This window comes from Pleomorphomonas oryzae DSM 16300 (genome assembly GCF_000422965.1).
GTDB classification, from domain to species: Bacteria; Pseudomonadota; Alphaproteobacteria; order Rhizobiales; family Pleomorphomonadaceae; genus Pleomorphomonas; species Pleomorphomonas oryzae.
The window spans coordinates 113,793-171,463 of record NZ_AUHB01000004.1 but is presented as its reverse complement, the minus strand read 5'-3'; the positions used below and the strand labels follow the sequence as shown (position 1 = coordinate 171,463).

Sequence of the window (57,671 nt, the reverse complement as noted above, 5' to 3'; positions counted from 1 at the left end):
AGACGTTGATGACGCCCCCCTGGTTCGTGCCGGATACGACGCTGGCCGCCGACCAGCTCAAGGCCTTTTTGAAGCGCAAGATCCATCTTGCGCTGGTGGTCGACGAGTATGGTGACGTGCAAGGTCTCGTCACCCTCGAAGACATTCTCGAGGAGATCGTCGGCGATATCACTGACGAGCAGGATGTGGTGGTGCAGGGCGTCCGCCCCTATCCAGACGGCTCGGCCTCGGTGGACGGGGCGGTACCGATCCGCGATCTCAACCGCATGATGGACTGGCGCCTGCCCGACGACGAGGCGACCACCATCGCCGGTCTGGTCATTCACGAGGCGCGCATGATCCCCGATCCCGGCCAATCCTTCACCTTCCACGGCTTCCGCTTCCGCGTACTGCGGCGACAGAGGAACCGCATCACGGCGCTGAAGGTGGCACCGGTCGACGACGCCTTCCGGTCCCAGTGACGACGCTTTGCCGGCGCGGTTTCCCGAAACCATCGCGCAATTCAGATCTGCCGAAGTTGCATGGGATGCCGGCCGCGGTCGAACCCTTTTCCTAACGGCCCGGAATCATTCGCCCGGTGCGCGGGTGGTAACCGAGAGGGCATGCAAACCGCTGGCGAATTCCGCCTTCAAGGCGTCCATGACGAGGCGCTGGCGGGCCAGCCGGCTCTTGCCCTCGAAGGCTGCCGATACCACTTCAACGGCATAATGGGTCTCGCCGCCCTCGCGCCAGCCGCCATGACCGCGGTGGCGCTCGCTGTCATCGACCACGATGAGGTCGGTTGGCGACAGTTCGGCGAGGAGCGCCGCCTCAATGCGGCTCTTGCGGGTGGAAGCGGGCGGGGTCGTCGAAACCATGGGGTATCCTCGTGGGGCGGCGCGGGCGAAGCAATCTGGTATCTGGCGACCATGAATGCCGATTGTCAACGCCTTGCCGACGCGCATTCCTGTGCCCATAATCGGCGGACCATGAATTCCCATTCCAAGCTCTTCGACAAACTCCGAATCAAGCCGGACAAGGAAAGCGTTGCCCGCGACCAGTTTCCACCTTGCGAGTGGGGCGGCTGCGAGAGCGCCGGCGCTTACCGCGCGCCCAAGGGCCGCGGCCGCGAAGGGCAGTACCATCACTTCTGCCTGGAGCACGTGCAGCTCTACAATAAATCCTACAACTACTTTTCCGGCATGGGTGACGACGCCGTCATGGCCTTCCAGAAGGACGCCCTTACGGGGCATCGTCCGACCTGGACGGTATCGGTCAACCGCTGGGGGCAGACCGATCCCAACGCCGGCCAACGACGACGGCCGGCCGAGCCGACCTATAACGATCCCTTCGGTGTCTTCCACGGCTCGCGGGCCGGCGGTATGCGCGCTGAGCCGGAGGAGCCGCGCCGGCATGTGTCGCCGATGACGCAGCGCGCCTTCGAAACGTTGCATCTCGAGGTTGGCGTCTCCAAGGACGAGATCAAGGCGCAGTATAAGATCATGGTCAAACGCCACCATCCGGATGCCAACGGCGGCGATCGGTCGTCAGAGGAACGGTTGCGAGAGATCATTCAAGCCTATAATTACTTAAAGACCGCCGGATTCTGTTGATCCGGCCCTATTTTCCCGATTCGACGGAGCGACTTCCTCCCTCCGCTTGGTCGCTCCAGGAGGTCTCATGGCTCAGACGTATGACGCGCCGCTGCCCGATATCCGGGTCTCGGTCCGCGAGGTGTTCGGTATCGACACGGACATCGAAGTGCCCGCCTATTCCAAGGCCGATCAACACGTTCCCGATTTCGATCCGGACTATCTGTTCGACCGCGCCACGACGCTGGCGATCCTCGCTGGTTTTGCCCACAATCGCCGCGTGATGGTGTCCGGCTATCACGGCACCGGCAAGTCGACGCATATCGAGCAGGTCGCCGCCCGCCTCAACTGGCCGCTGGTGCGCGTCAACCTCGACAGTCACATCAGTCGTATCGATCTCGTCGGTAAGGACGCCATCGTTCTGAAAGACGGCAAGCAGATCACCGAATTCCGCGACGGCATCCTGCCCTGGGCCCTGCAGAACAACGTGGCGCTGGTGTTCGACGAGTATGACGCCGGCCGGCCGGACGTGATGTTCGTCATCCAGCGCGTGCTGGAAGTGGCCGGCAAGCTGACGCTGCTCGACCAGAACCGCGTCATTCGCCCCCACCCGGCGTTTCGCCTGTTCGCAACGGCCAATACCATCGGCCTCGGCGACACCTCCGGCCTTTATCACGGCACGCAGCAGATCAACCAGGGCCAGATGGACCGCTGGTCGATCGTCACCACGCTCAATTATCTGCCGCACGACCACGAGGTGAACATCATCGCCGCCAAGGCCAAGACGTTCACCGGACCGGAAGGCCGCGATGCCATCTCCAAGATGGTGCGGGTTGCCGACATGACGCGATCGGCCTTCATCAACGGCGATATTTCGACGGTGATGAGCCCGCGTACCGTGCTGACCTGGGCCGAGAACGCTGCGATCTTCGGCGATGTGGGCTTTGCCTTCCGTCTCACCTTCCTCAACAAGTGCGATGAGACCGAGCGGGTGCAGGTGGCCGAGTTCTACCAGCGCTGCTTCGGCAAGGAACTGCCGGAGAGTGCGGCCAACATCCTCCTGAGCTGACCCAACGGAAGATTTGCGAGATGGCGCATCCCGAAACGCAGAAGGGCGGCCAGCCGGCCGTCGAACCGCTGAAGAAAGCGGTGACCACGGCGATGCGGGCCATTTCCGGCGATGGCGAGCTGGAGGTGGTGTTCGCCGCCGACCGGCCGTCGCTGGCCGGCCATAAGGCGCGCGTGCCTGATCCGCCGCGCCGGCCGACGGCGTTCGACGTTGCGGTGACGCGCGGCGCCGGCGACGCGCTGGCGTTGCGCCTGGCCTGTCATAACGAGACGGTGCATCGCACCTTCGTGCCCGAAGGGCCGCGCGCCAAGGCGGTGTTCGAGGCGATGGAGCAGGCCCGTTGCGAGGCGCTGGGCGCCCGCGCCATGCCGGGCGTCGCCGGCAATCTCGCGGCCATGCTTGAAGAGCGCTATCTCCGCGCCAATCTCCAGCACATCGAGAACCGCGAGGACGCGCCGCTCTCCGAGGCGGTAGCGCTGATGGTGCGCGAGAAGCTGACCGGCGCGCCGCCGCCCAAGAGCGCCCAGGCGCTCATGGAAGCCTGGCGCGAGTTCATTGAGGAGCGGGCAGGCGCCGACCTCGAGGGTCTTTCCGACGCCATTTCCAGCCAGCAGGCCTTCGCCCGCGCGACGCGCAATCTGCTCGTCAACCTCGAGATGGGCGACGAACTCGGCAGCGATCCCGATCAGGACGACAACCAGGAAGGCGAGCAGCAGGAGGCGGAGGACAGCGAGGCTTCGGCCGAACCGGCCGACGATGCCGACGCCGACCAGACGGCGGCCCGTGAGCGCGAGGTGGCCGGCGAGGATGAGGAAACTTCCGAGGGCGACGCCGAGTCGGAGATGTCGGACGATCCAGGCGACTTCGACGAGGACGACGATTCGCGCGATCCCGGCGAGGCCAAGCGGCCCGAGCTGCCGTTCACCAACCAGCAGCCGGTCAGCGACTACAAGGTGTTCACCCAGAAGTTCGACGAGGTGACGCGGCCGGAAGACGTGTGCGACGGCACCGAGCTCGAAAGGCTGCGCGCGCTGCTCGACAAGCAGCTGGTCAATTTCGCCGGCGTGGTGGCGCGGCTTGCCAACCGTCTGCAGCGCCGCCTGATGGCCCAGCAGAACCGCTCCTGGGATTTCGACATCGAGGAAGGCATTCTCGATACGGCGCGCATCACCCGTGTCGTCACCGACCCGCTGGCGCCGCTTGCCTTCAAGATGGAACGCGACACCGACTTCCGCGACACTGTGGTGACGTTGCTCATCGACAATTCCGGCTCGATGCGTGGCCGGCCGATCACCGTGGCCGCCGCCTGCGCCGACATTCTCGCCCGCACGCTGGAGCGGTGCGGCGTCAAGGTCGAGATTCTCGGCTTCACCACCAAGGCCTGGAAGGGCGGGCAGGCGCGTGAGGCCTGGCTCGCCGCCGGCAAACCTGCCGGTCCCGGCCGGCTTAACGACCTACGCCATATCGTCTACAAGCCAGCCGATGCTCCCTGGCGGCGTGTGCGCCGCAACCTCGGCCTGATGATGCGCGAGGGCCTTCTCAAGGAGAACATCGACGGCGAAGCGCTCGACTGGGCGCATCAGCGCCTGCTCGCCCGGCCGGAGAACCGCCGCATCCTAATGATGATCTCCGATGGCGCACCGGTCGACGATTCCACGCTGTCGGTCAATCCCGGCAACTATCTCGAACGGCACCTGCGTTACGTGATCGAGGAAATCGAGGAGCGTTCGCCGGTGGAACTGATCGCCATCGGTATCGGCCATGACGTGACGCGCTTCTACAAGCGCGCCGTCACCATCGTCGACGTCGAGGAACTGGCCGGCGCCATGACAGATCAGCTGGCGGAGCTGTTCGAAGAGCAGCCGACGCAGAAGGCGATCCGGGCCGGCGCCAGGCCAAGGCCGCGGCGCGTCTCGACGCTGGGCCTCATATGAGGGCCGGGTGGGCGTTTTTCTCAGGTCTAGCCGCTTTTGTTGCGATATCGACGGCCTCTTCGGCTGCCGATATCGCCAGCCGCATTACGGTGCGGTCCCTTCCCAGCTTTTCGATTTCCGAGCCGGCAAAGGTTCGCTTCGGTCGGCTTGATTATGTCGGCGGCTTCGAGGTCCGGGCTGATCGGCGCGAGGTGGGCGGTCTCTCCGGACTGGTGATTTCCGACGCCGGGCGAGGCTTCCTATCGCTCAGCGACGATGGGTTCATGGTTCAGGCGAACATCGATCGCGATGCTCGCAGCCGGCCGGTTGGCCTGTCGTCCGCTACGATCCGTCGGCTGCAGACCCCAAAGGGGCCGCTATCTCTCAACAAGCTGCTCTCCGACACCGAGTCGATCGACGTGTTTGCCGGGGATGGCGGCCGTTCGTTTGGCGTCGTGTCCTTCGAGCAGCGGCCGACGGTGTCCATCGGGCCGCTCGAGGCTGACGGCTTCGTCGGCCCGCTGAAGGCCATCGATCTGCCGAAGGAGGTCAGCCGTCTTCAGGCGAATCGTGGCCTTGAATCGGTGGCGGCGTTGCCGGCCGGCAACGGTCTAGGCGGCCGTTTCATCATTCTCGGGGAAGAAGCCGAACGGGGTGCCGCGACCAGCAACCAGCCGGGCTGGGTGATTGGCGGCAAGGCGCCGTTTGCTTTCCGCGTTCATCGCTTGGGTGACTATGACCTCACCGACGCCAAGGTCGGTCCGGACGGACGTCTCTATGTTCTCGAACGCAGCTTTTCGTTTCTGACGGGCATTCGCTGCCGCATCCGTTCGTTCGATCTCGCCGATATCCGGCCTGGTGCGGTGATTGACGGCGACACGCTCTTGGAGGCGAGCATGTCGGAAGAGATCGACAATATGGAAGGGCTCTCGGTCTGGAAAACGTCAGGCGGCGAAACCCGGATCTCTTTGATCTCGGACGACAATCATGCCTTCATTCAGCGGACGCTCTATCTTGAGTTCCGCCTGGGACGGCCATGAGCGACCGGCGCCTTCCGGCGGCGCTCGCCGCTGCGGTGACTGAACGCGCCCGCCCGGAGCAGCTTGGAGCGGCCGCTGCCCGCTTGTCGGCCGGCTATCGCGCCAACCTAACCTCCCGCCAGGCTGTTCCCGATGCGGCCGGTGTCGCCGCCTATGCGGCAAGTCGCATGCCGGCTACCTACGCGGCCGTTACCGCTGCTCTCGACCGCCTGGCGGCGGCCCGGCCGGATTTCGCACCGGAAACGGTTCTCGATCTGGGCGCCGGGCCGGGCACGGCGAGTTGGGCCGCCGCAACGCTGTGGTCATCGGTCACTTCCATCACCATGGTGGAAGCCAGTCCCGATTTCCGAGCGCTTGCCGCCGATCTGGCGCGCGCCGGATCGTTCGTGCTGCAACAGGCCAATATCCGTGCCGGCGACATCACCCAGCCATCCGGCTTGCCGAACGGGTCATTCGATCTGGCGGTCATTGCCTATGCGCTGACGGAACTTGATCTTGCGGCCGCCGAGCGGCTTGTTGCCGATCTCCTGGGACGGGCCGGTCGGATCGTCATCGTCGAGCCGGGGACGCCGCGCGATCATAGCCGGCTGATGGCGGTGCGGCAGGCCGCACTTTCCGCCGGCGCCTGCATCTTGGCACCGTGTCCACATGCCGGGCCATGCCCGCTGCCGCCGGACGATTGGTGCCATACGTCGGTGCGTGTCGAGCGGAGCCGCGCCCATATGCGGCTCAAGGGCGGAACGGTGCCGTTCGAAGACGAACGCTATGCCTACCTGGTGCTGGAATCTGGTGGCTTGGCGGGAGCGGAAAACGAAAATGGCGGCCGCATTTTGCGACCGCCGCGTCTTTCCAAGCATGAGATCGCCTTCAGCCTTTGCCGCACTGATGGAACACTTGGCGAGGCACGGATTGCCAGTCGAGACAAGGCGGCCTTCAAGGCGGCCGGCAAGCTTGATTGGGGCGACTGGCTTTCCGGCGATCGTCGGGGCTGAAATCAGCTCCGGACCGGCTGGTAAGGCTTCACCCAGTTCATCAGGCTGGCGTAGGGCAGGAGCGAGGAAATCGCCACCAGCATCTTCACCGAGAAGTCGCCGAGGGCCCAGGTGGTCCAGGGCAGGCCGGAGCCGGCAAAGGCGATCGAGAAGAAGATGGCCGTGTCGAGAGCCGAGCCGATTGACGAGGAGACGAGCGGCGCCCGCCACCAGGAGCCGGAACGCAGCCGATTGAAGACTGTGACGTCGAGAAGCTGGGCACAGAGGAAGGCGGTACCGGAGGCCAGCGCGATGCGCGGCTCGGACAGCCAGATCGACAGAAGCACGGCGATGGCAAAGCCGACGTAGACGACGCGGCGGGTTTTCACCGGCCCGAACCAGCGATTGGTGAGGTCGGTCACCAGGAAGGCGAAGGGATAGCTGAAGGCGCCCCAAGTGAGGACGTCGCCGAGCCCAAAGTAGGTGAAGGGATATTGAACGAGGATATTGGATGAGACGACGGTCGCAACCATCGCCATCACCGAAGGGATGAGGCGTCTATCGAACATTCCAGAAGTTCTCCGGCAGAACAGACCAGGCTTTTGGAGCTATGAAATGAAACCCAGCCGTCAGGCCGGAATTTCACGCGATGTGTACCATTTGAGGCACACATAAATAAAGCCGCGATACCGTTTCCGGCATCGCGGCTGAATTCACGGGCAGGCTTGCCTGAGAAGACTCAGGCAGCAGCGGCCTCGGCGGCCTTCTTGGCGATCTGCTTCTTGATCAGCCGGGCGCGCGTCGACAGCTCGTCGTCGCTCGCCTTGGCGAGATAGGCATCAAGACCGCCGCGATGCTCGACCGAACGCAGGGCGTTGGCGGAGATGCGCAGGCGCACCGACTGACCGAGCGTGTCGGACAGGAGCGTCACAGCCAGGAGATTCGGCAGGAAACGCCGCTTGGTCCTGTTGTTGGCGTGGCTGACGTTATTACCCGTCAGAACGGCCTTGCCGGTAAGTTCGCAGCGCCGGGCCATCGGGATACCCTCTTTTTCTGTTGGCGCGGGATCGAAGCCTTGCGACCGCTCCTCGCGATGAAATAAGCCAAGGCGCCGCTTGCATCTGCCGACGGCGCCGTTCAAGTCGCGTTCCTATAGTCGGTCGGCATTGGCCCCGTCAACCCCGGAAGCGAGCGGAAGCCGGCAAAAATGCCGTTGGGCCGCCTGGAGGCGTCAGTTGGACTCCGGTCAGATTTCTCTGGCTTGGAACATCGAGGCTTTCATCGCGTTAACCATCCGGTTACCATGACAGTCGATCATTCGAAAGACGGGGGTCGGCCGGCAGCTCGGCGATCGTCCGCCGGCGGTGGCGTCGCCCGTCGGGATGATCTTCCAGACGTTGATCCGGTCGCCAATGGCGGCCGAGGATGAGGACGGTTCGCCGTCCGCAAACGGAGGTTCCGTGGTGGCTCGTGTCGAAACTCTCCCGCGTCATATGAAAGGCGCCATAGCTGCGGCGGTGTTCGTCGCCGCGCTGTCTGCGGTGCCGCCGTCCGGCATGGCGGCGGCTCGCGAGGGCGAGGTGCAAGCTCTTTATGCCGCTTCCTTCATGGGCATTGGCATCGCCAAGGGGGCGCTGTCGATCAAGGTGGACCGCGGCGCCTATGCCGCCAAGCTGCATATTTCGACCGCTGGTCTGGCGCGTATCGTCAGTTCTGAAGAGAGCTATATCGATGCCAAGGGATATGTCGGCCGTGCTTTGGTGCCGTCTACGTACGAACTGATGAGCCGTGGTGACACGGTGACGCAGGTCTCAATGGCGCTCGGTGGCGGCAATGTCCGCAGCCTCAAGGCCATTCCCGAACTTGTCGAATACGATGATCGCGTGCCGGTGACGGCGGCGGCCAAGCGTCGCGTGGTCGATCCGCTGTCGGCGGCGATCCTGCCGATTGCGCGCGACGACAAGGATGTCTGCGACCGTACGCTGCCGGTGTTCGACGGCTGGACCCGCTATGACATCAATCTCAGCTATACCAGCACGGATCCGGTCGACATTCCCGGCTACAAGGGGGACGCTGTTCACTGCTCGGCGCGCTGGGTGCCGGTGGCGGGCCATCGCGAGGGTACCAAGTCGACCGAATACATGCGCGACAACCGCAATCTCGACGTCTGGTTCGTGCCGATGGCCGAGGGGCGGGTGATGGTGCCGAGCAAGATCTCGGTGCAGACCATGCGCGGCCTGCTCCTGGTGGTCGCGACGCAATTCGGCGAGAACGCCAAGCTCGGCAAGGTGGAACAGGCGGCCAACTGAATGGGCCAGGCTGCTGTATTGAAAAGGAAAGCGCCCTCCGGGGCGCTTTTTTGTTGCTCGGCGCGACCACGCCGGCCTGTCAAATGTACCAAGACGAGACATAAAGGTTAACGCTTTGGTGACCGATGCAACGGATAAGAACAGCGCCTCACCGAGATCTTGTATTGGCGGCAGCGCCAGACAACATATGTGGGTAGGGTGAAACAGGAACATCGCTCTGTCGGCGATTCGCCCCGCCTTCGTTCTTGCTCTGTCGAAAGTGTTAACGCCGTCGTTTCTCTACTTTGGCGTCGTAGTATAATTGGTTAACTATAAACTAGGTTCGGAGTCTTGATGGCGAAACGGCCTTGACATCGATTCTGGTCGCGAATCGAACGACTCGCCACCTGGAGTCTCTCGATTCAAGATAGCGCAGTAAAGACTCTGCTCGCCTCCATATCTTGTAGGGAACGAATACAGAATCTCTTGAGAATTGCGATTCGCCCCGCATCCGTTCTCGTTTGATTCCTATTGACCGTCCACTGCCATCCTTCTGCCGGTTTTCTCTGGCCTCTCGGCCGGGCTTTTTCGTATAGGAAGGTCACGGCCTCATCGCGCAACCGAACGGGACCCCATGAATATTGTCCGAGCGGCTCCCCTGTCTTCGCTTGCCCGTGGTCGGGCGGTGACGGCGGTGCTGGGGCCGACCAATACCGGCAAGACCCATCTCGCCATTGAAAAGATGCTGAGTCACGGCTCCGGTGCCATTGGGCTGCCGCTGCGCCTGTTGGCGCGCGAGGTCTATGGTCGGATCGTCGCTCGCGTCGGCGCGGGCGCGGTGGCGCTGGTCACCGGCGAAGAGAAGATCATCCCGCGCGATGCCCGCTATTGGGTGGCGACGGTGGAAGCGATGCCGCGCGATCTCGATGTCGCCTTCGTGGCCATCGACGAGGTGCAGCTTGCCGGCGATATCGAGCGCGGCCATGTCTTCACCGACCGCCTGCTCAACGTCCGTGGTCGACAGGAAACCATGCTGCTCGGCTCGGCGACGGCGCGCCCGCTGATCGAGCGGCTTTTGCCGGGTATCACCGTTACGTCGCGGCCGCGTCTCAGCCACCTCGCCTATACCGGCGCCAAGAAGATCACCCGTCTGCCGCCGCGTTCGGCCATTGTCGCCTTCTCGTCCGACGAGGTCTATGCGGTTGCCGAGCTGATCCGTCGGCAGCGCGGTGGCGCGGCGGTGGTGATGGGCGCGCTGTCTCCGCGGACTCGCAACGCGCAGGTGGCTCTTTTTCAGAACGGCGACGTCGACTTTCTGGTGGCGACCGACGCCATCGGCATGGGGCTCAATCTCGATGTCGATCATGTCGCCTTCGCCCAGGCACGCAAGTTCGACGGCTATCAATATCGTGGCCTGACAGCTGCCGAGCTTGCCCAGATCGCCGGCCGGGCTGGCCGCTATCTCAATGATGGCACCTTCGGTGTCACCGGGCGGGTGATGCCGTTCGACGACGACATCGTCACCGCTATCGAAGGCCATGATTTCGAGCCGGTGCGAGTCTTTCAGTGGCGCAACGACAATCTCGATTTCTCATCGGTCGATGCGCTCCGAACCTCCCTTGAAAAGCTGCCAGGGGTCGAAGGTTTGACGCGGGCGCTGCCGTCCGATGACCAACGGGCGCTCGACTTTGCCATGAGGGCAGAAGACGTGGCGGCGGCGGTGCGGGGTCGCGAGCGGGTGGCACTTCTCTGGGATGTGTGCCAAGTTCCCGACTTCCGTAAGATATCGCCGGCCCAGCACGGTGATCTCATCGTCGCACTCTATCGATTCCTCATTGCAAAAGGCGTGATTCCAGACGATTGGTTTGCACGGCAGGTCGGGTTGTCTGACAGGACGGATGGCGATATCGATACGCTGTCGCGGCGTCTGGCGGATATCAGGACCTGGACCTTTGTCGCCAATCGGCCGGACTGGCTGTTTGCGCCCAGCCATTGGCGGGAGAAGACGCGCGCCATCGAGGATCGGCTATCGGATGCGCTGCATGACCGGTTGACCCAACGTTTCGTGGATCGCCGGACGTCGGTATTGTTGAAGAGATTGAGAGAGAACACCATGCTCGAAGCTGAAATCACCGGTACCGGCGGCGTGCTCGTCGAAGGGCAGGCGGTCGGAGAGCTGCACGGCTTCCGCTTCGTGCCTGATCCGAGTGTTGGCGGCGATGGCTCTGAAGCCAAGACGCTGAAGGCTGCCGCCCAGCAGGCGCTGTCCGGCGAGTTCGACAAGCGCGCCGAGAAAATCTCCAAAGCGCCCAATGAGGAAATCGTGCTGTCCACCGACGGCAGCCTGCGCTGGCTCGGCCAGCCGGTTGGGCGCCTGGTGGCTGGCGACGATACGCTGAGCCCCCGGGTGATGCTGCTCGCCGACGAGCAACTGGCTGGCGCCGCCCGCGAGAAGGCGCAGGATCGGCTCGACCTATGGGTCGGTGCCCATATCCAGACGCTTTTGAAACCGCTGTTCGACCTGCGCACGGCTGCCGATCTCGAAGGCATTGCGCGCGGCGTCGCCTTCCGCATGGTCGAGACGCTCGGTACCGTCGAGCGGCACGACATTGCCGACGACGTCAAGGCACTCGACCAGACGCAGCGTGCCGTCATGCGCAAATACGGCGTCCGCTTCGGCGCCTACCACATTTACGTCCCCGCGCTCCTGAAGCCGGCGCCGGCGGCGCTGGTGGCTCAGCTCTGGGCATTGAAGCACGGTTCGCTAGATATGCCGGGGCTTGCCGAGCTGCCGCAGCTCTCCGCGTCCGGCCGTACGTCCATCAAGGTCGATCCGACCTTTGACAAGACGCTTTATCGCCTGGTCGGTTTCCGCGTTGCCGGCGAGCGGGCGGTGCGACTCGACATTCTGGAGCGCCTTGCCGACATCATCCGGCCGCTGATCGCCTTCAAGTCGGTGGACGGCGCGACCCCACCGGAGGGCGCTTTGCCGCAGGGTGGCGGTTTCCTGGTGACGGTGGCGATGACCTCGCTGCTCGGCTGTTCAGGCGAAGACTTTGCGTCGATCCTGCGCGGTCTCGGCTATCGCTCTGAGAAGCGGACGATCAAGGTGCCGGTCAAGCCGCAGAAGACGGAGACGGCTGTCGAAGGCGCGGCCTCCGAGGCGGTGCCTGCTGCCTCCGAAGAAGCTTCGGCCGAAGCTGCGGTGGCAACGCCCGCTCTCGAGGTCTCCGGAGCCGAAGCCCCGGTGGCAGAAGCTGTTGCTGCCGAAGCGCCAAGCCCCGAAACAGCTGAGGCGTCGGAAGCTGCTGCTCCCGAGAGCGCCGCGGTTGCCGAAGAGGCTGCCGAGACGCCGGCCGAGGTCCTTGAAGAACGGGAAGTCGATGTCTGGCGGCCCGGTCGCGGTGACCGTCCGCGGCACGGTGATCATCGGGGCGAACATAGAGGCGACCAGAGGAACGAGCGTCGCGGTGGCCCGCATCGGGGGGCGGCGCGTCCGACTGAGCCCGGGGAGGCAGCCGCCGCTGACGGGCGTGCTCCGCGCTCGCAGGACGATCGTCGCCAGGATCGTCGTCCGCAGGGCGGTGACCGGCGTGAAGACCGTCGCTTTGGCGATCGCCGTGACGGCCGCCCCAATGAGCGGAACGGCAACGGTGAGCGTCCCGCTGAGCGGGCGCCGCGCAAGGAAAAGGTCGCCGATCCCAATTCGCCGTTTGCTGCGCTGGCCGCCCTCAAGGCGTCGCTCGAGCAGCAGAAGAAGAAGTAGGAGAGCGGGTGTCCGAGCAGGGTTCCGACCGGCAGCGGATCGACAAGTGGCTGGTCTATGCGCGCGTGGTCAAGACGCGGACGCTCGGCCAGGCGCTTGCCGCGTCTGGTCACGTGCGTCTCAATGGCCGCAAGATCGATGACCCCGCCCAACCCGTGAAGGCCGGCGACGTGCTGACCATCGGCCTCCACGGCCATGTCAGGGTGCTGAAGGTGCTCGATTTCGCCGAGCGCCGGGGATCCTATTCGGTCGCTTCCGAGCTCTACGAGGATCTGACGCCGCCGGCTGCGGAAGCTCCTGGCCCGTCGATCGAGGCGGGTGAGGGGCGGCCGACAAAACGCGATCGCCGCCGTTTCGATAAGCTGAGTGAGCCGGACTGATTTTCCCGATGTTCACCCTTGAACGACCGAAGGAACTCCGCTACGCCATCCGGCGTTCCGCCTGTGGATATCAGGGTATTCGCTCATGACCTATGTCGTCACCGACAACTGCATTGCCTGCAAATACACCGACTGCGTGGAAGTCTGTCCGGTCGACTGTTTCTACGAAGGCGAGAACATGCTCGTCATCAATCCCGACGAGTGTATCGATTGCGGTGTTTGTGAGCCGGAATGCCCGGCCGAGGCGATCAAGCCGGATACCGAGCCGGGCCTTGATAACTGGTTGAAACTCAACGCTGAATACTCAGTGGTCTGGCCCAATCTCGCAGCCCGCCGCGATCCGCTGCCCAACGCGGCCGATAATGACGGCGTTGAAGGCAAGCTTGCTGCCCTGTTCTCGCCGAAACCCGGAAAAGGCGGCTGAGGAAAACGCGTCACTGAACCTGCGGAATAGGCAATGCAGCCATGTGACGGCGCATTTTTGCGGCGTATCGCGTCTTATTGCTTTGTTTTTTGTGGTTTTTGTGCTATATCAAACGTTGACAGTCGATGAATTCTTCCGGTCGCTAGCGGGGCCCTGCACGGGGTCTTTTTTATGACCTGCATTAGGGCGTGAGCCTTTATGCCGGTCTTGGCATGTGTGCAGCAAGTACGCTGCGATTGGAAGCGAAACCCCAGATCGACTGAAAACAACGCGAAAGCGTGCCGGCGGAGCGGACGTAGAGGTTCGCAGATCATAACCGACCCTAGTTTACTTGCTGCCTCTTGGCAGAAGAGGGTGATTTTGTCGTCGCCGGCACCGAGGAGTGGATGGACTGAATGGCCACTGCGAAGAAACCCGCTGTCCGTAATGGGTTCAAGACCAACGAGCACATCGTCTATCCGGCCCATGGGGTCGGCCAAATCGTTGCCGTCGAGGAGCAAGAGATCGCTGGCATGAAGCTTGAGCTGTACGTCATCGTCTTCGAGAAGGACAAGATGACGCTGCGCGTGCCCATGGCCAAGGCCGAACAGGTCGGTATGCGCAAGCTCGCCGAGGACGACACCGTCGATAAGGCGCTTGAGATCATCAAGGGCCGCGCGCGCGTCAAGCGCACCATGTGGAGCCGCCGCGCCCAGGAATACGAAGCCAAGATCAACTCCGGCGATCTGGTGGCCATTTCCGAGGTGGTGCGCGACCTGCATCGTGCGTCGAGCCAGCCCGAGCAGTCCTATTCGGAGCGTCAGCTCTACGAGGCGGCGCTCGATCGCATGGCGCGTGAGATTTCGGCGGTATCCCGTATCACCGAGACCGAGGCCATTCGGCGCATCGAGGACAGCCTCAACAAGAGCCCGAAGCGCATCGCTGCGCGCGGCGACACCGCTGAGGACGTCGCCGACGAGAGCGAGGACGAGGCGGAAGCCGCCTGATAAAGCGTCGCCGGCGCTTCGGTCCGTTACATTTTTCAAGGCCCGGCGGGGAAACCTGCCGGGTCTTTTTCTTAAGGGGACGGCGCTGGGGAGGCGTCGATAGATCATCATGGGGAAGAGGATAACCAAGCTATCTTGGGCGTGGCTGACGACGGCTGCTTTAACAGTGCCGGTTCTTACGGCGGCAGCGCACGCCGGAGACAACGGGACAGCATTCAAATTCGTAGAGGCGGGGGATTGCGCGAAAAAGCGAGCGGAGGAGGTTTGTATCGGCGAGCCGCTGATACAAGGGTCAACCGTTACGGCACTCGACGTTCTGCGTGATATTTATCCCGGTCTTGGTCCGGACGGCCAAGGCAACCGATTTGCTGGCGCCGAGGCGATCGAGGCCGCGAGCGACCCCGATGCTGGCGAACCGGCCGATAGGGCTATCAGTATCTCCAATGGCACTCTGGCCGAGATCGCTGTGATCGAGTCGGGGGAGCTGGCCTATGCTGCTGCGGTGAGTAGCGGCGTTGTGGCGGTGGCTCAAATAAGACCAGATTACAAGCCGCTGGGGCGCTTGCTGGTGGCCACCGATCCGGGTGGACTGACCGGTGGCTACCGGCTGCTGCTTGCTGCCCCTGCCAGCCCGGTGGTGGTGACGGACAGCAGCCATTTCAACTCTGAAGAAGGATTTGACTCGTTGCAGCTGGCCGGGGTGATTGGTGGCGAGCTCGTCGACCTCTATGAGGGCCCCTACCTCTACTCCCTGACCCAGGCAACGGAGCATTGCCAGACCCTTGAACATCGAGAGTCGATCACTTCCTTCGAGACGCGGAAACAAAGCCATCATGGCTTGGCCGACATTGGTATAGGCATTGAATACACAGCCACCTGCGTCAACGGTGAAAAGCGAAAGCCGGCCGGGAAAAAGTCTTTCCCACTGCGTCTGGCCTATGACGGTGCGCGTTACGACGGCAATTCGTCAGCGATCGACGATTTCAATTCCAGCTTCACCGAGTGAAGGCCGCCGCCCGAAGGGGCGGCCTCCATTTTCTACCGTAGGCTTTAGCGGCCCATGTCGAACAGCAGGATCTCGGCGTCGTCCTTGGCGACGATCGACAGGTCCGTCTGCCGCTCAAGGGCGGCTCCGTCTCCTTCGCCGAGCTCCTCGCCATTGACCGTGACGCTGCCGCGCGCCACCTGCAGCCAGCCGAGCCGGCCTGCTGCGAAGGTGTGTTCGACCTCCGTCCCGGCTTTGAGGCGGCCGGCATAGAGATCGACGTCGCGATGCAGCGTCAGCGCGCCGTTACGACCGTCGCGGGCGGCAACCAGCCGCAGCCGGTTCGTGAGTTCCTCACCGAAGCTCTTCTGCTCATAAGACGGGGCGAAGCCGTCGGCCTCCGGCAAGATCCAGATCTGCAGGAAATGCACCGCGTCGGTGGCCGAAGCATTGAACTCGCTGTGACGAATGCCGGTGCCGGCACTCATGCGCTGCACGTCGCCGGGACGGATCACCGAACCGGTGCCAAGGCTGTCGCGATGCTGCAAGCCGCCTTCGAGCACATAGGAGATGATTTCCATATCGGCATGAGGATGTGGGGGAAAGCCGCCGCCGCCGGCGACGCGGTCGTCATTGATGACGCGCAGCGGGCCGAACCCCATGGCCTCGGGATCGAAATAATGGCCGAAGGAAAAGCTGTGGTGGCTGTCGAGCCAGCCAGCGTCGGTGTGGCCGCGCTCTGCGGCCTTGCGGATGGTGATCATCGCGGGTCTCCCTGTTCGGGGCGAAGCGTCATCGCCCGTTTGGTGACCCGAAGATGGGGCTCGGCGCGTCCTTTGTCAGGATAGCCAGTTGCCGCCGCACTGTTCTCTAAAGATGAACAATCTTGGAGAGTCAGCGGTCGACGATTATTTTGACGCGGGTACCGGGACGCGGCTCCTCGTTGGCCGCCAGGCCGTTGAGTGCGCGGAACAGAATGATGCCGCGGTCCATCGGCACCATGCGCCGGGTCAGGGCTTCGGCGGTTTCGCCGGCTCCGACGGTGACGACGCGGATGCGCAATGGCGCGAGCGACGCCTTCTCCGCCTCGGACAGCGAGCGGAACGAGGCCACCGTGGAGCTGAAGGTTCGATCGAGCGCGGCGGCGTCGCCGCGGGTTGCAAACAGGAAGCGGAAGGCCTGGTCGTTGAAGCGGATCACGGCGATGCGGTAGGTAAAGCCGCGCGCCGACGCCGACGCCACAGCGGCCGGCAGGCCGGCGATCGACACGGTGCGTACCGACTGCTGATCGAGCCCATTGACCCAGCCCGACGTCAGGTAGGCGACGAGGTCGCTGCCCGCCGGGACATTGGCGCCGTCGAAGCGCATGGCGACCCCGTCGGCATTGGTGGCCAGCACCGCCTTCGACGTGTTGTCGATCATGAAGCCGTCTGGGACTTCAAAGCCAAAGCCCAGCTTGGCATGCAGGAACTGACGTCCGCGCACATAACCTTCGTTCGGATCGTCGCCATACATAATGCCATCGATACGGGAGAGATAACCATCGCGGTCGATCTCGCCGTCGGTGACGCCGGTGGCCTTGGCGACCTCTTGCGCCTGCGCGAGGCGCTCGGGCGTCGAAGGATGCGACGACAGGAAGTCGATCGAGCCGGTATCGTCTTCCGGCAGGCCGTTCTTCCAGGCGGCCAGGCGCGACATCGATGTGAGGAAGCGTGGCGAGGCGAAGGGATCGAAGCCGGCCTTGGCCAGCGTTGCGATGCCGATCCGATCGGCCTCGAGTTCCTGGATCTGCGAGAAGCGGGCCAGTGAGACCTGTGTCGAGGCCAGCGCCACGCGCTGCACCGCTGGGTCCTGCACCACGTCCTGCACCGCCTGGCTGGCGACGGCGGCCGCCTCGGCCTTCTGGGCGCGCAGGAAGGCGTGGCGCGCGGTGACATGGGCCATCTCGTGGGAGATCACGGCGGCGACTTCTGCGGTATCACTGGCGAGCGCCAGAAGGCCGCGCGTCACGTAGACGTAGCCCCCGGGCAGGGCAAAGGCGTTGACGGCGGGCGAATTCAGGATGGTGACGCGGTAGCTGCGCCAGGGTTCGGGACTGGCGGCCACCAGCCGACCAACGACGCTGGCGATCGCCAGCTCCGCCTCGCGATCCTCATAGGTACCGCCGAATGCGGCGACGATCTTGGGATGCTCGCGCTCGGCAATCGCCACCTCGTTGGGGTCGACCTTGCCTTGCGGGACTGCCGTCTGGGCGAGTTGGTCGGCTGTAACGCCGCCATCATCACCCGAGAGCCCCAGACAGCCAGCGAGCGACAGTGCAAGCGCCAGGGCGGCGGCCCTTGACGCCAGCCAGCAGAAATTGCTTGTCCCACCCATCCGACCGGCCATGCTGCTTCCTAGTCCGTTGTCAAATCCGACGTCCCGCCTGGCAGTCGCAAGGCCAGCGGCGATTCCAGCTCCATATCGAGACCGTCGCGCCGGTTCGCCCAGCCGCGCACCTCGACCACCCGGCCGGACAAGCTGTCCGGCGACTGCCCGGCGGCAACGAGCGCTGATGTCATGGCTTCACGAAGGCGCACCGTGGCATCCGTCCGGAAGTTGCCGCCGAAATTGATATAAGTGGTGCGACCCGATCGGCCAATCGAAGCGACCTTGCCGCGACCGAGCACGTAATCGGGCAGGTTGGTAGCCGCCGCATTGAGATCCGTCCATATCCGGCTTTGCCGCCAAATGCCACGCTTTTCAGCGCGCGCCCCGGCTTCGGCGGCGAGAAAACGCGTCGCGCAAGGCGTAAACGCCACATCCGCAAGACCGGCTCCGGCGGCAAGGAGCCGTTCGCCGAGGCTGTCGCCGTCTGAGAAGCGGATGGTGCCATGCAGGCGGCTGTGACGATCTGGGGTGTCAGCGGAGGGCGTGAACACGACGAGCGTGTCGTGAAGGTCGGCCATGACATCCGAGTAAGCGGTGCGAGCTGTCTCGCCCGCCCGGGCCGGCAGGATCACGCCCTCGATCAGGATGGTTGCAGCGGGTTGGGCAGGTTGAAGGCCGGTCAGCTCGACGACAGGCCGGACCGTTCCGGTGGGCAACGGCAGCGCTTCTTCCAGGCGATGGGTGGGTGCCGCGGGATCGCCGACGCAAGCGTCCATCGCCCGGCTCGGCTGGGCGGCCAGCAGGGCGACGACAAGCGAAGACAGGGTGACAAAGCGGGCGGCAGGAAGCATCGACAGGTCTCTGATGCGCTGATTTTAGCGGATGCTATGCCTGTCGCCTATCCGCTAGCTGACAAGGCTGCCTTCCCTTAAGGACATGCTAGATTTCGAAAAGGGCTGTCAAAGCCGTCGTCGATTTGCTAGATGAGCCGAAGCGGCCGGACCCTTGGTCCGGCCGCGCCGCGTCCCGGTAGCTCAGCAGGATAGAGCAACGGTTTCCTAAACCGTAGGTCAGGGGTTCGAATCCCTTCCGGGACGCCACTTTCCAACTGATGCGCTATCTTTTGACCGCCCTGACGATACCGATCAGGATGCAGGCGCCTATGACGCCGGCGATGAGATAGCCGATCCAGCCACCAAACGAGATGCCGAGAATCCCGAACAGGAAGCTTGCAATCGCCGCGCCGATAATGCCGAGCACGACATTGAGGAACAGACCGGTATCGGTCTTCATCAGTCCCGAGGCGATCCAGCCTGCCAAGCCGCCGATAATGATGGCTGCAATCCAGCCAATGCTCGCGTCATTCATCCTGTCACCTCAAGCAATCCGTTGAAACGAATGGCCTTGCCGACGTTGACTGCATCGCGCGTCCGCCATGCAAGCTTGCCCCGGCTGGCGAGGGAATAACGAAGTATCACGCAAGCAGTTCCAAAAACGCTGGCCGGATGCTCGGCAATGCGTTGGCTCGCATTAACGCTTTACGTGGCAACGGCCCGCGCATGACGTATCGCCTCCCCACCGAGAGGCGGGAAAGCGTTGGAAGGCCGGGGCGAAAGCTCCTCAGGGAAAGCGAGCGCGGAACTCGGCGAGTGTCGCATAGGATCGTTGGGTGCCGCGCCGGGTGATCGAATCAGCGGCGTATTTTGCCGCCTCCGTCAGCGCTTGGAACACCGGCAGCCCTTCCGTGTAGAAGTGGGCGAAGGACCCGATGAAGGCGTCGCCGGCACCGGTGGTGTCCACGGGCTCCACCTTGACCGGGGCGATTCGACGCGTGCCGCTGGCATCGACCAGCAGGGCGCCGTGCCCGCCCATGGTAACGACCACCGTGCCGATGCCGCGGGCGATAAGGGAGCGGGCGGCCGTTTCCGCCTCGTCCTCGTTGCCGACGGGCAAGCCGGTCAGTGTGGCGAGCTCGGTCTCGTTGGGTGTCAGGAAGGCAAGATCGGCGAGTTGCGCCACGTCGAGGTCAGCGGCAGCCGGTGCCGGGTTGAGCAGCGTCGGCACGCCGAGCTCCTTCGCTCTCCGCACCGTGTGATAGACGGTCTCGACCGGCACTTCCATCTGCATCAGGATCAGCTTGCAGCCCTTGAGAGCGGGAGCGGCGGCGTCGACGTCGGCCGGCGTCAGGTCGGCATTGGCGCCTTTGACGATCAGGATGGAGTTCTCGCCCGACGGTTCGACGAAGATCGGGGCGACACCCGACGAGCGACCGGGTGTCCGCAGCACGTGGGTGGCGTCGACGCCGTTGCGCTGGAAGTTGGCGATGGTGGCATCGGCAAAGGTGTCGTCGCCCACCCGAGTCACCATTATCACCTTGGACCCGAGCCGAGCAGCGGCGATCGCCTGGTTGGCGCCCTTGCCGCCATGCCCCATCTCGAAGGTCGGCGCCTCGATGGTCTCGCCGCGCAACGGCATGCGGTTCACGTAGGTGATCAGGTCCATCATGTTGGAGCCGACAACAGCGATCTTCGACATCTGTTCCTCCGGTTGTCCGCTACCCACCCGGGGCGCGGCTGAGATTGTGGTGGGTGGGCGCTTAGCCGGCCATGCGTGCCGCTTCCTGACGGCATTCCTCGGCGTCGAGGTGGCCGAGCTCGACGGTGAAGCGGGCCGTCTCGCCAGCCGCGAGGCTGCGGACGTTGCCCTTCTGCTTTTCCGCCGTGTAGCCTTCCGGCTCGCAGGTCGACGGCAGCGCGAAGGCGGCCACCTGCTGGTCGTGGCCGGCCAGGATCCAACGCACCGTCTTCGGAAAGTCGGTGGTGTTGTAGCGGGCAAAGAAGGCGTCGCCCTCTGGCCGCCGCATCATCAGGCGGGTGTCGCCGGCCGCATCGGTACCAAGGCCACGCAGGTAGAACACTTGTTCGGGGTCGTAGCCGTTGGCCCGCCGCACCACGCGGCTGCCGGCCGGATCGGCGGCCAGGGCTGCGATGCGGGAAAGATAGGCGGGATTGGGCCGAACGTGAGCTGGCACTGCCGTGCGGGTGACGGTGCGATCTGGCGTAAAGGGGGCCTGCTGCAGTATTTCCGCGCCTTCGCTGAAGGCGTAGTTGACGTGGCACATGTACATGAGATCCATCGGATCGCCGGCCGATAGGTTCGTCACTTCCATCGCCATGTCGAAGCGCGCCGACCCGGAATGGAGCGTCACTGAGGGCCGTGCCAGATAGTGGGAGCCGAAGCCCATGGCATATTCATAGCTACCGACGATGCGGAGATAATCCCCGTGCCCGTCATGTCCCGCTTCGATCCCGGCCCAGTCCATGGCGGCGCAGGGCATTTCGCCGTGCGAGGGATGGTTGTCGGTGGGGCCGGGAACGCCATTGCGCAACAGGCCCGAGTGGAAGGCGAAGCAGCCGTAGGTCTCGCCGATGGTCGGCACGCGGCGCGGCGCCTTGAAGATGCTCTTCATGGTGAGGTCGACGCCGTCGAAGACCGCCTGCCAGATCATCTGTCCGAGATAGGGGAGGACGATCAGCGCACCACGGGCGTTTTGAAGGCGGATCGCCTCAATGCCGGTGGGATAGCGGAACAGGCTGGCCTTGAGCGTGCCATGCTCGACGGATGGACGCTCGACCTCGTCGAAGGCAGCGCGCGAGAGATGGAAGATGGTCATTTGCCACGGTTCCTCAAAACGTTGATTACCATGACCAGTAGCAGGAAGCCGCCCCAGATGAAGTCGATGAGGTGGTTGGAGAAGCGCATCATCTGGAAGCCGGAGGCGAGCAGCATCAGCGCGATGACGGCGATGGAGACGCCCAGCACCGTGCCCTTGCCACCGGCCGGGTTGGTGCCCCCCAGCACGGAGATCAGCACGGCTTGCAGAAGGTAGGAGGTGCCGTAGTCCGACTTGGCGGCATTGGTGCGCCCGGACAGCACGATGCCGGCCAGAGCGGCCAGCGTGCCGCTCAGCATGTAGGAATAGAGCACCATGCGGTCGGTTCTGAGGCCGGCGAATATGGCGGCGCGCGGATTGGTGCCGATCAGGAACAGGTTGAGACCGAAGGGCGTCCGCGTCAGCATGATGGCAATCGCCACGGCCACCGCCAGGAACAGGATCAGCGGTACGGCGATGCCAAAGATCTTGCCGTTACCGATGAAACCCCACCAGGCGGGGAAGCCGACGATGGCCGGACCGCCGGTCAGCACCATGCAGAAGCCGGTAAAGATCTGGCCGGTGCCCAGCGTGGCGAGGATCGGGGTGATCTTGACCTTGGCGATCAACAGGCCATTGAGCGTGCCGGCGATCAACCCGACGCCCAGTGCCAGTATCACGCCGGCAACGACCCGCAGCAGTTCGGCCGTCATCCCGGCGTCGGGAGCAGCCGGATAGAGGCGGGTGAAGTACACGCCGGCCAGGATGCCGGCGAGGTTGGCGATGCCAATCACCGACAGGTCGATGCCGCCGGTCAGCATGGCAAGCATCATGGCGATCGCCACGATGCCGAGCTCGGGAAAGATGAAGCTGATCGATTCGAAGTTGTAGTAGCGCAGGAACTTGTGCGGCTCCAACGCCGACATGGCCAGGAAGATCACCGCGGTGATGATCAGCAGCTGGACGATGTTGTTGTCGCGATTGATGAAGCGACGGAAGTCGGTGAACTTGTTCATGGATCTGGCTTTCACACGAGCGCCTTGCGGTCACGCCAGGCGGTGAGGGCCGTGGCAATGACGATGACACAACCGACGACGACGCCCTGCCAGGTGTTGTCGATGTGCATGATGATCAGGCTGTTCTTGATCAGCGTCAGCATGAAGACGCCAAGGATAGTGCCAAACACTGAGCCGCGGCCGCCGAAGATCGAGGCACCGCCCAGCACCACGGCGGCGATGACGTCGAGCTCATAGCCGACGAAGTCGCGCGGGTTGGCGAGCCAGATCATCGAGGAGTGCAAAAGGCCGGCAAACCCGGCCAGTGCACCGGCGAGACCGTAGACGAGATAGACGGTGCGGCGCGTGTTGAAGCCGACCCGTTTGGCCGATTCAGCGTCGTCGCCATAGGCGAACACGGCGCGGCCGGCCATGGTGCGCGTCAGGAACAGCCACATCAGCAGCGCGATGCCGATGTAGATGAACAGCATCAGCGACAGCTTGCTGCCGCCGATATCGACGGTGCTGCTGCCGAAGGCGATCAGCGACGGCGGCATGCGGTCGATGTTGATGATCGACGTGCCGACCAGGCCGAGCAACAGACCGCGCACCACCGACGCCGAACCGAGCGTGACGATCAGCGGAATCATGCGGAAGGTATGGATGAAGAAGGCGTTAGCGAGGCCGCAGACAAGACCGATCAACGTCGCGCCGATGAAGGGCAGAACCACGCCCTGATAGCCCGCCGCATTCATGGCGATCACCGTCAGATACATGGCGGCGACGGCGAAGGCGGGGAAGGACACGTCGATGCCGCCGGAGATCATGACGGTCAGCACGCTGAGCGCCATGATGCCGATGACCACGTTGGCTCTCAGGAGATTGAACAGGTTGTCGGCCTGCCAGAAGGCCGGGTTGATCACCCCGATCACGATCATCACCACGATCAGGATGGCGAGCACCGCCGCTTCGGATCGGCGCAGCAGTTTGGAAACAGCAGTCATCAGCGCAGACCCTTCAGGCGGCCGTGGATATCGTCCTCTTCGACGCTCTGGGCGTCCATGCAGTCGACGATCTCGCCCCGGTGCATCAGCAGGATGCGATTGCAGTTCTGGATGAGTTCGGGCGCGTCATCGGAAATCATCAGCACGGCGAGACCGGTACTGATGGCAAGCTCACGGATGCGCCGGTGGATCTCCGCCTTGGAGCCGACGTCGACGCCGACGGTCGGGCCGTTGAGAATCAGCACCTTTGGATTGGTCAGCAGCCAGCGACCGATGACAACGCGCTGTTGATTGCCGCCGGAGAGCTGCCCGGCGTGCTTCTCGATGTCCGGCGTGGCGATGCGCATGTCGGAGACGGTCTGCTCGGCCAGCACGTTGAGCTGGTCGCGATCGAGGAACAGCCCGCGCGTCACCCTGTTGATGGCGCTGGCAATGACGTTGCGGGCGATCGGCTGCTGCATGAACAGCCCCTCGGAGAGGCGATCCTCCGGCACGTAAGCAATGCCGGCGCCGACGGCGTCCTGCACGCTCGATAAGCGGAGTGGTGCCCCATCGAGACGGATCTCGCCGCTGTGTGGTTCCATGCCGAACAATGCCATGGCAAGCTCGGTGCGCCCGGAACCGAGCAGGCCGCTCAGGCCAACGATCTCACCCTTGTGGAGGTCGAGATTGACGTTGCGCACCGCTTCGCCGACGGAGAGATTCCGCACCGACAGTCGGGGTACCGTGGTGTCGTCGCCGGCCCAGACATGCCGCTCGTGGCCGATGTCGTGGCCGGTCATGGCGCGGGTGATGCGCGCCTCGTTGAATTCGTCGGTGGGGCCTTCCTCGACCTTGCGTCCGTTGCGGAAAACGGTGATGCGCTCGGAAATCTCCAGCATTTCACGCATCTTGTGGCTGACGAACAGCACCGCGATGCCCTTGGCCTGGATCTCACGGACGATGGAGAACAGGCGATCGACCTCGCGGCCGGTCAGTGCGGTGGTCGGTTCGTCCATGATGAGCAGACGCGTTTCGCTCATCAGCGCGCGGGCGATGGCAACAATCTGGCGATCGGCGGTGGACAGCGTGCCGACCGTGGCGTCGAGATCGATGGCGACGTCCAGTCGGGCCAGCGCTTCGGCGCCGAGTTGACGACGGCGCTTGGGATCGATGAAGGTGTTGCCTTCGCTGAGCAGCCGGTTAAGGGCGAGGTTCTCGGCCACCGTCAGGCTGGGGAACAGCGAAAAATCCTGATAGATCACCTGGATACCGGCGGCAATCGCCGCGCGCGGACCGAAGTCGGCAACCGGCTTTCCGGCGACGAGCAGTTCGCCTTCGTCGAAGTCGTAGACGCCGGAGACAATCTTGATGAGGGTCGATTTGCCGGAGCCGTTTTCACCGGCAAGGCAGACGATCTCGGCGGGGAAAATCTGGAAATCGACGCTGTCGAGCGCCTTCATGCCAGGAAAGCGCTTTGTGACAGCGCGGAGTTCGATCAGGGGTTCGGCCATGGTGTGCGCTTCGATTTCCGGACGGGGAGGCCTTTGGGACAGGCGGTTCGCGGTAGGACACGTCAGAGCCGGCGGGTAAGGCCCGCTTTCGTCCCGATCCGTAACGACCGCTCAGCAGAAAGGAACGGCGGGCATGCCGCCGTTCCCCAGTCTTCCGTCAGAAGTTGTAGTCGGCCATGTTGTCCTTGGTGACACCGACCCAGCCCTGGCCATACAGCAGGTTGGGCGAAGCGCCGGCCGGCGTCGTCAGGCTCTCGTAGCCCTTGAGGCCCAGGTTGAGACCGGCCTTGATCTCGGCCTTCTTCTCAGTGAGCGCCATGACGGCGAGCGTATTCATGGCATAGGCGGCGACGGCCGGATCCCAGAACTGGATGTACTGGATGTCGCCTTCCTGCAGATACTTGCCTGCCACCGACGGCAAGCCCGTGCCGGAGAAGAACACCTTGTCCTTGAGACCGCGCTCGGCGATCAGACGACCGGCGCCGGCCGAGGTCGGCATCGGTCCGCCGACGATGCCGGTGACGTCCGGATAGGTCGTCAGGGCTTCTGACAGACGATTGTAGTCGGTGTTGGCGTCGTCATAGGTCTCGAGACGCTCGGTGGCGAGCGCCATGTCCGGGAAATGTTCCTTCTGGTAGGCGATGGCGCCGTCGATCCACTCGTTCTGCGACTGCGACGTCAGGCTGCCGACGGTGGCGAGGTACTTGCCCTTGCCGCCCATGGACTTGCCGAGCACTTCCATCAGCTTGGCGCCGTAAGCCTTGTTGTCGAAGGCTTCGAGCACATAGTCGGCATTCTTCAGGTTGGAGGCTTCGTGAGCGATGACCACGATGCCGCGGTCGCGGGCCTTCTGCAGCACCGGCTCGACGGCTTCCACCGAGAAGGGGACGACGCAGATGGCGTCGACGCCCTGGGCGATCAGGTTTTCGATCAGCTGCACCTGAGCGGCGGCATCGGCCTGGCTCGGACCAACCTGCCAGACGTCGTGGCCGGTATCGGCACCGAACTGCTTGACGCCGTCGCGCATGCGATCGAACCAGGCGATGCCATCAACCTTGACGACAGTAGCGATCGAGAAGTGCTTGCCGGTGGCGTCGGCGGAGATGTCCTTGCGGGCCTGGCTCACGTCGACGACGCCGGCCGCCAAGGCAGGCAGCGCCAGCATGGACAGACCGGCAGCCAGCGAAATCAGTGTCTTCTTCATTGTACGTCTCCTCCCAAGAGAACGGTTCTTTCAATCCCGTCAGTATCCTGCGGGTCCTCCTTTGCCCGCGCCGCCGACGATGGCGATACTGGCGCTGGCACCTATGCGCGTGGCGCCGGCTTCCACCATGGCCCACGCATTCTCGGCGGTGCGAACACCACCGGAAGCCTTAACTCCCATTTCCGAACCGACCACTCGACGCATCAGCGCGATGTCCTCAACAGTCGCGCCACCGCTCGAGAAGCCGGTGGATGTCTTCACAAAATCGGCGCCGAGCTCTTTGCTGACGCGGCAGGCCGTTTCCTTTTGAGCGTCGTCGAGCAGGCAGGTCTCGATGATCACCTTCAACAGCTTGCCGGCCGTCGCCCGCCGCACGGCGGCGATGTCGGCGCGGAAGCGATCGAGGTCGCCCTCGCGCAGGGCACCAATGTCGATCACCATGTCGATCTCGTCGGCACCGGCTGCGATGGCGCGCGAGGCCTCGTCGGCCTTGGCGGCAGCGCCCGAGGCGCCAAGCGGGAAACCGACGACAACGCAGGTCTTGACCTTGCTGCCTTTGAGACGCTCGGCAACAAAACCGGCATGCACGGCATTAACGCAGACCGATGCGAAGCCGTAAGCGATCGCCTCGTCGCAGAGCCGGGCGACTTCTGCTCTGGTCGCCTCCGGCTTCAGGATCGTGTGATCGATCATGCCGGCGAGAGTCTGCGAGTTCCTGACAGAATTATGTTTCGAATCTTCCACTTCCGGGTCTCCATCCGGCATTCTTGTTATGATTCTAACAAGATTTGTTTGGAAGGTTTCATACTGGCCTTGACGAGTCAAGGGGAAAGGTGGATTGAAACCTGGAACGGCGGAGGTGTTTCCGTGAAAAAGGCCGAACGCATAGAACGCCTCGAGGATCGCTTGAAGGAGGCCGGCGTGCTGCATCTCAGCGATGCCGCCGGGCACCTCGGCGTGTCTGAAATGACCGTGCGGCGGGATCTCGCCTCGGTGCCGCACCTTTTCAGTTATCTCGGCGGCTACATCCTACCGGTTGGTGGCGAGCGCACCACCTATCGCCTCGACGCGGAGGCCGACACCCATGCGGAGGCGAAGGATCTCGCCTGCCGCAAAGCGGCGCGGCTTGTCGAGCCGGACGACACGATTTTCATCGATTGCGGAACCACGACGCCGCGAATGACCGAGTACCTGCCGGTGTCCGGCAAGCTGACCGTCATTACCTATGCCATGAACGTCGCCGAGCGCGTCATGAAGCGGCCGAATACCAACCTGATCCTGCTGGGCGGTCTATTTCACGCCTCGTCGCAGACGTTTTCCGGCGACGAGGCCTTACGGACACTGGAGCGGCTGGGGATCAGCAAGGCGTTTCTATCGGCCGGCGGGCTGCATTCGCAGCACGGCGCCACCTGTTCCAACTTCCACGAAGTGCCGATCAAGCAGGCGGTGCTGGCCCGCGCTGGGCTGAGCTATGTGGTGATCGATTCGAGCAAGCTTGAGAAAATCAAGCCGGCGTTCTTCGCAACCACCGATCAGTTCGATCAGATCATCACCGAGTAACGGTTGGCCGCGTTATTGGGACGGTTCCCCAAAACGTTGCGGTCAGGCGAGCGCCGCAACGGCGGTCTTCACCTGATCGAGGGCGGCGATGGCGTCGTCCCTGGCTTCTTCGGTCTTCGCTTCGGCAAGAACGGTCTCGGCAACAACGAGCTCGGCAGCCGCAACGGTGGGATCGAACTCGCTCTCGGGCACCGCCTTTTCGGCGAGCACGCTGAGACCGGCCGCGTTGACGTCGGCAAAGCCGCCGCGCACGTAGATCCGACTCGATACGCCGCCGGCCTTGACGGCGATGATGCCGGTCTTCAGCGTGGTGAGGAAGGGCGCGTGGCCGGCGAGCACGCCGAAGTCGCCCTCGCTGCCGGGCAGATCCACCTGATCGGCGTCAATCGACAGAATCAGGCGCTCGGGGCTGACGAGTTCGAACTTGAAGGTTGCCATCCGGCGCTCCCCACGGTGTTTGTCGGCAATTCCGACGAGAGATGCTCACCCTCGGTCGAGTTGCTCTGGCGGCCCGTTCAGGCCGGTCAAATTCTCGGGCCCGGTGCGACGAGCACCGGAAGGGCGGGCGGTGTGACCGCCCGACCCGTTCGGTCATCAGGCTGCCTGAGTGGCGAGGCGCTGGGCCTTCTCGACGGCGTCCTCGATGGTGCCCACCATGTAGAAGGCGGCTTCCGGCAGATGGTCGTAGAGACCTTCGCAGAGGCCCTTGAAGCCCTTGATGGTGTCCTCGAGCGCCACCAGCTTGCCGGGCGCGCCGGTGAACACCTCGGCGACGTGGAAGGGCTGGCTCAGGAAGCGCTCGATCTTGCGGGCGCGGGCCACCGTCAGCTTGTCCTCTTCGCTGAGCTCGTCCATGCCGAGGATGGCGATAATATCCTGAAGACCCTTGTACTTCTGCAGGATCTGCTGCACCTGGCGGGCGACGTTGTAGTGCTCCTCGCCGATCACCTGCGGGTCGAGCATGCGCGACGAGCTGTCGAGCGGATCGACGGCCGGGTAGATGCCCTTTTCGGAGATGGCACGGTTGAGCACCGTCGTCGCGTCGAGATGGGCGAACGAGGTGGCAGGGGCCGGGTCGGTCAGGTCGTCGGCCGGCACGTAGATGGCCTGCACCGAGGTGATCGAACCCTTGTTGGTGGTGGTGATGCGCTCCTGCATGGCGCCCATGTCGGTGGCGAGCGTCGGCTGGTAACCCACCGCCGACGGGATGCGGCCGAGCAGCGCCGACACTTCCGAGCCGGCCTGGGTGAAGCGGAAGATATTGTCGATGAAGAACAGAACGTCCTGACCCTTGTCGCGGAAATGCTCGGCGACGGTGAGGCCGGCCAGGGCGACGCGAGCACGGGCGCCCGGCGGCTCGTTCATCTGGCCGTAGACCAGGGCGCACTTGGATCCCTCGGTCGAACCGCCATTCTCATGCGGGTCCTTGTTGACGCCGGACTCGATCATCTCATGGTAGAGGTCGTTGCCCTCGCGGGTGCGCTCGCCGACGCCGGCAAACACCGAGTAACCACCGTGCGCCTTGGCAACGTTGTTGATCAACTCCTGGATCAGCACGGTCTTGCCGACGCCGGCGCCGCCGAACAGGCCGATCTTGCCGCCGCGGGCGTAGGGAGCAAGGAGGTCGACCACCTTGATGCCGGTAACCAGGATCTCGGCTTCCGTCGACTGCTCGGTGTAATCGGGGGCTTCCTGGTGAATGGAACGACGTTCCTCGCCGATGATCGGGCCGACTTCGTCGACCGACTCGCCGATGACGTTCATGATGCGGCCGAGGCAGGCGTCGCCGACCGGCACCGAGATCGGCTTGCCGGTGTCGATCACCTCGTGGCCGCGCACCAGGCCTTCCGTGGTATCCATGGCGATGGTGCGGACGGTGTTCTCGCCGAGGTGCTGGGCAACCTCGAGAACCAGCCTGTGGTCGCCGTTCTTCGTCTCGAGCGCGTTCAGAATCGCCGGCAGGTGCCCGTCGAACTTGACGTCGATGACGGCGCCAATGACCTGGGTGATGCGTCCGATATGTGTGTCAGCCATCGCTGTGGTCCTTGATCGAAGTTGCGGTCAGAGCGCCTCGGCGCCCGAAATGATTTCAACGAGCTCGGTGGTGATCTTGGCCTGGCGCGTACGGTTGTAGGTGATCGACAGGCGGTCGATCATGTCGCCGGCGTTGCGCGTGGCATTGTCCATGGCGGTCATCTTGGCGCCCATCTCACCGGCGGCATTCTCGAGCAGGGCTGTGAAAAGCTCCACGGCGATGTAGCGCGGCAGCATGGTCTCGAGGATTTCCGCCTCGTCCGGCTCGAATTCGTAGGAGGATTCCGACGTGGCGGCCGAGGCGTCGGCCTTGACCGGCAGAAGCTGCTTGGCTGTGGGGATCTGATTGATCACCGACTTGAATTCGGAATAGAACAGCGTGCAGACGTCGAATTCGCCGGCTTCATAAAGCTCGAGAAGACGCTTTTGGAGCTTGTTGGCGATGGCGAAGGTGACGGTCTTCACTTCGCGCAGTTCGACGCGGTCAATGATGCGGTCGCTATGGTCACGCTTCAGGGCGTCGGCGCCCTTCTTGCCAACGGTAATGATCTTCACCGTCTTGCCTGCCGCAAGCAGCGAAGCGGCGTGTTCGCGCGCCAGCCGAACGATCGATGAATTGAAGCCGCCGCACAGGCCGCGCTCGGCCGTGCAGACGACGAGGAGGTGCACGTCATTGCGACCGGTGCCGGCGAGAAGGCGCGGCGCGTCGTCGCGGCCGGCCATGGCCGCAGCAAGATTGGCAACCACCGCGCCAAGACGGTGGGCGTAGGGACGGGCCGCGACCGCCGCCTCCTGCGCGCGGCGCAGCTTCGCCGCGGCGACCATCTGCATCGCCTTGGTGATTTTCTGCGTCGCCTTCACCGAAGCGATGCGGTTCTTGAGTTCTTTCAAGCTAGCCATATCGGCTCCTGCCTGTCGGGCATCGGGGCGCGGGAGAGAAGGGCGGTCGCCGCCCTCCTCGGTTCATTCCGGCGATGTCGTTCAGACAAAGGTTTTGGCGAAAGTCGAGATCGCTTCGTGGAGCTTGCCGCGCAACTCGTCGGAGAGCTGCTTTTCGGCCCAGATGCGATCCAGGATGTCGGTGTGCTTCTCGCGCAGGAAGCGCAGCAGCCCTTCCTCGAAGTGGCGCACCTTGCCGAGCGGCAGCGGATCGAGGAAGCCGGAAACGCCGGCGAAGATCACGGCTACTTCTTCCTGCGTCTTCAGCGGCGAGAACTGCGGCTGCTTCAGGAGTTCGGTGAGGCGGGCACCACGGTTCAGCAGGCGCTGGGTCGAGGCGTCGAGGTCGGAGCCGAACTGGGCGAAGGCGGCCATCTCGCGGTACTGGGCGAGTTCGCCCTTGATGGTGCCGGCGACCTGCTTCATCGCCTTGATCTGGGCCGACGAGCCGACGCGCGACACCGAGAGGCCGACGTTCACCGCCGGGCGGATGCCCTGGTAGAACAGCGAGGTCTCCAGGAAGATCTGGCCGTCGGTGATGGAAATGACGTTGGTCGGAATGTAGGCCGACACGTCGTTGGCCTGCGTCTCGATGACCGGCAAAGCGGTGAGCGAGCCGGAGCCGTTCTCTTCGTTGAGCTTGGCGGCGCGCTCGAGCAGGCGGGAGTGCAGGTAGAACACGTCGCCGGGGAAGGCTTCGCGTCCCGGCGGGCGGCGCAGCAGCAGCGACATCTGGCGGTAGGCGACGGCCTGTTTGGTCAGGTCGTCGTAAGCGATCAGCGCGTGCATGCCGTTGTCGCGGAAATACTCGCCCATGGCACAGCCGGCGAAGGGAGCGATGTACTGCATCGGCGCCGGATCGGAGGCGGTGGCGGCGACGACGATCGAATATTGGAGCGCGCCGGCGTCCTCAAGCTTCTTGACGAACTGGGCGACGGTGGAGCGCTTCTGGCCGATGGCGACGTAAACGCAGTAGAGCTTCTGCTTCTCGTCACCGCCTTCATGCAGAGGCTTCTGATTGAGGAAGGTATCGAGGATGATGGCGGTCTTGCCGGTCTGGCGGTCGCCGATGACCAGCTCGCGCTGACCGCGGCCGATCGGGATCATCGCATCGATGGCCTTGAGGCCGGTCGACATCGGCTCGTGCACCGACTTGCGCGGGATGATGCCGGGCGCCTTGACGTCGACACGGGCGCGCGTCTCGTATTCGATCGGACCCTTGCCGTCGATCGGATTGCCGAGGGCGTCAACGACGCGGCCGAGCAGGCCACGGCCGACCGGCACGTCGACGATGGAGCCGGTGCGCTTGACGGTGTCGCCTTCCTTGATGTCGCGGTCGGAGCCGAAGATGACGACGCCGACGTTGTCGCTCTCCAGGTTGAGCGCCATGCCGCGGATGCCGCCGGGGAACTCGACCAGTTCGCCCGCCTGGACGTTGTCGAGACCGTAGACACGGGCGATGCCGTCACCGACGGAGAGAACCTGGCCGACCTCGGATACTTCGGCATTACGGCCGAAGTTCTTGATCTGCTCCTTGAGGATTGCGGAAATTTCCGCGGCGCGGATATCCATCAGCCGACCTCTTTCAATGCAATCTTGAGTGCGTCGAGTTTCGTTTTGAGCGACGTGTCGATCATGCGGGAACCGAGCTTGACGACGAGGCCGCCGATCAACGACGGGTCGACGCCGAGTTCAACATGAACCGACTTGCCGGATATGTCGGCCAGCGCGCCCTTGATGTCGGCAAGCTGACCGTCGGAAAGGGGAATGGCCGAAACAATGCCGGCCGTCACTTCGCCACGCCGATCGGCGAGCATCTGCCGAAAACCGCGGAACATGTGGGACATGACCGACAGCCGGTTGTTGGTGGCGACGAGCTTGATGAAGTTGCTCAAGGTCACGCCAATACCCGCGGCTTCGACGACGGCGCTGATGGCGCGGAGCTGGTCCTCGTTGCTGAACACCTGCGACTTCATCAGGCGGCGGAGGTCGGCGCTTTCCTGGCGGAGGGTCTCGAAATGGGCGATGTCCGCCTCGACGGTATCGAGTTCACCGGTCTCGCTCGCCAACTCGAACAGGGCCGTGGCATAACGTTCGGCGACCCCGAAGACCATCGTTTCCGCTTCGCTCACGTAAGAACCCCTCATCGGTGCGAACCGTCAAAGGTTCACCCGGCTGAACGCTTTGAAGATATTCGCATAATAGAATACGACGGCGGCACGGCGCACGGCCCCGCAGCGAACTTGGCACCGTCTACCACAGGAGTTTCCCTCACGCAACGCACTCACTGGATTCAAGAATTCCGTCTTTTGCGCGGATATCCTTAGGTAAATGGCCGCTTGGGACATGTCCTTAAAAACTGCTCATCCGAAAGTCGAATAGTTTATCGTTTTAGATGTCATTCACCTCTCGTGAAACGCGGCAGATCTCAGCGTTGCACGATGGAGGGTGTCCAACCTCTAGAGGAAATTCTGCGGATCGACGTCGACATAGGCTTCGACGCCTCGCGTCGGCCGGTCGGCGGCGGTGATCCAGGCGCGCATGTAGGCGGAGAGATCGGTGTCGCGGCCGGAATGGGCAATCAGCCGGAAGCGGTGGCGGCCGCGCACCACCGCGAGCGCCGCCTCAGCCGGGCCCAGCACTTCGACAGCCGGGTCGCGCGGTGCCATGCGGGCGAGGTGGCGGGCATGATCCTCGGCAAGTTCGCGGCTGGGGCCGGATACCAAAATCGCTGCGAGGCGGCCGAAGGGTGGCATGGCCGACCGTTCACGCTCGGCCAGTTCGGTGCGATAGAAGCGTTCGGCATCGCCTGACACCAACGCCTCGATCACCGGGCTTTCCGGTGCGTAGGTCTGGAGAAGACCGAGGCCCTTGCCGATCACGCGGCCGGCGCGGCCGGTGACCTGAGCCAGCAGTTGGAAGGTACGCTCGGCGGCGCGCGGATCGCCCTGCGACAGGCTGAGGTCGGCGTCGACCACACCAACCATGGTCAGCTTGGGAAAATTGTGACCCTTCGCCACCATCTGGGTGCCGACGACGATGTCGCACTCGCCCTTGGCCACCGCCTCGAATTCGGCCCTCAGGCGCTGAACGCCACCGCCGATATCCGACGACAACACCACGGTGCGCTTGTCGGGCAGCAAGGTCTGCATCTCCTCGGCAATGCGCTCGACGCCGGGACCGCAAGCGACCAGGCTGTCGAGCGTGCCGCAGGACGGACAGGCCTCGGGCCGAGCCACCGAGTGGCCGCAATGATGGCAGACGAGCCGCCCCCGGAAGCGGTGCTCCACCAGCCAAGCCGAGCATTGCGGGCATTGGAACCGGTGGCCGCAGGAGCGGCAAAGGGTCAGCGGCGCGTAGCCGCGCCGGTTGAGGAATAGCATGGCCTGTTCGCCACGCTCGGTGACCTCGCGGATGGCGGCGACGAGGCCAGGCGCCAGGAAGCGGCCGCGCGGCGGACCAGCCTTGCGCATGTCGATGGCGTAGAGGCTGGGCAGGTCGCAGCCGGTGGCACGCGCTGGCAGCACGATGTGCCGGTAGCGGCCGCGTTCGGCATTGACGCGGCTTTCCAGCGAGGGCGTGGCCGAGGCGAGAATGACCGGGATGTTTTCGATGCGGCCACGCACCACCGCCATGTCGCGGGCATGGTAGCTCGCCCATTCCTCCTGCTTGTAGGCGCCGTCATGTTCCTCGTCGACGACAATCAGGCCAAGATCGGAGAAGGGCAGGAACAGGGCGGAGCGGGCGCCGACCACCACGCGCGCTTCGCCGAGTGCGACGGCCCGCCAGGTGCGGGCGCGCATCTTCGGCCCGACGTCGGAATGCCATTCGGCCGGTAGGGCGCCGAAGCGTTCCGAGAAGCGCTCCAGGAAGGCGCGGGTGAGGGCGATCTCCGGCACCAGGATCAGCGCCTGTCGTCCGGCCCGGAGCGCGTCGGCAACGGCCTCGAGATAGACCTCGGTCTTGCCCGAGCCGGTGACGCCGTCGATCAGCGTCACGCCGTCATTCTGCGCTGCGCGTAGCTTGGCAACGGCGGACGTCTGGTCTGGCGTGAGATTGACGGGATTGAAATCGGGGTCGGGCGCCCGGAATGGCCGGCCGGGTGCCAGTTCGACTTCGGCGAGCGCACCGGCGGTCACCAATCCCTCGACGACCGAGGCGGATACGCCGGCCGCGGCCGCGAGACCGGCGCGCGTCCAAGCCTGTCCCTCATTTTCGGCGAGGAGTGCTAATACTCGGCGGCGTGCATCGGTGAGACGCTCGGGCGGCGCATTCGTCGCGATGAGGCCGCGCAACGGCGGCTCCGGCTCCAGCGCATCCGGCGCACGCAGCACCATACGCATCACCATGCCGCGCGGCGTCAACGTGTAGCGGGCGACCCAATCGACGAAGGTGAGCATCTCCGGCGTGAGCGGTGGCGCGTCGAAGGCGGCCTCGATGGGGCGGAGCCGGTTGGACGAGGCCGAGAGCTCGGCCGGCTCGGCGGTGACGACACCCACCACCTTGCGCGGACCGAGCGGCACCTGGACGATGGAGCCCGGCCCCACCGCCATTCCGTGCGGTACGCGATAGGAATAGGAGAGGTCGAGACCGACCGGGGTCAGCACCTGTACCACCTCGCCACCGCCCGCCAAGCGGGGAGCGGCCGCTCCGAACAGATCATGAAGTGAAGAAGCGGGTTTTTCGGTCGGCATCGGCTGATTCGGGGTGTACGGCGGTTGATCATAGGCTAAACGGAGGGCCGTCGCCTCGCCAAGCCGCCATCCATTTGGAAAAGCCGCCGCCCATGAGCCGTCCAGCCATCATCGTTCTCTCCTCTTTCGTTGCCCGCGGATCGGTGGGTGCCCGTGCCGCCTTCGCGCTGGAACGGCTCGGCCATCGCGTCTGGACGCTGCCGACGGTCATCCTGCCCTGGCATCCCGGCCACGGTCGCGCCCACCGTATGGCAGTGCCGGAAGCGGATTTCGCGGCACTCTGCGCCGATCTTGCCCGTTCGCCCTGGCTGCCGGAGGTTGGCGGCATCATTACCGGCTACCTCGGCTCGGCCGGGCAGGCGGATGCCGCCGCCGCGCTGGTTGCCGCCGTCAGGGCGGCCAATCCGGCGGCGCTGCATCTGGCCGATCCGGTGATCGGCGACATGGGCGTCAGCGGTACAGGCAGCCTTTATGTACCCGAGCCGGTTGCCATTGCCCAACGCGATCGCCTCGTTTCCATCGCTGATGTCGCCACCCCCAACCGCTTTGAGCTCGGCTGGCTGACCGGTCAGCCTGTTGAAACGCTGACCGAGATCACGGCGGCGGCGCGGGTGCTGGGGCCGAAGCGCGTTGTCGTCACGTCGGCACCGGCGCTGATGGCCGGCAAGATCGCCGCGGCGCTGGTCACCGCCAACGAGACCATCGTTGCCGAGAACCAGATGATCGAAGGCGCCCCCAACGGCACCGGCGACTTGTTCGCGGCGCTATTCCTGTCGCGATTGATCGGCGGCGCCTCCGACGAGGTGGCGCTCGCGGCTGCGTCGGCTTCCACCTTTGAGGTGATCGCCCGATCGGTGAAGGCAGGTGCACGCGAACTGGAATTGGTGGACGAGCAGGAGGCGCTGGTCCATCCGATGGCCATGGTGGACATCCGCCGCCTTGCGACCCCGCGAAAACCCGTCGCGCGCCCCTCGAGAATCGAGACCTTGTGAAGCCACACTGATTGACGCCTATAAGTAGACCTTCGTATAACCGCCGCGCGGGAACCTTGTCCGCCCCCATTTCCTCCAGCCGGACTTTATTCGATGACCGAACTGAAAACCTCTTCTCGCTCGAAGCTGCCCGCCTCCTTTCCGGGGCGTCTGACGACCGGTTACGAGGCCTTTCGGGAAGGTCGCTACCCCAGCGAGAACGAGCGCTACAAGCGATTGGCCGCCGAGGGACAAAAGCCACAGATCATGATCATCGGTTGTTCGGACAGCCGCGTGTCGCCGGAAGTGATCTTCGATGCCGGGCCGGGCGAGATCTTCGTCGTCCGCAACGTCGCCAATCTGGTGCCGCCCTACACGCCGGACGGTGAGACGCATGGTACTTCGGCGGCCCTGGAGTTCGGCGTGGTGGCGCTTGCCGTGCGCCACATCGTGGTGATGGGCCACGGACGCTGCGGTGGCATCGCAGCGGCACTCGGCAACCCCGACCCATTGACACCGACCGACTTCATCGGCCGGTGGATGTCGGTGCTGGACGAGACGGCGGAGCGGGTGCGCTGCGATCATTCGATCGCCCCCGGCCTGCGCTACACCGCCCTCGAGCACGAGGCGGTCAAGGTGTCGCTCGGCAACCTTCTCGATTATCCCTTCGTCAAGGCCCGCGTCGAAAGCGGCGCGCTGGCGCTGCATGGGGCCTGGTTCGACGTTGCCGAGGGCGAGCTGCATGTGCTTGATCGCGACAGCGGCGAGTTTGCCGTCCTCTCCGGTACGCTTGCCTCTTGAACCTGGACGACAAGGCGATTACGGCTAGCGGCCGAAGCCGGCCGGAGGAAGCCGTGCGCCCTGTTTTCACGTTCTTGAGGATGCGATGATGGCAAAGAATTCGCTGTTCCTGCTGCCCGGTGATGGCATCGGCCCGGAAATCATGGCCGAGGTCGAGACGATCATCGCCTTCCTGAATGGCAAGGGTCTCACCGATTTCTCGCTCGACCGCGGTCTGGTTGGCGGCTGTGCCTACGACGCTCATGGCGCCGCCATCTCGGAAGCCGATATGGCCAAGGCGCTGGCCGCCGACGCGGTGCTGTTCGGTGCCGTCGGTGGTCCCAAGTGGGACAGCGTTCCCTACAACTGCCGTCCGGAAGCCGGTCTTCTGCGTCTTCGCAAGGACCTGGGCTTGTTCGCCAACCTTCGTCCGGCCATCTGCTATCCGGCGCTGGCCGACGCCTCGTCGCTGAAGCGCGAGGTGGTGGAAGGCCTCGACATCCTGATCGTTCGTGAGCTGACCGGCGGCGTCTATTTCGGCGAACCGAAGGAAATCGTCACGCTGGAGAACGGCGAGAAGCGCGCCGTCGACACGCAGGTCTACACCACGCACGAAATCGAGCGTATCGCCCGCGTCGCCTTCGACCTCGCCAAGGCACGCAATGGCCGCGTCTCCTCGGCCGAAAAGCGCAACGTCATGAAGTCGGGCGTGCTGTGGAACCAGGTGGTGACGAAGATCGGCAAGGAAGAATATGCCGACGTCAAGCTCGATCACATCCTCGCCGACAACTGCGCCATGCAGCTCGTCCGCTGGCCCAAGCAGTTCGACGTCATCCTGACCGACAACCTGTTCGGCGACGTGCTCTCCGATATCGGCGCCATGCTGACCGGCTCGCTGGGCATGCTGCCGTCGGCCTCGCTTGGTGCGCCCGATGCGGCCACCGGCAAGCGCAAGGCGCTCTACGAGCCCGTCCACGGTTCGGCGCCGGACATCGCCGGCACGGGCGCGGCCAACCCGATCGCCATGATCGCCTCCTTCGGCATGGCGCTACGCTATTCCTTCGGCCTGATCGATCTCGCCGGCAAGCTCGACGACGCGATCGCCCGTGTGCTCGGCAAGGGGCTTCGGACCAAGGATATCGCCCAGAAAGGCGAGGCGACCATCGACACGCGCGCGATGGGCGCTGCCATCCTCGCCGAGTTCAAGGCGCTGGTCGGCTGATCGGATATTCGACTTTCGGCGATCACGCCGTCACTCACGGGGTTGTTAACTGCCCGACTCTTGTTTTTGGGCCGGGCGGTACCAAATCCTAGTCATGACGGCACCGCCCAATAGGCACTGCCCCCCGTCTCGCCAGCGGCGGTGACCGTCGGCCGGGTTCCCCTCCCGGCCCGCGCTGATCCCTAGCGCCGCGCCCAGCCTTCCCCCGAGGCTGGGCGCTTTCTTATATGGCCGGATGAGGTGATACGCTGGTGCGTGAGCAGATCGATGATTGTCGGCGGCACGGTTTTTCAGTATAGAGCAATCATGTACGCGAAACCGCAGATCACGCGCCTGCCCACGTCGGCCGATTACTTCCCGGCCCACGATCACGCGCGCCTGCCGTGGCGGTTTCTGGCGCGGCAGACCGGCGACAGCCGACTCCGGCCCTGAGACGATGGCCGACGCGCTCGGCCACCCCGTGATTTCCTATGCATGTCAGGGGCGTGGTTCGCCCGCCTCACGGAATCGAAAGTCCGATCATCATGACCGCCAAGCCCCGTACCCTCTATGACAAGATCTTCGACGACCACGTGGTCGAGACGCAGGCCGATGGCACCTCGCTGCTCTATATCGACCGCCACCTCGTGCACGAGGTGACCAGCCCGCAGGCCTTCGAGGGCCTGAGGACCGCTGGCCGCAAGGTGCACCAGCCGCAGAAGACGCTGGCCGTCGTCGATCACAACGTGCCGACCACCGATCGCAGCAAGGGCATCGAAGATCCCGAGAGCCGCGAGCAGGTCGGGCAGCTCGCCATCAATGCCGCCGAATTCGGCGTCGAGTATTACAACGAGCTCGATCGCCGGCAGGGCGTCGTCCACGTGGTCGGTCCCGAGCAGGGCTTCACACTGCCGGGCATGACCATCGTCTGCGGCGACAGCCATACCTCGACGCATGGCGCTTTCGGCGCCCTGGCGCACGGCATCGGTACCTCCGAGGTGGAGCATGTGCTCGCCACGCAGACGCTGATCCAGCGTAAGGCGAAGAACATGCTGGTGCGCGTCGACGGCAAGGCGCCGGCTGGCGTCACCGCTAAGGATATCGTGCTGGCGATCATCGGCGAGATCGGCACGGCCGGCGGCACCGGTCACGTCATCGAATATGCCGGCGAGGCGATCCGCGACCTTTCCATGGAAGGCCGCATGACCGTCTGCAACATGTCGATCGAGGGCGGCGCCCGCGCTGGCCTGATCGCGCCGGATGAGAAGACCTACGCCTATATCACCGGCCGGCCGAAGGCGCCAACGGGCGAGGCGCTGGAGCGTGCCAAGGCCTACTGGCAGACGCTTTACACCGATGAAGGCGCCCATTTCGACAAGGTGGTGACGCTCGACGCCGCCAGCCTGCCGCCGATCGTCACCTGGGGCACCAGCCCCGAGGACGTCGTGGCGATCACCGGCGTGGTACCCGATCCCGACACCATCGCCGACGAGACGAAGCGCACCTCCAAGTGGCGGGCACTGGACTACATGGGCCTCAAGCCCGGCCAGAAGATGACTGACATCACTCTCGACAAGGTGTTCGTCGGCTCCTGCACCAACGGCCGCATCGAGGATCTTCGGGCTGCCGCGGCTGTGGCCAAGGGGCGCAAGGTGGCGTCGTCGATCAAGCTGGCGATGATCGTGCCGGGCTCCGGCCTCGTCAAGGAACAGGCGGAAGCCGAAGGCCTCGACAAGATCTTCATCGAGGCGGGCTTCGAGTGGCGCGAGCCGGGCTGCTCGATGTGTCTGGCCATGAACCCGGACAAGCTGTCGCCGGGCGAGCGTTGCGCCTCCACCTCGAACCGCAACTTCGAGGGCCGGCAGGGCTATATGGGCCGCACGCATCTGGTGTCGCCGGCCATGGCGACGGCGGCAGCGATCGCAGGCCACTTTGTTGATATCCGCGACTTCAAGTGATCTGAGCCTGGTTCCGTAAAGTCAAAGGCCGGGGTTCATCGCCCCGGCCTTTTCTCATCGGGCGACGCGCTTTCCAGTGGCTGCGCTGCCTCGATGAGCATCGCTGGCCTGATCCGACGAACTTCCATCTAGGTACGTCCAACCACCTAATCCTTTCGGACGGAATACCCCGCTTTACAGCCAATCTGGCCATATGTTATCGATAACACATGTAGAGGATCAATATAGAAACGCGACCGAGGTTCTAGCCAAATGGCGGATGCGCTCAAGATGCGCGGGGTGTCCAAGCGATTCCCCGGGGTGGTGGCGCTCGACAATGTCGACCTGACCGTGGCGGAGGGCGAGATCCACGCCATCGTCGGCGAGAACGGCGCTGGAAAGTCGACGCTGATGCGCATCCTTTCGGGTGCGGCAAGGATGGACCGGGGCGAGATCCTCATCAATGACGTCGCCGTCGAGATCGGCTCGTCACAGCAGGCGATCAATCTCGGCATCGGTACAGTCTATCAGAACCTGAATCTCATCACCGATCTGACGGTCGCCGAAAACATCTACATGAACCGCTTTCCAGGGCGTGGAGGCTTGATCGATCGTCGCAAAATAGCCGACGGCGCCAGCCAGGCTCTTGCGGAGATGAACAGCGATATCGCCCCCTCGGCACGGGTCGGCGATCTCTCCGTCGCCGATCAGCAGATGGTCGCCATCGCGCGCGTACTCGCCTACGACATCAAAATCCTCATTCTCGACGAACCAACCTCTTCGCTCTCCAAGGCCGAATCCGAGGACCTATTTCGCAACATGCGGCGGCTCAAGTCGCTCGGCGTGTCGATCATTTTCATCAGCCATCACATGGATGAAATCTTCTCGGTGACCGATGCGGTGACCGTATTGCGTGATGGCCGCCTGGTCGGGCGTTGGCGGACCGATGAGCTCGACGAGCATGCGCTCGTTCATCACATGGTCGGCCGGGAAGTCACGGAGATGTTCCCGAAGGAGGTCGCTGCGATCGGCGATGTCGTTCTTGCGGCCGATCACATCAGCGTCGACGATCTCGTTCACGATGTTTCCTTTTGCGTCCGCAAAGGTGAGGTTCTCGGCATCGGTGGGCTGGTCGGCGCTGGTCGCACGGAACTCGTCAAGTCGGTATTCGGAGCTTGTCCCAGGCGGTCGGGCGACATCTCTCTCGAAGGCCAGCCGATCGACATTCGAAGCCCCAAGCAAGCGGTCGAAGCGGGAATCGCCTTCGTTCCGGAGGATCGACGCCGCGAGGGCCTGATCACGGAGTTTTCGATCGAGGACAATATAAGCCTCGGAAGCATCTGGGATTTGACCCGCCATTTCGCCGTCGACTTCAAGGCCGGAGCGAAGCTTAGCGAGGGCATGATCCAGGCGATGAACGTCAAGACGCCTTCTCGCAAGCAACTGGTCAAGAATCTCTCGGGTGGCAACCAGCAAAAGGTGGTGCTCGGCAAGTGGTTCTGCCGCCAACCGAAGGTACTCATCTTCGATGAGCCGACGCGAGGCATCGATGTTGGCGCCAAGGCCGAAATCTACCGCAAGATAAGCGACCTCGCCAAGAGTGGAGTGGCGGTGATCATCGTCTCATCCGAGCTTCCCGAATTGATGGGCATTTCCGACCGGATCATCGTTCTCAACAAGGGCCGTATGACCGGCGAGTTCATGCGCTCGGCGTTTTCCGCTGACCAAATCATGCTGGCCGCCACCGGCAAGGCCGGCACGGAATCACCTTTGCCACGAGGCCAACAGCAATGAAATTCGCCACCGGCAACCAGCCCGTGAACAGCGGCGTCGGGTCCGCTCCTTCCGTCAACCTTCTGCCGCTCAACAAGCTGAGAGGCATGGGGTCGCTCATCGCCCTCATCCTGATCATGGTGGTGTTCGCCGTCAGCTCGCCAGCGTTTCTTCAGATCCAGAACCTGATGAACATCATCGTTCAGGTCGCTGTGATCGCAGTGATCGCCGCCGGCGCCATGTTCATCATCCTGACCGGCGGCATCGACCTGTCGGTCGGCGGTGTTCTGGCGCTGGCTGGCGTCCTCTCGGCTAGTGCGGTGCGCGCGACAGATAGCGCAACGCTTGGCATCATCGTTTGCCTTGGTACCGCGGTGCTGTTCGGTCTGCTGGCTGGCCTTCTCGTCACCTACGGGCGCATTCCCCCGTTCGTTTGTACGCTTGGTACCATGTCGATCGCCCGCGGCATCGCCTTCGTTTATTCCGGCGGTATCCCGATCAGCGGCTTTCCTGACGCGTTCCGCTTTGCCGGGGCGGGAGAGGTTGCCGGCATCCCGATGATGGTGATCATCCCCATCGTCATCTACGTAATTCTTTATTTCGTGCTGGTGAGGACACCCTTTGGCAAGATCGTCTACGCCATCGGCAGCAATGAGGAAGCCACGCGGCTCACCGGCATCGACACCCTGAAATACAAGCTGATCGTCTATTCGCTGGCCGGGTTGCTCACCGGCATAGGAGCGCTGCTTTACGTCGGTCGCATCAACTCCGGCCATCCCGGATCGGGCATAGGCTATGAGCTCAATGCGATCGCGGCCGTGGTGATAGGTGGCACGAGTCTGAGCGGTGGTCGTGGCTCGATCATTGGCACGGTGATCGGGGCCCTGATCATGGGCGTCATCAGCAATGGCCTCAACCTCATGAATATAGATCCGTATTTCCAGAGCATCGTGCTGGGAACGGTGATCGTTTTTGCCGTGATGATCGATCAGCATTCACAGAAGTAGCGAAGTGCTTTTCTCCGGTCATCGCTAAGCAAAAAGAGTGCGGCGTACGATTTCGATGCCGCGCTCCAAAAACAGGCGAAGGAGGAAACGATATGACAACGACGCGACGTACATTTCTGGCCGTCATGAGCATGGCATTGCCGCTGACCTTGACCGCCGGAACGGCGCTGGCTGGAAACGCCAAGGTATTCGGTTATGCCGTTCAGGACCTCGGTAACCAGTACTGGGTTGCTGTTGCCAATGGCGTCAAGGATCAGGCCAAGGCCCAGGGCATCGACGTAGTGGTGATGGATGCCCGTACGGATGCAGCCCGCGAACTGTCCAACATCGATGACATGATCCAGAAGAAGGTCGACGCCATCCTGTTGTCGCCATGGGATGCCAACTCGGGCGCCAACGCGGTCGCGGCGGCAAACAAGGCGAAGATCCCGGTTTTCGTGCTCGACATCGGCGTCGCCAGTGGCAGCATTGAGAGCCTGATTGTCTCCGACAATCTCAAGGGCGGACGGATCGCCGGCGAGTTCGTGGCGAGCAAGATCCCCGCCGATGCCGAGGTCGCCCACATCAGTTGCCAGCCGGGCTATGTCATCCCCGCGCTGCGCGGCCAGGGCTTCAAGGAAGTCATGAAGGAGAAGGGCATCAAGATCGTCGCCTCGCAGACAGCCGAGTCCCAGCGTGCCAAGGGCATGGACGTCATGCAGAACATCCTGCAGGCCCACCCCAACCTCGCTGCGGTGTTTGCCGAGAACGATGAAATGGCCCTCGGAGCGGTCGAGGCGATTTCCGCTGCCGGCAAGAGCAAGCAAGTGCTCGTAGTCGGCTTCGATGGTACGGGGGATGCGCTGGCTTCCATCAAGGAAGGCCGGATGGCCGCCACCGTCGCCCAGCAACCCTACGAGATGGGCAAGCTCGGCGTCGAGACGGCCGCCGCTTTCCTGAACGACGGCAAGAAGCCCGAGAGCGAAACCTACGTTCCCGTCAAGCTGATCACCCCGGACACCTTGCCCGCCAAGTGAGGCGGATGGAATAGACCGCAAGGTACATCGAGTAAAAGAGCCAGCTCTCCTTCGAGCCAGACAATGGTCAAAACAACGCGAAGCAGTCTCTGCGGCGCGAGGGAGGAATTTCGTCTGCCGAATGGCGACGCCCAAACGGGCGGATCGACGCATCGTCGCCGATCCGCCGCAACGACAAGGCGATACCAATGTCTTCTTCCCACTTCGCAAGGATCTCCCGCGCCGAACTACTCCGGCGTGTCGGCTGCATGGACCAGATCGGTGGTGCTGAGCTTTTCACATTTGGGGAGGGTCCGGCCCGCGGCATGCAGACCGTCAGCGTACGGACAGGGGCGGGCCTGGCCTGCCAGGTGCTGACCGATCGTGGCATGGGGCTTGGCGAAGCAAGTATCGGCGGCATTCCGATCAATTGGTTTTCGGCGGTCGGTCCGATGGCGCCTTGCTATTACAACCCGACCGGCTCGGGCTGGCTTCAATCTTTTGGCGGCGGCCTGATGACGTCGTGCGGGCTTACCAACGTCGGAGCCGCCACCACGGTCGATGGCATCGAGGTCGGTTTGCATGGCCGGCTGTCGCACCTGCCGGCGCGCGAGGTGGCGGTGCAGCGCCGGTGGATTGACGACCGATTCGTCATCGATGTTTACGGCGTGGTGCGCGACGCCATCGTCATGGGGACCGCCCTTGAGCTTCGGCGCACCTATCGCTTCGTCGTCGGTGAGAACGGCTTTCGCATCAGCGACGAGATCACCAACATGGGGGCTTCGGCCGCGCCGCTCTTCCTGCTCTACCATTTCAATTTCGGCTATCCGTTTCTGTCGGAGACCGCTGAGCTTGACGTCGTGCCGTCGCCGCTTTCAACCAGCGTTCGCGATCCGAGCCAGATTGCCGATATTCCCGGCTGGCGACACATGACGGCTCCTGTTGCGGGCATCGCTGAGCGAGTCTTCTACCATCGCCTCGCCAAGCAGGCCGAGACGACGGAAATCCGTCTTGGCAACGTCATCGGCGACAGGCGCCTCAGCATGACCATGCGCCTGCCTACCGCGGAGCTCGGTTGTCTCGTCGAGTGGAAAATGATGGGCGAGCGCGACTATGTGCTGGGCATCGAGCCCGGCAATTGCTTCGTCGCCGGCCGTGACGCCATCCTTGCCGAGGAGGGCGCCGAGATGCTGGCGCCGGGCGCGATCAAAACCGTCAACATTGACGTTGGCTTCGAACTCGCTCCGGTTAAGGACGCCTGATTATGGCCCCGAGCGCTGTCTTGCTGCCCGTTGCCTCAGGTGATGTTGCGCACCGAGCCACGAATGACCATGCGGTTGGTCAGGCTGAACTGCGGCACCTCGACCGTCGGGTCGAGCTTTTTCAGCATGCGGAAGGCGGCAAGCGCCCCCATGTCGTGGCGGGGATTGTCGACGGTGGTGAGGGCGGGGCTGATGAGGCGCGACATGGCGATGTTGTCGAAGCCCACCACCGAGATATCGCTCGGGATAGCCAACCCCTTTTCTTGGGCTTGCTGGATGAAACCAAGGGCCATCAGATCATTGGTGGCAAAATAGGCAGTGGGCCGGTGCTCCATCTGCGAGAAATATTCGAAAGCGGAAACGCCATCCTCGAATTCGAAGCCGCAGAAGAACATGAACTGATCGTTCACGGGAATGCCGTGCGCCTTGAGCGAGGCGAGGTAGCCGCTCTTGCGCCGGAGGTTGGCCAGCACGTTCTGCGGCCCGCCGATCAGGCCGATGTCGCGGTGACCATTGGCGATCAGGTAGTCGACGGCGGCCTCGGCGCTGGGTTTGTTGTCGATGTAGATGTGGTCAACGGCGTGCGACGTGATGCGGCGGTCGACCACCAGCAGGGGCACGCGGGCGCTCAGGAAGTCGAAATAGGCCGATTCGGCGCGTGGACAGTAGAGGATGACGCCGTCGACGATGCGCGACAGGGCGCGCTCAGCGATCTCCTTCTCGTTGCCGATTTCACCGTCGGAGTCGGCAAAGATCGACTGATAGCCATGTTGCCGCAGAACGGTGGTCGTTCCCTTGATCATTTCCGCAAAGAACGGATTTTCGATGTCGGGAACAATCAGAAGAATGTTCTTGGTGCTGGAGCGATGCAGGCTGCGAGCAATCTCGTTTGGTCTGTAGTCCAGTTCCTTGATCACCGCCTCGATGAGCTTTCGCGTCTCGGCGTTGACGTAGCCCGAATTCTTTACAACCCGAGACACTGTCATCACAGATACGTTCGCTCGTTTGGCGATTTCTTTGAGTGTTGTCAAGTAATCCTCGAGGAACACAGGATGTATTCAGATAGATGTTTTCGTTAACATAGAGGTGGGCGACCTCCTGTCAAGGCTCGCTTTGCGTTCCTTGCCTGGAAACGTGCCGTTCGCAAGCTGTTGAGTTTGCCCCTGTTGGGACACGCATCTTCCGGATGCCGGTGGTTGCCGGTCCGAATTTCGGTGAGGAAAGGCAAGGAGAAGAAAATGGACAAGAACGGTATTCGTGACCGCGTCACTAGAGAGCTCAATGCCAACCATGGGCTTTTGCCGATGAAGCCCTGCTGGGTGGCTCGCGACTTTCTTCCGCCGGGCAAGCGGCTGGGTTTGACCGAGGCCGAGTATGATGTCGGGCCTCGCGGGTTTATTTGCGAGCGCTGGATCGTCTCGGAAACGAAAGCCGACAACACCATCAATGTGCCGCACGAGGGGCAGTCCTACATCAAGATGTCGGCTGGCGAGCCAATCCTGCTCATCGACGCGCTTGAGACCTGTCGGGAAGCCTTGCTCGGTCCCGAGTATGCCAAGCGCCACCATGGACTGGATCGTCTGCTGAAGATCTATGACTACAAGAAGCGGCTTTTCTATCACATCCATCAGAAGAAGGCCGATGCGGCCAAGGTGGGCATGAACTCCAAGGAAGAGGCCTACCACTATCTTGACGCCGATCTCGGTGCCCATCCCGAGACCTTCTTCGGCGTCCACCCCTATATCGTTCGTGAAGGTCTGCAGAAGGAATTGCTGTTGCCCTATCTCGTCAATTGGCAGGGCGAGGACGTGCTGAAGCACGCTCGGGCGTATCTCAACGTTGTCGGCGAGGGCTTCCATCTGGCGCCGGGGATCTTGCATGCGCCGGGCACGGCACTGACGCTTGAACTGCAGGAATCGTCGGACATCATGTCGGTGATGCAGGCCGAGATCGAAGGCACCAAGATCGACAAGTCGATGCTCTACCGCCATATCCCCGATGCCGAGGTGAAGGCCAAGCAGGAAGAGGCGGCCCTCGACGATGTCGACTGGGCTGCCTGCGCCGATCCTTATTTCTACGAGAACCATCGTCTCCATCCGCAGCCGATCAGTGCCCCGGTACCAGACGGCGTCAGCGAGGAATGGGTCTGGTACAACTCGACGCGCTTCAACGGTACGCGAGTGACGCTCGCTCCAGGCGCCAGCTATCTGAGCCCGGCACTCGGTGTGCATGGCATCTTCGTCTGGAAGGGGCACGGTACGGTCGGCGGCTTCCCGGTGGAAGGGCAGAAGGTCACGCTGGAGGATTCGCGCGATGAGTTCCTGGTGAGTCACGACCGAGCGCTCAAAGGCGTCGAAGTCAAAAACACCGGCGACACGCCCCTCGTCCTTTTCAAGTTCTTCGGCCCGGAAATCAACGATGAGATCGTGCCGTTCATTGAAAAGCGTGTTTGACCGACCAGGCTCTTAGGTCTCAGCAGAAGCAGCTGTTTTCGCTGGGGTCGAAGACCCTTGATCTCGCCGGGGGCGTGCGGCGTAAGCGCGGTCCCGGCAGACCTGCCAAGCTATCGACGATGTCTTGGTGCGGTGGGCTCCGGTGAGTTGCTCGGAGCTGTAGCTACACTTCGCCGAGCCAGCGCAGCCAGCGTCCGTGAAAGTCGCCACGTGCCAGAACGTGGTGCTCGCCGGACGGGAACAGGGTGACGATGAGGCCGGCGCCGGGCGTCTTGCCGTCCGCCTCCAGCCGCAACCAGGCAAGTGGTTCGATCTCGGCAGCTCTGAGCATGGCGGTCTGGATGCGAAGGCGGATCGGATCGGCGAGATACTGCCAGAAGATCGAATGCACCACGACACGCAACGTCCCGCTCTCCGGCGGCGTGGTCAGCTCACGGGCAAGAAAATCCGCCGCGTCGAGCGCTTCCACCCGCTCGGGGCGGGCGGCGGCGTGGTTGAGCGCGGCGACGAGGCGTGCTTTGCGCTCGGTCTGGTCGGCCCAGACGTAGGAGAGCAGGCGCGTTCGGTGCTCGGCGTCCGATGGATCGAGTGCGGAAAGGTCGCAGGCTCGGCGGCGCACCACCTCGATGGTGCCATCGAGTGGCGGCGGCGCGTCGCAGTCCGGAGCAAGCTCGATGGGCGCCTTTTTCTTGCCCCAGCGAGCCTCGCCATAGCGATAGGCGTAGTCGTCCCAGTGCAGGTTCAGGCCGGCGCTGGCACCGATCTCCAGAATGTCGAGTTTCGGACCGAAGCGCCGGGCAAGCCACAGGAAGCCGGGCAGCAGCATGGCCGACCGGCCGACCTCGTTGGTCTGCGGCGGGCTCATCAGAATATCATGAAGCTCATGGTCGTGCCGGGCAATGGCGGTGCTCACGGCGGTACTCAGTGACTCATCTGAGGCTTCGGCTGGTGGATAGACGGCAGCAAGGGCGGCATCCCGGCGAGTCAGCACCAGTCGGTGCAAGCCGCCGAACAGGCGCAGCGGCACCGCGTCTTCGCCGGCGTGGCCATTCCAGGCGAGGATGCGTCGGCCGGTCAAAGTCGTCCGGTCGAGGAAACGTGGCGCCAGGTCGGCGAGGCGAGCCGTGAACGGGGAGCCCATGGTGCGGCAGGCCTCGGCCTGACGGTTGAAATGGTCGAAGATGTCGCTCATCGCGGCTTGTCCCCCGGCGTTCCCGATTTCGCTGCGACGATAGCGGCGGCAAGCGGCAATGACCAGCCCGGCCGCCGTCACGCCGGTGTGAGCGGACCGGTGCCGGTGTCCGCTAAAAAAAGCGCCCCCTCGTCGTCTCAGCCTTGCCCAAGCCGCCTGCATGGGGCAAGTAATGCGGGTGTCACGCGTAAGTGTCGCTTATCCGGGGGACTTTTGATCATGCCGCTGACGATTGCCGCCGTCACCCAGGCGGACGCCCACAAGCTGGCGCCCATCATCGCCGCCTATGCCCAGGCAATGAAGCGCGGAGCGCCGCGCCGTCCGGACGAGTATTACTCCGAGCTCCTTGCCGTCGATCCGGCAACGGAAGTGCTCGGTGCCTTTGTCGATGAGGAACTGGTCGGCTTTGCGGTGTTCTTCGACCTGCCCGACACCATGTCCGGCCATCGTGTCGGTCATCTCGAGGACATCTACGTCCTGCCCAATTATCGTAACCGTGGGATCGGCCGCAAATTCGTCGAGGTGCTGAAGATCGAGGGGCAGAGCCGTGGCTGGGACCGCTTGCGCTGGGTGGTGCCACCGCCGGTCGATGCCGCCGCTACCGGGCTTCCCACCGACAATGCGCTCTATGAGGAGATCGCCACGTTGTCGGCCTCCCGCCTCTACGACATCATCATCGACCCGCTGTCGCGCAAGTCCTGAAGGTCTGCCTATAAAGCGAGCAGGTGACGCCCAAGCTCAGGGCTTTCCCGGATGGACGTTTCGCCCTTAAATGCGGTCGCGCTCGATGCGACCGCAGGGAGAGATGATGGCCGTCCTGACCAAGCTGACGCACGTCACCCGCTACGTCTATGACAAGCCGGTTGTTCTCTCTCCGCAAGTGGTGCGGCTGAGGCCGGCGCCGCATAGCCGGATCGCCGTGCCGGCCTACACGTTGAAGGTCACGCCGGAGAATCATTTCGTCAACTGGCAGCAGGATCCGCACGGCAACTGGCTGGCTCGCTTCATCTTTCCCGAACCGGCGACCGAATTCTCGGTCAGCGTCGACCTGCTCGCCGAGATGGCGGTCTACAATCCCTTCGACTTCTTCATCGAGGAGTATGCCGAGCACTGGCCGTTCACTTACGCGCCGGAGCTTGCCAAGGATCTGGCGCCTTTCCTCGAATGCGAGGGGGAGGGCGCGCTGTTCGAAGCCTATCTGGCGGCGATTCCACGCGAGCGGGCCCAGACCACCAATTTCGTCGTCGCGGTGAATCAGGCGCTGCAGCGGCACATCGCCTATGAGATCCGTCTCGAGCCGGGCGTGCAGAACCCCGAGGAGACGTTGTCGCGGCGCGCCGGCTCCTGCCGTGACAGCGGTTGGCTGCTGGTGCAGCTGTTGCGCCGGCTTGGCCTTGCTGCCCGTTTCGTCTCCGGCTACCTCATTCAGCTCCGGCCGGACGTCAAGGCGCTCGACGGCCCCTCCGGTACTGAGGTCGACTTCACCGATCTGCACGCCTGGGCGGAGGTCTATATCCCCGGCGCCGGCTGGATCGGCCTTGATCCCACCTCGGGTCTGCTGACTGGCGAGAGCCATATTCCGCTGGCCGCTACGCCGCATTACCGCTCGGCGGCTCCGATTGTCGGCTCCTACAGTGGGGCACCCGACACCAAGACCGAATTCTTCTTCGACATGAAGATCGCCCGCATCGACGAACGGCCGCGCGTCACCTGGCCGTTCTCGGACGAGGCTTGGGCGCGGCTCGACGGTGTGGGGCAAGCGGTGGATGCCGATCTTAGGGACGGCGACGTGCGCCTGACCATGGGCGGCGAGCCGACGTTCGTCTCCATCGACGACTACCAGTCGGAGGAGTGGAACACGGCTGCCGTGGGCCCCACCAAGCGCGGCCTTGCCGACGACTTGATCCGCCGCCTTGCCGCTCGTTTCGCGCCGGGCGGTTTTCTGCATTACGGACAGGGCAAGTGGTATCCCGGCGAGAGCCTGCCGCGCTGGACCTTCTCGCTCTACTGGCGCAAGGACGGCAAGCCGATCTGGCGCAACCTCGATCTCGTTGCGCCCGAAAGCCAGCCGACGACGGCTGATGCCGAGGCGGCCTGCTCGCTGGCCCGGGGTGTCGCCCGCCGGCTCGGCGTGCCCGGCAAGTGCGCCGTTCCGGCCTACGAGGACCCGGCCTATTGGATCCTGAAGGAAGGCGGCCTGCCGGACAACGTCACCACGGAAGACAGCAAGCTGGACGACCCGGAGGCGCGCGCTCGCATTGCCCGGGTGTTCGAGCGCGGTCTGGGCACCCCCAGCGCCTATGTGCTGCCCGTGCAGCGCTGGCAGGCGAGTGCCGGCAGGAGCTGGGTTTCTGAGGTCTGGAATTTCCGGCGCGGCAAGCTCTACCTGGTTCCAGGTGACTCGCCGGCCGGCTTTCGCTTGCCGCTGGCCGCGCTGCCATGGGTGCCGCCGGCCGCCTATCCATTCCATGTCGACCGCGACCTGATGGGCGACCTGCCCGACCTGCCGGACCCCGACGAGCTCGCCACTGCCTACGAGCATTCGCGCGAGGCAGCGCCCGATGATCCGCGTGTCACCCAGTGGATGACCGGCGTTGGCGCGGTGCGCACGGCGATGAGCGTCGAGCCGAGGGATGGCCGTCTCTGCGTCTTCATGCCGCCGGTCGCCGGTGCCGACGATTATCTCGAGCTGCTTGCCGCTGTCGAAGCGACGGCCGAGGATCTCGGCCTGCCGGTTCACATCGAAGGCTATCCGCCGCCGGCCGACCCGCGCCTCAACGTCATTCGCGTGGCGCCGGACCCCGGCGTCATCGAGGTCAATATTCATCCGGCCGCCGGCTGGCGGGACTGCGTCGCCATTACCTCGGCCGTCTACGAGGAGGCGCGGCTTTCCCGCCTCGGTACCGACAAGTTCATGATCGACGGCCGCCACACCGGTACCGGTGGCGGCAATCATGTGGTAGTGGGCGGCGCAACGCCGGCCGATAGCCCCTTCCTGCGCCGGCCCGATCTTCTCAAGAGCCTGGTTCTTTATTGGCAGCGACACCCCTCGCTCAGTTACCTGTTCTCGGGTCTGTTCATCGGGCCAACCAGCCAGGCGCCGCGCATCGACGAGGCGCGGCATGACAGCCTCTACGAGCTGGAGATCGCGCTGGCCCAGGTGCCGGTGCCCGGCGAAGGGCCGGCACCGTTGCCCTGGCTGGTCGATCGGCTGTTCCGCAACCTTCTGACCGACGTCACCGGCAATACCCACCGCTCGGAGATCTGCATCGACAAGCTGTTCTCGCCGGATGGGCCGACGGGACGGCTGGGTCTTGTCGAGTTCCGCTCCTTCGAGATGCCGCCGGACGCGCGCATGTCGCTCGCCCAGCAGCTTCTGCTGCGGGCACTGATCGCCTGGTTCTGGAAGGAGCCGCAGCAGGGCAGCTTCACGCGGCATGGCACGGCGCTGTTCGATCGCTTCATGCTGGAGCACTTCGTCTGGCAGGACTTCCTGGAGGTGATCGCCGATCTCAACCGCGCCGGCTATCCGATGGAGGCGGTCTGGTACGACGCGCAGCGCGAGTTCCGCTTCCCCTATTTCGGCACCGTCACCCGGCAGGGCGTTGCGCTGGAACTGAGGGGCGCGCTCGAACCGTGGCATGTCACCGGCGAGCAGGGAGCGGCCGGCGGCACGGTGCGCTTCGTCGATAGCTCGGTGGAGCGGCTGCAGGCGCGCGTTTCCGGCTTCGATCCGGCCCGCCATGTGCTGGTGTGCAATGGCCGACGCGTGCCGCTCGCGGCGACGGATCGCAACGGCAGCTATGTCGGCGGCGTGCGCTTCAAGGCCTGGCAGCCGGCGAGCGGTATTCATCCGGTGCTGCCGGTCAACGCACCGCTGACCTTCGAGATCCTCGACCGCTGGTCGAAGCGCTCGTTGGGCGGCGCCACCTATTTCGTCGCCCATCCCGGCGGCCGCAACTACGACACTTTCCCCATCAACGCCTACGAGGCGGAGGCACGGCGGCTCGCCCGCTTCCAGGATTTCGGCCATTCGCTGGGAACGGTGCGTCTGCCGGCCGAGGAGGCATCCGGCGAGTTCCCGACGACGCTCGATCTGCGCCGGCCGGCCGGCGTCTGAAAGCTGCCTACGACAGGCGACTTGGCGATATAGTGCCGGTCTGTTTAACTCGCGGTGGGGGCGTCCTGCCCGCCGCCCACGCCGGAAACCTGATGAGCAAGCTTCAGCCCGATCCGATTCCCGCCGGACAGAATGCCGGATTGGGCCTGCTGACGCGGGGCTACAAGCCGCTTGCCGGCGCCTATGACGAGATGATGGCGCCGGACGGCAGCTTGCGCGGCCCCTGGCCAGCCTTTCTTCAGCGTCTTGCCGAACTCGGCGAGGAGGGCGTGCGCGAGGCCTTTGCCGGGGCCGAGCAGCAGCTCAAGAATTCCGGCGTTTTCTTCCGCGTCTATGATGATCCGGACGGTGCCGAGCGCCCCTGGCCGCTGACCCCGGTACCGCTTCTCATCTCGGCATCCGAATGGGAAGAGCTGTCGGCGGGCGCCATCCAGCGCGCTCATCTTGCCGAGGCGCTGCTCGCCGATGTCTACGGTGCGGGTCGGCTCGCTCGCGATGGTGTGCTGCCGGCCGCCGCCATCGCCGGCAGTCCGGATTTTCTGAGGCCGCTGGTCGGCGTCAAACCAAAGGGCGGCCGCTTCCTGCGTTTCTTCGCCGTCGATCTGGGACGCGGCCCGGATGGCCAATGGTGGGTGCTCAGCGATCGCGCGCAGGCACCGTCGGGTGCCGGCTACGCGCTGGAAAATCGCCTCGCGGTGACGCGGGCGCTGCCGGAGGTGGCACGCGGCCTCAACGTCGAGCGTCTCGCGCCGTTCTTCCAGGCTTTCCGCGACGACCTTGCCGCTCTCAATGCCGGTGCGGAAGCGCGGGTCGGCCTGCTCACCCCTGGGCGGCTCAACGAGACCTATTTCGAGCACGCCTATCTCGCCCGCTATCTCGGGTTCCTGTTGGTGGAAGGCGGCGACCTGACGGTGCGTGACGATGCCGTCTATGTGCGCACCGTCTCAGGCCTCAAGCGTATCGACGCGCTGTGGCGGCGCCTTGACGGCGATTTCGCCGATCCCTTGGAACTCCGTACCGCCTCGGCGCTCGGCGTGCCGGGCCTCGTGCAGGCCATCAGGTCCGGCCGCGTCGACGTCACCAATGCGCTGGGCTCCGGCATTGCCGAATCGCGAGCGCTGATGGGCTTCATGCCAGCATTGTGCCGACGTCTGCTCGGCGAGCCGCTGTTGCTAGCCAACCTGGCCACCTGGTGGTGCGGCCAGGAGGCGGAGCGGCGGACGGTGCTCGATCGCTTCGACCGTATGGCCATCGCGCCGGCCTTTTCCGGCTCCCTGTCGGGCTTGCCCTTCTGGAGCAAGCTCGGCGCGACGATGAGCAAGAGCGAGCGGCAGGCGACACGGACGCTGATCGAGACGCGCGGTCTCGACGTGGTCGGCCAGGAGAACGTCGGGCTCTCCACCATGCCGGTGTGGGATGGTGGCCGCCTCGTGCCCAAACCTTTTGTCCTGCGCCTTTTCGTGGCAGCTGTCGGCGATCAGGATTGGGTGGTGATGCCCGGCGGGTTCTGCCGCATCTCCGGATCGAGCGATGCCCGCCTCGTGTCGATGCAGCAGGGCGCGGAGACGGCCGACGTCTGGGTGCTGTCCGACACGCCAGTCAAAGAGACCTCGCTGTTACCGCAGCCGGATCGGGTCGCCATCCGCCGCTCCACCGGTACGCTGCCGTCGCGCTCGGCCGACAATCTCTACTGGCTGGCCCGTTATCTCGAACGGGCGGAAGGCACGCTGCGTCTCCTGAGGGCGCTGATCAACCGCTTGGTCGAGGCCGGCGGCGATGCCGATCAGCCGATCATCCAGATGCTCACCGAGCATCTGCGCTTCATCGGCGCCATCGATCTCGACCGCAAGGGAACGCCGATCGATCTCGTTGCCGCCGCGCTCAGCGATCCGGCCTCACCGTCCGGCCTGCCGGCGCTGACCGGCGCGGCACGAGCCGCCGGCTCGGCTATCCGCGATCGGCTGGCGCCGGACGCCTTTCGGGCGGTGACGGAAATTGCCGTGCTGTTCGAAACCATCGACCGGCAGCGCCTCACGCCGGCCCAGATGCTCGACGAGGTCAATCACGGTCTGCGTCGCATCGCCGCCTTTGCCGGCCTCGCGGCCGAAAACATGAACCGCGCCATGGGATGGCGCTTCCTCGATATCGGCCGGCGTATCGAACGGGCCCTGGCCACGGCGGCGATCGTCCGCCGCTTCGCCCTCAATGCGCCATCGACCGAAGCGCTCGATCTGGCGCTTGAGGCCGGTGACAGCCAGATCACCTATCGCTGGCGCTACGTCATGCGACCGGCCCCTTTGCCGGTGATCGACCTCCTGATGCTCGATGATGCCAATCCGCGTTCTGTCGCCTTCCAGATGGCGCGTATCGTCGAGCATCTCGAAGCGCTGCCGGCTACCCGCCTCGACGGCCGGCCGGTAGAGCTGTTGCGCCTTGCCCGCAAGCTCGATGCGCGCATCGCCAACACCGCTGCCGAGAAGATCGATGTGCGCGATATCGACAAGATCACCGGTCGTCTCCTGCGTCTGTCCAGCCTCGTCACCGATCGCTTCTTCACCCAGCGCCCCAGCGAGGCGCGGCCGGAGGAGCTGGAATGATCTACGAGCTCAGGCAGGAAACGCGTTACGTCTACGCGGCGGCCGTTCCCTATTCCAGCCATGTTGCCCGCCTCCTGCCGGTGGATCGCAAGGGGCAGACGGTGCGGCAGGCGACACTTGCCATTGCACCTACGCCGGCCGAGCGGCGGGAAACCATCGATTTCTTCGGCAATCGCATCTGTCATTTCGCCCTCGATCGGCCGCATGATGAGCTGACGGTGCGTCTCGATGCCGAGGTGGAGGTGGCGCCGGCCGAGCCCTATCTCGCGGCGCTGACGCCGTCCTCGGCGGAGGTGCGGGCACTGGCGGCGGCGAGCAGCGACCCTGGCGCCGATTCCCCCGTGCACGGTCTTTTCGCTTCGCCGTCGGTGCCGCTTGACGCAGCCATTACCCGCTACGCGGGCCTGTCCTTTCCTGCGCGGCGGCCGATGCTGGAAGGGGCGATCGAACTCATGAAGCGGATCAAGGGCGACTTTGCCTACGTGCTTGGCGCCACCGATGCCGACACCAGTCCGTCCGAGGCCTTCGTTACCAGGAAGGGCGTTTGCCAGGATTTCGCCCATGTGATGATCGCCGGGCTTCGCGGCCTGGCGCTGCCGGCACGCTATGTTTCGGGCTATCTCCGCACCGAGCCGCCACCCGGCCAGGCGCGGCTCGAAGGCGCCGATGCCACCCACGCGTGGGCGGAGGTGTGGTGCGGTGGCGAGGCCGGTTGGGTGGGGCTCGACCCCACCAATGGCATCGTGGCGGGCGAGGATCATCTCGTGCTGGCGATCGGCCGCGACTATTCCGACGTGTCGCCACTCGATGGCGTCATCGTCGCATTCGGTGCCCACAGCCTGACCGTGGCGGTGGATGTCATTCCGCTGTCCGGCCCGTCCGGAAAGCGATCCCTCCGGGTCGTCGAGTGACGCTTAGCCGTTGGCGAAGACCAGGCAGGCGGTCAGCACGGAGAGCAGCGTCACCCGCGTCGGTGCCGCGAATGCAGTGTTATAGGCGATCGGCCAACCGGCTTCACTGACCGGGCCCAAGGCTTCCGGAATATAGCCTCGACAGGCGATCTCCATCTGCAGGGCGTGAACGCCCTTTTCCGGCTGGCCGTAGTGGCGGGTGATGTAGCCGCCCTTGAAGCGTCCGTCGACCACGTGGCTGCGGCCCGAGGTGGCGAGGATGTCGGCAACGTGCTGCACAAGCTCCGGATCGGCGGACGCGCCGCTGTTCGTGCCCAGATTGAATACCGGTAGTTTGCCGGCAAACAACCTGGGAATGGCGGAACGGATGGAGTGGCAGTCGTAGACAACGACGCGCTCATGCTTGTTGCGTATCCGGCTAATTTCCTTGGACAAGGCTGCATGATAGGGCTGATAGAAGGCAACCTTGCGCGCCTCGATCTCCTGGGCGTCGGGTTCCTCGTCTGGCCGATAGAGCGGTTCGCCGTCGAAGGTTTCGACTGGGCAAAGGCCCGTCGTGGCTTGGCCAGGATAGAGCGAGACGCCGGTCGGGTCGCGATTGAGGTCGATTACCGTGCGCGACCAGTGGGCGCGGACAATGGTGGCGTCCAGCTCCGCGGCGAAATCATAGAGCTTGTCGATCCACCAGTCGGCGTCCTTGCGGGCCAGCCAAGGCGATACGAGCCGCGTTTCGATGTCCTCGGGGATCGCCGTGCCGACATGCGGCAGGGAAAGGACGAGCGGCGCTTGACCGCGCCGGATAACCAGATCCGGAGCGTCGCTCATTCTTGCACCAGGGTCGGCAGAAGATCGCTTCCGAGAGCGGCTGCAAGCCGGCCGGAGGTGACGAGGCGGGTGGCTGCCTCGATGTCCGGGGCAAAATGTCGGTCGTCGGTGAGTGGCGGCACGTCAGCGCGCAACAACTCGATGGCGGCGGTCAGAGGCGTCGACGTCTTCAGTGGCGCGTGGAAGCCAATGCCCTGCGCAGCGGCGAGATATTCGATGCCAATGACGTTGGCGGCGTTCCTTGCCATGGCGGCAAGGCGGCGGGCGCCATGGGTGGCCATGGAGACGTGATCTTCCTGGTTGGCCGAC

50 protein-coding genes and 1 tRNA gene (2 of these 51 cut by a window edge) are annotated in these 57,671 nt (G+C 64.0%); 27 read left to right on the top strand and 24 right to left on the bottom strand.

Features of this window, described 5'->3' with window-relative positions; genetic code table 11:
• Positions 1-461: the 3' portion of an HlyC/CorC family transporter gene (locus G522_RS0108445; RefSeq protein ID WP_036838599.1), read on the top strand. Its footprint begins 835 nt before the window's first position; only the last 461 of its 1,296 coding nucleotides appear in the window; its start codon lies beyond the left edge, outside the window; it ends in the stop codon at positions 459-461.
• Between the two features lie 105 nt (positions 462-566).
• On the opposite strand, the gene G522_RS0108440 is transcribed toward G522_RS0108445, so the two are convergent.
• Positions 567-857, bottom strand: coding sequence for a BolA family protein (locus G522_RS0108440; protein WP_084633041.1), 291 nt, complete (start codon positions 855-857; stop codon positions 567-569).
• A gap of 111 nt (positions 858-968) precedes the next feature.
• Between G522_RS0108440 and G522_RS0108435 the strand changes: the two genes are divergently transcribed.
• The 5 genes from G522_RS0108435 to G522_RS0108415 all read left to right on the top strand — a co-directional run bounded on the left by G522_RS0108435 (position 969) and on the right by G522_RS0108415 (position 6,585).
• Positions 969-1,592, top strand: coding sequence for a J domain-containing protein (locus G522_RS0108435; RefSeq protein WP_026790662.1), 624 nt, complete (start codon positions 969-971; stop codon positions 1,590-1,592).
• 67 nt (positions 1,593-1,659) lie between these two features.
• Positions 1,660-2,640: a cobaltochelatase subunit CobS gene (cobS, locus tag G522_RS0108430; protein WP_026790661.1), complete on the top strand. Its 981-nt coding sequence runs from the start codon at positions 1,660-1,662 to the stop codon at positions 2,638-2,640.
• A gap of 20 nt (positions 2,641-2,660) precedes the next feature.
• Positions 2,661-4,574, top strand: a complete 1,914-nt coding sequence (gene cobT / locus G522_RS0108425; protein WP_026790660.1) for a cobaltochelatase subunit CobT — start codon at positions 2,661-2,663, stop codon at positions 4,572-4,574.
• 89 nt (positions 4,575-4,663) lie between these two features.
• Entirely contained in the window at positions 4,664-5,593 is a 930-nt protein-coding gene (locus G522_RS28920; RefSeq protein ID WP_169453496.1) for an esterase-like activity of phytase family protein, read from the top strand.
• Positions 5,590-6,585 carry a small ribosomal subunit Rsm22 family protein gene (locus G522_RS0108415; RefSeq protein WP_026790659.1) on the top strand — a complete coding sequence of 332 codons (996 nt, stop codon included), beginning with the start codon at positions 5,590-5,592 and terminating at the stop codon, positions 6,583-6,585. The genes G522_RS28920 and G522_RS0108415 overlap by 4 nt, the downstream gene beginning before the upstream one ends.
• Positions 6,586-6,587: 2 nt before the next feature.
• Here the strand turns inward: G522_RS0108415 and G522_RS0108410 are convergent, their stop codons facing one another.
• On the bottom strand, positions 6,588-7,133 hold the full coding sequence (locus G522_RS0108410; RefSeq protein WP_026790658.1) for a queuosine precursor transporter: 546 nt from the start codon (positions 7,131-7,133) through the stop codon (positions 6,588-6,590).
• A gap of 170 nt (positions 7,134-7,303) precedes the next feature.
• Positions 7,304-7,600 carry a 50S ribosomal protein L28 gene (gene rpmB, locus G522_RS0108405; protein WP_026790657.1) on the bottom strand — a complete coding sequence of 99 codons (297 nt, stop codon included), beginning with the start codon at positions 7,598-7,600 and terminating at the stop codon, positions 7,304-7,306.
• Positions 7,601-8,027: 427 nt separating this feature from the next.
• Here rpmB and G522_RS28915 point away from each other — a divergent pair, with 427 nt between their 5' ends.
• The 6 genes from G522_RS28915 to G522_RS0108375 all read left to right on the top strand — a co-directional run bounded on the left by G522_RS28915 (position 8,028) and on the right by G522_RS0108375 (position 15,414).
• Positions 8,028-8,873 carry a DUF3108 domain-containing protein gene (locus G522_RS28915; RefSeq protein WP_169453495.1) on the top strand — a complete coding sequence of 282 codons (846 nt, stop codon included), beginning with the start codon at positions 8,028-8,030 and terminating at the stop codon, positions 8,871-8,873.
• Between the two features lie 613 nt (positions 8,874-9,486).
• Positions 9,487-12,618, top strand: a complete 3,132-nt coding sequence (locus tag G522_RS0108395) for a helicase-related protein (protein ID WP_026790656.1) — start codon at positions 9,487-9,489, stop codon at positions 12,616-12,618.
• Positions 12,619-12,626: 8 nt separating this feature from the next.
• Positions 12,627-12,998, top strand: coding sequence for an RNA-binding S4 domain-containing protein (locus G522_RS0108390; RefSeq protein ID WP_026790655.1), 372 nt, complete (start codon positions 12,627-12,629; stop codon positions 12,996-12,998).
• 85 nt (positions 12,999-13,083) lie between these two features.
• Complete coding sequence (gene fdxA, locus G522_RS0108385; RefSeq protein WP_026790654.1) at positions 13,084-13,422, top strand: ferredoxin FdxA; 339 nt, start codon at positions 13,084-13,086, stop codon at positions 13,420-13,422.
• Between the two features lie 395 nt (positions 13,423-13,817).
• Positions 13,818-14,408 (top strand): CarD family transcriptional regulator, encoded by a 591-nt coding sequence (locus G522_RS0108380; protein ID WP_026790653.1) that lies wholly within the window; start codon positions 13,818-13,820, stop codon positions 14,406-14,408.
• Positions 14,409-14,517: 109 nt separating this feature from the next.
• Positions 14,518-15,414, top strand: a complete 897-nt coding sequence (locus G522_RS0108375; protein WP_026790652.1) for a hypothetical protein — start codon at positions 14,518-14,520, stop codon at positions 15,412-15,414.
• A gap of 44 nt (positions 15,415-15,458) precedes the next feature.
• Here the strand turns inward: G522_RS0108375 and G522_RS0108370 are convergent, their stop codons facing one another.
• The 3 genes from G522_RS0108370 to G522_RS28910 form a co-directional block, all read right to left on the bottom strand.
• Entirely contained in the window at positions 15,459-16,157 is a 699-nt protein-coding gene (locus G522_RS0108370) for a pirin family protein (RefSeq protein WP_026790651.1), read from the bottom strand.
• Positions 16,158-16,287: 130 nt separating this feature from the next.
• Complete coding sequence (locus tag G522_RS0108365; protein ID WP_245586623.1) at positions 16,288-17,781, bottom strand: M48 family metalloprotease; 1,494 nt, start codon at positions 17,779-17,781, stop codon at positions 16,288-16,290.
• A gap of 8 nt (positions 17,782-17,789) precedes the next feature.
• Positions 17,790-18,614, bottom strand: a complete 825-nt coding sequence (locus tag G522_RS28910; protein ID WP_051228449.1) for a thermonuclease family protein — start codon at positions 18,612-18,614, stop codon at positions 17,790-17,792.
• A 172-nt stretch (positions 18,615-18,786) separates the two neighbouring features.
• On the opposite strand from G522_RS28910, the gene G522_RS0108355 reads away from it, so the two are divergent.
• Positions 18,787-18,863: transfer RNA gene (locus G522_RS0108355), tRNA-Arg, on the top strand.
• Positions 18,864-18,879: 16 nt separating this feature from the next.
• Here the strand turns inward: G522_RS0108355 and G522_RS0108350 are convergent.
• The 8 genes from G522_RS0108350 to deoC form a co-directional block, all read right to left on the bottom strand.
• A complete protein-coding gene (locus G522_RS0108350) occupies positions 18,880-19,131 on the bottom strand; it encodes a GlsB/YeaQ/YmgE family stress response membrane protein (protein WP_026790649.1) in 252 nt (83 codons plus the stop codon).
• Positions 19,132-19,383: 252 nt separating this feature from the next.
• Entirely contained in the window at positions 19,384-20,298 is a 915-nt protein-coding gene (rbsK, locus tag G522_RS0108345) for a ribokinase (protein ID WP_026790648.1), read from the bottom strand.
• 61 nt (positions 20,299-20,359) lie between these two features.
• Positions 20,360-21,436, bottom strand: coding sequence for an aldose 1-epimerase family protein (locus G522_RS0108340; protein ID WP_026790647.1), 1,077 nt, complete (start codon positions 21,434-21,436; stop codon positions 20,360-20,362).
• Positions 21,433-22,431 carry an ABC transporter permease gene (locus G522_RS0108335; protein ID WP_026790646.1) on the bottom strand — a complete coding sequence of 333 codons (999 nt, stop codon included), beginning with the start codon at positions 22,429-22,431 and terminating at the stop codon, positions 21,433-21,435. Before G522_RS0108335 ends, G522_RS0108340 begins: the two co-directional genes overlap by 4 nt.
• An 11-nt stretch (positions 22,432-22,442) precedes the next feature.
• On the bottom strand, positions 22,443-23,414 hold the full coding sequence (locus G522_RS0108330) for an ABC transporter permease (protein ID WP_026790645.1): 972 nt from the start codon (positions 23,412-23,414) through the stop codon (positions 22,443-22,445).
• Positions 23,414-24,907, bottom strand: a complete 1,494-nt coding sequence (locus G522_RS0108325) for a sugar ABC transporter ATP-binding protein (protein ID WP_026790644.1) — start codon at positions 24,905-24,907, stop codon at positions 23,414-23,416. Before G522_RS0108325 ends, G522_RS0108330 begins: the two co-directional genes overlap by 1 nt.
• Before the next feature lie 157 nt (positions 24,908-25,064).
• Positions 25,065-26,111, bottom strand: coding sequence for an autoinducer 2 ABC transporter substrate-binding protein (locus tag G522_RS0108320; protein WP_026790643.1), 1,047 nt, complete (start codon positions 26,109-26,111; stop codon positions 25,065-25,067).
• A 39-nt stretch (positions 26,112-26,150) separates the two neighbouring features.
• Complete coding sequence (gene deoC, locus G522_RS26115; RefSeq protein ID WP_215905474.1) at positions 26,151-26,804, bottom strand: deoxyribose-phosphate aldolase; 654 nt, start codon at positions 26,802-26,804, stop codon at positions 26,151-26,153.
• Here deoC and G522_RS0108310 point away from each other — a divergent pair.
• Positions 26,793-27,671 carry a DeoR/GlpR family DNA-binding transcription regulator gene (locus G522_RS0108310; protein ID WP_245586622.1) on the top strand — a complete coding sequence of 293 codons (879 nt, stop codon included), beginning with the start codon at positions 26,793-26,795 and terminating at the stop codon, positions 27,669-27,671. The two genes, deoC and G522_RS0108310, sit on opposite strands and share 12 nt — an antisense overlap.
• A gap of 42 nt (positions 27,672-27,713) precedes the next feature.
• Here G522_RS0108310 and G522_RS0108305 read toward each other — a convergent pair whose 3' ends face one another.
• From G522_RS0108305 to G522_RS0108280, 6 genes are all read right to left on the bottom strand, one after another.
• Positions 27,714-28,109, bottom strand: coding sequence for a F0F1 ATP synthase subunit epsilon (locus G522_RS0108305; RefSeq protein WP_026790641.1), 396 nt, complete (start codon positions 28,107-28,109; stop codon positions 27,714-27,716).
• Between the two features lie 156 nt (positions 28,110-28,265).
• Positions 28,266-29,705 carry a F0F1 ATP synthase subunit beta gene (gene atpD / locus G522_RS0108300; RefSeq protein ID WP_026790640.1) on the bottom strand — a complete coding sequence of 480 codons (1,440 nt, stop codon included), beginning with the start codon at positions 29,703-29,705 and terminating at the stop codon, positions 28,266-28,268.
• A 27-nt stretch (positions 29,706-29,732) separates the two neighbouring features.
• Positions 29,733-30,605 (bottom strand): F0F1 ATP synthase subunit gamma, encoded by an 873-nt coding sequence (locus G522_RS0108295; protein ID WP_026790639.1) that lies wholly within the window; start codon positions 30,603-30,605, stop codon positions 29,733-29,735.
• Positions 30,606-30,686: 81 nt separating this feature from the next.
• Positions 30,687-32,216, bottom strand: a complete 1,530-nt coding sequence (gene atpA, locus G522_RS0108290; protein WP_026790638.1) for a F0F1 ATP synthase subunit alpha — start codon at positions 32,214-32,216, stop codon at positions 30,687-30,689.
• Positions 32,216-32,776 carry a F0F1 ATP synthase subunit delta gene (locus G522_RS0108285; protein WP_026790637.1) on the bottom strand — a complete coding sequence of 187 codons (561 nt, stop codon included), beginning with the start codon at positions 32,774-32,776 and terminating at the stop codon, positions 32,216-32,218. Before G522_RS0108285 ends, atpA begins: the two co-directional genes overlap by 1 nt.
• A gap of 327 nt (positions 32,777-33,103) precedes the next feature.
• A complete protein-coding gene (locus G522_RS0108280) occupies positions 33,104-35,338 on the bottom strand; it encodes a primosomal protein N' (protein WP_084633035.1) in 2,235 nt (744 codons plus the stop codon).
• 92 nt (positions 35,339-35,430) lie between these two features.
• Between G522_RS0108280 and pdxY the strand changes: the two genes are divergently transcribed.
• From pdxY to G522_RS0108235, 8 genes are all read left to right on the top strand, one after another.
• Positions 35,431-36,330, top strand: coding sequence for a pyridoxal kinase (pdxY, locus tag G522_RS0108275; RefSeq protein ID WP_026790635.1), 900 nt, complete (start codon positions 35,431-35,433; stop codon positions 36,328-36,330).
• A 93-nt stretch (positions 36,331-36,423) separates the two neighbouring features.
• Positions 36,424-37,110, top strand: coding sequence for a carbonic anhydrase (locus G522_RS0108270; protein ID WP_051228447.1), 687 nt, complete (start codon positions 36,424-36,426; stop codon positions 37,108-37,110).
• 88 nt (positions 37,111-37,198) lie between these two features.
• The gene (gene leuB, locus G522_RS0108265; RefSeq protein ID WP_026790633.1) at positions 37,199-38,311 is read left to right on the top strand and encodes a 3-isopropylmalate dehydrogenase; all 1,113 of its coding nucleotides are present in this window, start codon (positions 37,199-37,201) and stop codon (positions 38,309-38,311) included.
• 524 nt (positions 38,312-38,835) lie between these two features.
• Entirely contained in the window at positions 38,836-40,248 is a 1,413-nt protein-coding gene (gene leuC, locus G522_RS0108255; protein WP_026790632.1) for a 3-isopropylmalate dehydratase large subunit, read from the top strand.
• 252 nt (positions 40,249-40,500) lie between these two features.
• Positions 40,501-42,021, top strand: a complete 1,521-nt coding sequence (locus tag G522_RS0108250; protein ID WP_026790631.1) for a sugar ABC transporter ATP-binding protein — start codon at positions 40,501-40,503, stop codon at positions 42,019-42,021.
• Positions 42,018-43,007, top strand: a complete 990-nt coding sequence (locus G522_RS0108245; RefSeq protein WP_210162904.1) for an ABC transporter permease — start codon at positions 42,018-42,020, stop codon at positions 43,005-43,007. The genes G522_RS0108250 and G522_RS0108245 overlap by 4 nt, the downstream gene beginning before the upstream one ends.
• 92 nt (positions 43,008-43,099) lie before the next feature.
• Positions 43,100-44,023, top strand: a complete 924-nt coding sequence (locus G522_RS0108240; protein WP_026790629.1) for a substrate-binding domain-containing protein — start codon at positions 43,100-43,102, stop codon at positions 44,021-44,023.
• 188 nt (positions 44,024-44,211) lie between these two features.
• Positions 44,212-45,264, top strand: coding sequence for an aldose 1-epimerase family protein (locus tag G522_RS0108235; protein ID WP_084633033.1), 1,053 nt, complete (start codon positions 44,212-44,214; stop codon positions 45,262-45,264).
• 35 nt (positions 45,265-45,299) lie between these two features.
• Here the strand turns inward: G522_RS0108235 and G522_RS0108230 are convergent, their stop codons facing one another.
• Complete coding sequence (locus G522_RS0108230) at positions 45,300-46,313, bottom strand: LacI family DNA-binding transcriptional regulator (RefSeq protein ID WP_281168450.1); 1,014 nt, start codon at positions 46,311-46,313, stop codon at positions 45,300-45,302.
• Positions 46,314-46,502: 189 nt separating this feature from the next.
• On the opposite strand from G522_RS0108230, the gene G522_RS0108225 reads away from it, so the two are divergent.
• A complete protein-coding gene (locus G522_RS0108225; RefSeq protein WP_026790626.1) occupies positions 46,503-47,717 on the top strand; it encodes a cupin domain-containing protein in 1,215 nt (404 codons plus the stop codon).
• Positions 47,718-47,880: 163 nt separating this feature from the next.
• Here the strand turns inward: G522_RS0108225 and G522_RS0108220 are convergent, their stop codons facing one another.
• Positions 47,881-48,909 carry a DUF2332 domain-containing protein gene (locus tag G522_RS0108220; protein ID WP_026790625.1) on the bottom strand — a complete coding sequence of 343 codons (1,029 nt, stop codon included), beginning with the start codon at positions 48,907-48,909 and terminating at the stop codon, positions 47,881-47,883.
• A gap of 219 nt (positions 48,910-49,128) precedes the next feature.
• On the opposite strand from G522_RS0108220, the gene G522_RS0108215 reads away from it, so the two are divergent.
• The 4 genes from G522_RS0108215 (at position 49,129) to G522_RS0108200 (ending at position 56,537) form a co-directional block, all read left to right on the top strand.
• Positions 49,129-49,611, top strand: coding sequence for a GNAT family N-acetyltransferase (locus tag G522_RS0108215; RefSeq protein ID WP_026790624.1), 483 nt, complete (start codon positions 49,129-49,131; stop codon positions 49,609-49,611).
• A 106-nt stretch (positions 49,612-49,717) separates the two neighbouring features.
• Positions 49,718-53,029 carry a transglutaminase family protein gene (locus G522_RS0108210; protein ID WP_026790623.1) on the top strand — a complete coding sequence of 1,104 codons (3,312 nt, stop codon included), beginning with the start codon at positions 49,718-49,720 and terminating at the stop codon, positions 53,027-53,029.
• A gap of 92 nt (positions 53,030-53,121) precedes the next feature.
• Entirely contained in the window at positions 53,122-55,626 is a 2,505-nt protein-coding gene (locus G522_RS26110) for a circularly permuted type 2 ATP-grasp protein (RefSeq protein WP_051228446.1), read from the top strand.
• Entirely contained in the window at positions 55,623-56,537 is a 915-nt protein-coding gene (locus G522_RS0108200) for a transglutaminase family protein (protein ID WP_026790622.1), read from the top strand. Before G522_RS26110 ends, G522_RS0108200 begins: the two co-directional genes overlap by 4 nt.
• 3 nt (positions 56,538-56,540) lie before the next feature.
• On the opposite strand, the gene hutG is transcribed toward G522_RS0108200, so the two are convergent.
• A complete protein-coding gene (gene hutG, locus G522_RS0108195; protein WP_026790621.1) occupies positions 56,541-57,362 on the bottom strand; it encodes an N-formylglutamate deformylase in 822 nt (273 codons plus the stop codon).
• Positions 57,359-57,671, bottom strand: partial view of a histidine ammonia-lyase gene (gene hutH / locus G522_RS0108190; protein ID WP_026790620.1) — the 3' portion only. 1,238 nt of this gene lie beyond the right edge of the window; 313 of the gene's 1,551 nt are visible here — the last part of the coding sequence; its start codon lies beyond the right edge, outside the window; it ends in the stop codon at positions 57,359-57,361. The genes hutG and hutH overlap by 4 nt, the downstream gene beginning before the upstream one ends.

Bases quoted from the DNA above. Each gene is read 5' to 3' on its own strand.
- G522_RS0108440 (WP_084633041.1), bottom strand. From the start codon at position 857: ATGGTTTCGACGACCCCGCCCGCTTCCACCCGCAAGAGCCGCATTGAG.
- G522_RS0108435 (WP_026790662.1), top strand. From the start codon at position 969: ATGAATTCCCATTCCAAGCTCTTCGACAAACTCCGAATCAAGCCGGAC.
- cobS (WP_026790661.1), top strand. From the start codon at position 1,660: ATGGCTCAGACGTATGACGCGCCGCTGCCCGATATCCGGGTCTCGGTC.
- cobT (WP_026790660.1), top strand. From the start codon at position 2,661: ATGGCGCATCCCGAAACGCAGAAGGGCGGCCAGCCGGCCGTCGAACCG.
- G522_RS0108415 (WP_026790659.1), top strand. From the start codon at position 5,590: ATGAGCGACCGGCGCCTTCCGGCGGCGCTCGCCGCTGCGGTGACTGAA.
- G522_RS0108410 (WP_026790658.1), bottom strand. From the start codon at position 7,133: ATGTTCGATAGACGCCTCATCCCTTCGGTGATGGCGATGGTTGCGACC.
- rpmB (WP_026790657.1), bottom strand. From the start codon at position 7,600: ATGGCCCGGCGCTGCGAACTTACCGGCAAGGCCGTTCTGACGGGTAAT.
- G522_RS0108395 (WP_026790656.1), top strand. From the start codon at position 9,487: ATGAATATTGTCCGAGCGGCTCCCCTGTCTTCGCTTGCCCGTGGTCGG.
- fdxA (WP_026790654.1), top strand. From the start codon at position 13,084: ATGACCTATGTCGTCACCGACAACTGCATTGCCTGCAAATACACCGAC.
- G522_RS0108380 (WP_026790653.1), top strand. From the start codon at position 13,818: ATGGCCACTGCGAAGAAACCCGCTGTCCGTAATGGGTTCAAGACCAAC.
- G522_RS0108375 (WP_026790652.1), top strand. From the start codon at position 14,518: ATGGGGAAGAGGATAACCAAGCTATCTTGGGCGTGGCTGACGACGGCT.
- G522_RS0108370 (WP_026790651.1), bottom strand. From the start codon at position 16,157: ATGATCACCATCCGCAAGGCCGCAGAGCGCGGCCACACCGACGCTGGC.
- G522_RS0108365 (WP_245586623.1), bottom strand. From the start codon at position 17,781: ATGGCCGGTCGGATGGGTGGGACAAGCAATTTCTGCTGGCTGGCGTCA.
- G522_RS28910 (WP_051228449.1), bottom strand. From the start codon at position 18,614: ATGCTTCCTGCCGCCCGCTTTGTCACCCTGTCTTCGCTTGTCGTCGCC.
- G522_RS0108350 (WP_026790649.1), bottom strand. From the start codon at position 19,131: ATGAATGACGCGAGCATTGGCTGGATTGCAGCCATCATTATCGGCGGC.
- rbsK (WP_026790648.1), bottom strand. From the start codon at position 20,298: ATGTCGAAGATCGCTGTTGTCGGCTCCAACATGATGGACCTGATCACC.
- G522_RS0108340 (WP_026790647.1), bottom strand. From the start codon at position 21,436: ATGACCATCTTCCATCTCTCGCGCGCTGCCTTCGACGAGGTCGAGCGT.
- G522_RS0108335 (WP_026790646.1), bottom strand. From the start codon at position 22,431: ATGAACAAGTTCACCGACTTCCGTCGCTTCATCAATCGCGACAACAAC.
- G522_RS0108330 (WP_026790645.1), bottom strand. From the start codon at position 23,414: ATGACTGCTGTTTCCAAACTGCTGCGCCGATCCGAAGCGGCGGTGCTC.
- G522_RS0108325 (WP_026790644.1), bottom strand. From the start codon at position 24,907: ATGGCCGAACCCCTGATCGAACTCCGCGCTGTCACAAAGCGCTTTCCT.
- G522_RS0108320 (WP_026790643.1), bottom strand. From the start codon at position 26,111: ATGAAGAAGACACTGATTTCGCTGGCTGCCGGTCTGTCCATGCTGGCG.
- deoC (WP_215905474.1), bottom strand. From the start codon at position 26,804: ATGATCGATCACACGATCCTGAAGCCGGAGGCGACCAGAGCAGAAGTC.
- G522_RS0108305 (WP_026790641.1), bottom strand. From the start codon at position 28,109: ATGGCAACCTTCAAGTTCGAACTCGTCAGCCCCGAGCGCCTGATTCTG.
- atpD (WP_026790640.1), bottom strand. From the start codon at position 29,705: ATGGCTGACACACATATCGGACGCATCACCCAGGTCATTGGCGCCGTC.
- G522_RS0108295 (WP_026790639.1), bottom strand. From the start codon at position 30,605: ATGGCTAGCTTGAAAGAACTCAAGAACCGCATCGCTTCGGTGAAGGCG.
- atpA (WP_026790638.1), bottom strand. From the start codon at position 32,216: ATGGATATCCGCGCCGCGGAAATTTCCGCAATCCTCAAGGAGCAGATC.
- G522_RS0108280 (WP_084633035.1), bottom strand. From the start codon at position 35,338: ATGCCGACCGAAAAACCCGCTTCTTCACTTCATGATCTGTTCGGAGCG.
- pdxY (WP_026790635.1), top strand. From the start codon at position 35,431: ATGAGCCGTCCAGCCATCATCGTTCTCTCCTCTTTCGTTGCCCGCGGA.
- G522_RS0108270 (WP_051228447.1), top strand. From the start codon at position 36,424: ATGACCGAACTGAAAACCTCTTCTCGCTCGAAGCTGCCCGCCTCCTTT.
- leuB (WP_026790633.1), top strand. From the start codon at position 37,199: ATGGCAAAGAATTCGCTGTTCCTGCTGCCCGGTGATGGCATCGGCCCG.
- leuC (WP_026790632.1), top strand. From the start codon at position 38,836: ATGACCGCCAAGCCCCGTACCCTCTATGACAAGATCTTCGACGACCAC.
- G522_RS0108250 (WP_026790631.1), top strand. From the start codon at position 40,501: ATGGCGGATGCGCTCAAGATGCGCGGGGTGTCCAAGCGATTCCCCGGG.
- G522_RS0108245 (WP_210162904.1), top strand. From the start codon at position 42,018: ATGAAATTCGCCACCGGCAACCAGCCCGTGAACAGCGGCGTCGGGTCC.
- G522_RS0108240 (WP_026790629.1), top strand. From the start codon at position 43,100: ATGACAACGACGCGACGTACATTTCTGGCCGTCATGAGCATGGCATTG.
- G522_RS0108235 (WP_084633033.1), top strand. From the start codon at position 44,212: ATGTCTTCTTCCCACTTCGCAAGGATCTCCCGCGCCGAACTACTCCGG.
- G522_RS0108225 (WP_026790626.1), top strand. From the start codon at position 46,503: ATGGACAAGAACGGTATTCGTGACCGCGTCACTAGAGAGCTCAATGCC.
- G522_RS0108220 (WP_026790625.1), bottom strand. From the start codon at position 48,909: ATGAGCGACATCTTCGACCATTTCAACCGTCAGGCCGAGGCCTGCCGC.
- G522_RS0108215 (WP_026790624.1), top strand. From the start codon at position 49,129: ATGCCGCTGACGATTGCCGCCGTCACCCAGGCGGACGCCCACAAGCTG.
- G522_RS0108210 (WP_026790623.1), top strand. From the start codon at position 49,718: ATGGCCGTCCTGACCAAGCTGACGCACGTCACCCGCTACGTCTATGAC.
- G522_RS26110 (WP_051228446.1), top strand. From the start codon at position 53,122: ATGAGCAAGCTTCAGCCCGATCCGATTCCCGCCGGACAGAATGCCGGA.
- G522_RS0108200 (WP_026790622.1), top strand. From the start codon at position 55,623: ATGATCTACGAGCTCAGGCAGGAAACGCGTTACGTCTACGCGGCGGCC.
- hutG (WP_026790621.1), bottom strand. From the start codon at position 57,362: ATGAGCGACGCTCCGGATCTGGTTATCCGGCGCGGTCAAGCGCCGCTC.